Raw genomic sequence first — 54,062 nt, 5'->3', positions numbered from 1 at the left:
TTCGGCAACTGGTCGGCCGTCGCGACGACCGTGACCGACAGCAACGGCAATCCCACCTCGACCGGCCTCGGCTTTGGTGACAACGTGCTGGCGACCGGCTTCTTCTCCAGCGTCAATCCGGTTACGCTCGCGTCGCTGTTCACCGCACTGCAGGATGGCAGCCTCGCCTTTGCCGTCAATGACGTCGATCCGGGCGACAACTATTACGACTTCACGCAGGGCATCAACGGTGGCCTGATCAATGTCGGCACCGGCCCGGTCGTCACCCCGCCGTCGGTCGGCGCGGTGCCCGAGCCCGCCAGCTGGGCGCTGATGATCCTGGGCTTCGGCCTGGCGGGCTTCGCGCTGCGGCGTGTGGCGCGGCGGTCGGACGCGAAGTTCGACACCAAGATCCGCGAGATCACGGCCGGCGCGATCGCCTGATCCGTCGAACTGCCTAAGCAAAAGAGCCGCCGGTCTCACGACCGGCGGCTCTTTTGCTGTGTGCGGGTCGTCGACGGCTGTCAGTTCGCCGCCGAATAGGCATAGCCATGGACGGTCATGCGCAGCGAATCGCCCGCCGCGATCCCCGTCCACCTGCCCGCCCAGGAAACGAACCCGCCATTGTTCGGGTCGGCTGGCCACATCTCGATCATCGGCTTCAGCGGGTGCGAGACGAAGAAGCTCATGGCGCTGCGTGTCCAGCGCTGAACGAGCGCGCCATCCAGGAACATGTCGACGGTGCCGGCCCCATCGTCGATCTTGATCCCGAACCGATGTCGCTCCCCCGACATGTCCCGGCCCGCAAACAGCCGCACGGTGGACTGCTGCATCTGCCCGTTAAGTGCGGCGTGGAGCGTCACGTCGAGCCCGTTGCGCCCGGCGAACTCGAAGTCGACCTCGTCGCGGCTGGCATCGTCCCACAGCCACAACGGCGCGACGATCAGCCCGGGGCGCAGCTGCGGCAGCGTGACCTCCGTCTCCCACAGACCGCGGGTGTAGACGGGCGTACCGCCCATGGCCTGCAGCTGCGGCGCGCCGTTCGCGTCGAGCGTGAAGAAGGTGTCGCCGCCTGACGGCTGAGCGATGTGATTGTAGCGCCACGGGATCGGCCCCATGCCATTGTCCCATTCGGACGCGTGCCAGCGGCCGGCGTAGTTCCACAGCCGCATATCGGTCAGGTTCAGCGGCGGGAGCGGCGCGACCGCCCGGCGCAGCGCCGCGGCGTCCGCATCGCCGCTCGCCGCCGCTGCCGGTGTCGCCGGAGCGGCAGCAGCCGTCGCGGCGGCCGTGACGATGGCGGCGCCCGTCACCGTGGCCGTCGTGGTCGCCGCCACCGTTGCGGCCGCCGCCGCCGTCGTCGGCGCGACCGTCACGGCCGGTGCGGTAGCCGCCGCCGGCGCGGGCGACGTCGCCGGCAAGACCGTGACGGCGGCCGTGGCGGCGGCCATCCCGACAGGGTCGCTGGCGGTCGCGCCCGAAACGACGGTGACCGCCCCGGCCGAGGTGATGGCGCTCGCGCTTGCAGCGCCTCCCCCGGCGCCGCACCCCGTCAGCAACGCGCCCGAGCCGACCGTGAGAACCAGTGTCGCAATGGATGACCGGCGCATGATGACCTCGCTTCAAGGGGAGGCCGAACAATGCGCGGCAGAAACTAATGCCGGGTAAACGGCGCGGCCAAGTCTTTGTGACTAAGGTGAAAAGCGGCGCTGCTCCCTGAGCGGCGCAGAAGGGCGGGGATCTCCCGCCGGCCGCCCGTTGTGCGACGGGACCAAGCGCACTACCGCACGGTCGATGTCACCCGTCCAGCTCATCACCGCAAAGCGGCACGGCGACGCGCGCGGCTGGTTCACCGAAATATATAGCGAGGCGGCGTTCGCGGCTCGCGGCATCGACTGCCGCTTCGTCCAGGACAATCACTCGTTGTCGGTGCCCGCCTTTACCCTGCGCGGTCTGCATTTTCAGGCGCCGCCACACGGCCAGGCGAAGCTTGTCCGCTGCATCCGCGGCCGCATTTTCGACGTCGCCGTCGACGTTCGTAACGGGTCGCCGACCTTCGGACAGTGGGTCGGGGCGGAGCTGTCCGCGGAAAATGGCAGCCAGTTGTTCGTGCCGGTCGGGTTTGCCCATGGCTTCCTGACGCTGGAGCCAGACTGCGAGGTCTCGTACAAGGTATCCTCGCTGTACGCGCCGCAGAGCGACGGCGGGCTGCGCTGGGACGATCCGGCGATCGGCATCGACTGGCCGCTGCCGGCCGGAACAGCGCCGGCGCTGTCGCCCAAGGACGCGGCGCTGCCGCTGCTGGCCGGCTGGCGCTCCCCCTTCGCCTATGACGGCGCGCCCCTGACGCCGCTCGCCTGAGGACCTGTCGATGCGCATCTTCGTCACCGGCGGCGCCGGCTTCATCGGCTCGGCGCTGGTCCGTCATCTTATCGCGAACACCTCGCACGAGGTGCTCAATTTCGACAAGCTGACCTATGCCGGCACGCTGTCGACGGTCGAGAAGGTGGCCGGAAGCGACCGCTATCGCTTCGTGCAGGGCGACATCTGCGACCGCGACGCGGTGCGTGCCGCAATCGGATCGTTCCGGCCCGGCATCGTCACGCATCTGGCGGCGGAGAGCCATGTCGACCGCTCGATCGACGGCCCGGGCGCGTTCATCGAGACAAATCTGGTCGGCACGTTCGCGATGCTGAGCGAGGCGCGCTGCTATTGGCAGGCGCTGGACGGCGAGGCACAGCGCGCGTTCCGCTTCCACCATATCTCGACGGACGAGGTATATGGCTCGCTCGGCGAGACGGGGCTGTTCACCGAGGAGACGCCCTACGACCCGCGCTCGCCCTATTCGGCGTCGAAGGCGGGGTCCGACCATCTCGTCAGCGCCTGGGGCCACACCTATGGCCTGCCCGTTCTCATCACCAACTGCTCGAACAATTACGGGCCGTACCACTTCCCGGAGAAGCTGATCCCGCTGATGATCGTCCGCGCGCTCGCGGGCGAGAGCCTGCCGGTCTATGGCAAGGGCGATCAGGTCCGCGACTGGCTGTTCGTCGAGGACCATGTCCGCGCGCTGCAGGCGGTGTTCGAGCGCGGCGCGGTCGGACGAACCTACAATGTCGGCGGCAACAACGAGAAGCAGAACCTGGAGGTCGTGCACGCCGTCTGCGCGCATCTCGACCGGCTGCGCCCGCGTCATGACGGCGCAAGCTACGCCGCGCAGCTCGCCTATGTCGCCGACCGCCCGGGCCACGACAAGCGCTACGCCATCGACGCCAGCCGCATCCGCGACGAGCTCGGCTGGCAGCCGCGGGAAACGTTCGAAAGCGGCATCGCGAAGACCGTCGAATGGTATCTCGGGAATGAAGCCTGGTGGCGGCCACTGGTTGCAGCGAAGGCGGCCGAGCGGCGCGGCGTAGCGGCATGAGGCAGGTGCTCGTCACCGGCGGCGGCGGCCAGCTCGGCACCGAGTTGCAGCGCTGCGCGTGGCCGGCAGGGTGGGAGGTGGTGGCGATCGACGTCGCCGATCTCGACTTCACCGACATGGCCGCGATCGCGGCCAAGGTGGCGGAGCGCCCCTGGGCCGCGGTCATCAACGGCGCGGCCTACACCGCCGTCGACAAGGCGGAGAGCGACCAGCTGCTCGCCTGGCAGGTCAACGCGCTCGCCCCCGCGGCATTCGGAGCGGCGTGCGCCAAGGCGGGCATCCCGCTCGTCCAGGTCTCCACCGACTATGTTTTCGCCGGTGACAAACAGGGCGCGTGGGAGCCGGACGATGCGGTCGGCCCGCTCGGCGTCTATGGCGCGTCTAAGCTCGGCGGCGAGCTGGCGGTCCGCACTGCCGGCGCGCGTCACGCGATCGTCCGCACCGCCTGGGTTGTGAGCGCGCACGGCGCCAACTTCGTCAAGACCATGCTTCGCCTGGCAGCCGACCGCGACACGCTGCGGGTGGTCGACGACCAGCACGGCAGCCCGACCGCCGCCGCCGATCTGGCGCAGGTGCTGGCGACGATCGCGATGCGGCTGGCGGACGATCCGGCCGTGCCGTCCGGCGTCTATCACTTCAGCAATGCCGGTCCCGTGACCTGGGCCGGCTTTGCACGCGAGATCTTCGCGCAGAGTGTGGTGCGTGGCGGCCCCGGCGCAACGGTCGAGGGCATCGCGACCAGCGATTATCCCACGCCAGCGCGCCGCCCCTCCAATTCGATGCTCAGCCATGACGCCATCCGCGCCGCCTATGGCATCGAGCCCCGTCCTTGGCAGGCGGCGCTGGGCGACATCCTTGACGAGCTGATCGGCCCGGCGACCGCGGTCTCTCACGGCGGCGATTGAACCAGATGGTGGTCGCAGGCGTCCTACCCGTTCAGGAGATGATGATGGACGAAGCGACGCAGATGAACTGGAAGACGTTCACCATCAGGCTGATCGAGGCGCTGCGCTGGCCGGTCGCCTTTGTCGCGACCTGCTTCATCTTCCGCGAACCGGTGACGCGTTTCCTGCACGCGCTGATTCCTGGCGCGCACGGCTGATCTGACGCTGCCGGGTCAGCCGAGCTGCGGGAGCGGCCCGGCCGGGGCGAGGCACTGGGCCTGGTTGCTCCGCGGCGTCTGCTGACAATTCCACACCGCCCGAAACGCGCCGTCGCCATTCGCAACGAAGTAGAAGCTCAATCCAGCCCGCTGGGCGTCGGTGAGCGGCAGCGAGCCGCCCATCTGCGCCGGATCGCGCCACCCGAGCACGGTGCAGCTCGGCTTGCCCCGGCACAGCGCCACCGATGCGGTCGCGTAATTACCGGGAAAGACCGCCGGATCGAGCTGGAGGAAGAACTGGTTGTCGGCATGGCCGCGCACCAGCGCGCCACGCAGCGACTTCTCGCGGACACCTTCGACGGCGATCGGCGGCGGCGGGACGGCCGGCGTGCCCAGTTCGGCCGCCACCGTCGCCGGGTCGAGCACGGGTGGCGGGATGCCGTCTGGATTGGTCGAGGCGGAAGCGAAGCGCGCCATCGCCGCCAGCGCTGGCTCGTCGCCGGTCACCTGCTGCCGAAACGCGCCGCGCGTTCCCCAGAATCCCTTCCAACGGTAGAACAGGTGCAGGCCGACCTGGGCGTTCTTGTCGAACGACGCCGCCCAGTAGGGCACGACGTAATTGGCGTGGTAAAAGGTGGCGTAGCCGACCCGGGCGTCGACCGTCCCGGCCAGCGCCGCCGCCGCTGCGGCCCGCGCCCGCTGCCAGGCGGCGGCCGACGGCGTGCGGCCGACGATCGCGCCGTCGCAGGTGAAGGTGAACTGACACCCCGTCGCCCTCGATGATCCCTCGAACACGACGCCGCATACCGTCGATGGGAAGGAGGGGTGCCGCGCACGATTGAGGATGACCTGCATCACCGCGCGCTGGCCGCTGGCGTCGTCGCCCGCCTCATACCATCCTGCGGCGGCAAGGCAGTCCGTCGCGCGCTCCAGCATCGCGGGCGTGCCGGCGAAGCGGAACGGCTGCGCCGGGACGACCGCGCCGGCGACGATCGGCCGGGCGGCGTTGACCTCGGCTGCGGTCTCGGCCGAGATCGGCAGCACCCGCTGGTCGAGCAGGCGCGGCGATGGCGGCTGCTGCGCCGCGCCCGTGGCGGGATGAAGCGTCTGCGTCCGCCACGGGCCGATCTGGCCGGTGATGACCGCGGCGACGAAGGCGAGCGTCAGGACCGTCACGATCCAGAGCGCAATGTCGCCCTCGCGCCAGAGAACGAGGCGGCGTCCGGGGGCCGCATGAAGAGCGATGGTCGACATGACGCGGCGCCGATACCCTGATTCAGCCGCAAACGCACGTGCGCTTTGCCGCATCGCGTCCCCGTCCGGGGCAATCGGTGCTGCCGGGCGGGAACGCCGTCCCACACCGGTACAGCGGATCGAGCGCCTAAAAGGCGGCGCGGAAGCTGAGCGTCAGGTAGTTGGCCTGATAGCGCAGCGCCTGTGCGTCGGAGCTCCGGCCCGAATGGCGGACGCCGCCGCTCACAGAATAGCGGCGGTCGATGAGATAACGCGCGCTCGCCCCGACCGAATATTCATCGCCGCCGATACCGGGCCCGTTGGGGCTGAAATGGCCGTAAAAGGCATCGCCCGACAGGATGATGTAGCGGTAGAGCTCGTGGTCGACAGAGACACGAAAATCGCTGCGCGTGTTGCCGGCGATGAAGGTCGATGACGTATCCTGCACCGAACGGCTGGCCCGAAAGCGCAGCGAGGTCAGCGGCGTGACGTTCCACAGCACGTCGCCGCTGAACGACAGGCCGCTGAAGTCGTTCAGCCGCGGATCGGTGTAGTTTCGCGACAGATAGCCAACCTGGATCGTCCCGAAGACCAGGTGGGTAAGCTCGAGGCTGACGCCCCCCGTGATGTTGTAGCCCGACGAATCGCGATCGATGTTGGTGAGGGGCGAGAAGCCGTTCTTGCCGGGACGAAGGTCATATCGTTCGTCGACATAGCTGCCCGAGAGCACCAGCCCGATACCGTTGCGCAGCGCGTAATTCGCGGTGGCGCCGACGGTGGCGGTGCGGACGTCGCGGTAATCCTGGTCGATCGGCGTGCCGTTGGCGAGATGGGTGTCGTGGAACTGATCGCGGTCGAGCGCCGCGTTGAGACCGAGGCTGAGGTCGACGAAGCTGTGGGTGACGCCCAGCCCCGCGTGATAGGCTTCGAACTTCACCGGATCGGCTGCGGCCTGGAACGCGCCGAGGCTGGACCGGCTCTCCACATAATGCGCGGCCGAAATGTCGGCGCGCAGCTGCGTGTCGCGTGCGGGTTCATAGGCGGAGCTGATCGAGACGCCGCCGGAAGCCGCATTCTCGTTGGGCAGATTGGCGTGTACGCTCTGGCTGAAGAAGGCGTGCGCCTCCAGCCGGTTGGGGCCGCCATTGTCCTTGAAATAGACCTCGGGCACGACCGAGAGATAGGCGTCGCTGCGCCGGTTGGTGTCGGTCGCGAGGTAATTGTCGGTCGCCTCGCCGATCAGCCAGATCGAGGGATAAGCCCGCCATGAGCCCAGAAACGGCGAACCGACGGCGTCGTAATCCGGGCGCGGCCGATCGGCGACGCCCTGTCCTTCGATCACGACCTGGGCCGCGGCGGGCGTCGCCGCCAGCCCCACCAAACACGCGGCTCCCGTCCGGATCAGCACCTTACGCATCAGCAATCCCCTTTGATGAACAGTGTCATAGGGAGTTTGCGCGCGTCTGACCACTGTCACCCGGCGCCCCGCCACCGGCGATCCAGGCCGCGCCCGAGCAACGGCGACCGGGCGCGGCGAGGCGTCCTGATCGGGCCGCCGGTCGACGGCTCGCCGGCCGGGACGATGGGGGTCAGCCCGTCCGCCGACGCGGGCGTCACCGCATAGACGAAGGTGGCGACCCAGATCACCGTCGCCAGGCTGAACGGCGCGACGATGCCGTCTTCGACATAGCTGTGGACATAGATGACCGCGACCAGCGCAATGAACCCTGCGAGCGACACGCTGGGCGCAACCGCCTGACGCACCAGCGCCGCCAGACCGATGATCGCGCAATAGGCGAGCAGCAGCCCCATGCCGATCAGGCCCATGTCGATGCGCATCTCCACAAACGCATTGTGGAAATTGAACCCGTTGCGGCTGGCGATCCCGCCCCACCGCCACAGCCCCTCGGCGTCGATGTTCCCCTGCCGCCAGAACGCGCCATAACCATAGCCGAGCCATGGCCGCGCGGTCGCCAGCCGGCTGGCGAAATCCCACAAATAGGTTCGTCCGGTCAGCGTCGCGTCCTTCTTCAGGACGTTGACGCGGAAATCTGCGACGGCCGCGTTGATGTCCGGGAGAAAAAAGCACGCGATCCCGAACAACAGCAGGACGAAGATGATCACCATCACCCGCAACGGCGGCTTCATCGCCGCCAGCAGCGCCAGCGGCGGAAAGATCAGCACCGTCAACGCGATGGTGGAGATCGATCCGCCGGACTGCGCGAGATAGGCGACCAGCAGACCCGGTGGAATCAGGATCAAACTCGCGATCCGCGCGACCCGCGGCTGGGCGCGGTCGAACATCACGCACAGCGACAGCGCGACGACCATATAGCCGGCGAACCCGACCGAGTTCTTGCTCCCCCACCATGCGACCAGCGGATAATGGCCGGCCAGACTGCCGGGCGCCAGGGGCAGCACGGTCATGATCGTCGCCGCGAACGCGATCAGCATCGCCAGCAGCAACCGGTCGGGCCGCAGATTTCGGCAGATCAGAATGGCGGCTGCGAAGGTGATCAGCAGTTCAAGCGCCGCCCGCATCGTCCGCTGCGGCGCGTCGGACCAGATGGTCGAGATCATCGCGACGATCGGGATCAGCAGCAGCGGCGAGAACTTGATCAGGTCGCGCGCGTTGGCGATCGGATTGAAGGCGACGACCGCGGCCGTGCCCGCAAAGAACAGCAGCACGCTGAGCTGCCCGAACAGATTGATCGATCCGAACGCGAGAACCGTCCCGGCCGCGATCAGCTGATGCGTCCGCGGACCAGGCCGCCATACCCGAGACTGGCCCGGCGCCCGCACCGAGCGCCCCGCGGCGGCGTCGCGCGTCAGGATCGCGCCGCGCATCTAGGCGGCGCCCTTGCGCAGGGCGGCTAGGCCGCGGCCGGCATTGCGCCCCTTGCGCGCGGCGTTCACGATCGTTTGCGCGACCGTAAAGCCCAGCGCGCGGTAAAGCCTGTGCACCCCGTGTCGCGGGACGACGAACGCCGGATCGAGCGAGCGCATCCATTGCAGCGTATCACGCGCTTCACGGCGGTTATAGGCGGCGATTCGCAACGCCAGCGGCCAGAGGTTTTTTGCCAGCGCCACGACGCGACGGCGCGTCGCCAGCCCGCGGTCGTTCAGCAGCCCATAAATCTTACGGTACATCTGCAGCTCCTGCCAATTCGTCACGACGGCGACGGACCCCGGCTGGAACTGGATACGCTCCCGCCCGTGATGGCGATGCAGCAGGGTCGGTTCGGGGTAAGCGGCGACCGTCGGCGCGCGCAGGGCGCATTCGATCACGAACATGCGATCGTCGCGGAAGGCGAAATCGGGCCGATGCGCCAGTCCCGCAAGGAAGTCGCGCCGGAACCAATAGGCCGCGTAATGCGAGCTGTCGCACTCGCCGAGTTGCTGGGCGAGGAAGTCGCCGCAGTCGACCCAGTCATGCAGGACACGCCCGCCCGTCGCCTCGTACACCGCCCAATAGCCCGCGACGCAGATGTCCGCGCGCCGATCCTGCGCCAAGCGAAGCTGATCGAGGACGGCGGCGTCGACCAGCAGGTCGTCGGAATCGAGAAAGCGGACATAGTCGCCGCGCGCCGCGGCCAGCCCCGCGTTCACCGCCGCCGGCTTGCCCCAATTGGGCTGGCGGATGGCGCGAACGCCTGGCTGCTCCTGCAACCAGTCCCAGCTGCCGTCGGTACTGCCGTCGTCGACGACGATGATCTCGATATCGTCGCGCCGCGGGCAGGAGGCGATCGCGTCCGGCAGGCTCCAGAGCCGGTTGAAGGTCGGGATGATGATCGACGCCTGCATGCCCGTCCGGCCTACCGCGTGGCGCCTTACTAATCCATCATCGGCCGCACCGATCGCCGGCCCGGCAGCCGCCGCCCGGCGGTCTCGCCTTGCATCGGCCCGGATGGCGCGTCAGAGGCGGGAGTAAGCCGCCTGTTTAGGTTTGCCGGATAGGAAGCGTCCGCCGCCACATGGCTGCGGGAGTGGTGCCGGATTGCGTGTGACGGAAGAATGCATGACCGCTGACTCCCCGGCGACCGGCGCTCCGGCGCAGGCGTCGCTTGTCATCCTGCTTACCTGGTTCGGTCCGTGGCCGGCGTGGATGCGCTTCTTCCTCGCCTCGTGCCGGTACAATCCCACCGTGCACTGGGCGATCATCGGGGACGCGGAGCCGCCGGCGGACGTGCCGCCGAACGTGTCGTTCGTCACCCACAGTTTCGCCGGATACCGCGCTCTGGTCGCCGCTCGCCTGGGGATCGAATGCGCCTGGCCCTCGGCGTATAAGCTCTGCGACCTCAAGCCCGTGCTCGGCTATCTGCATCCGGAGCTGATCGCCGGGTATGATTTCTGGGGTTTCGGCGACATCGACGTCATCTATGGCGACATCCGCGCGATCTACGATGCGACGGTGTTCGAGCACGACATCATCTCGTCGCATCCGCTGATCACCGCCGGCCATCTAACCCTGATCCGCAATAGCCCCCGGCTCAACGCCTCGTTTAAGCGCGTGCGTGGGTGGCGGGGCCTGCTCAGCCGGCCCGATCATCGCGGATTCGACGAGTTTCAATGGTCGCATCTGTTCAGCGAGCTGCGCGGCGATACTTGGTTCGCCCGTGTCAGGCAGCGCCTGCGCTCCCCGTCGCTGCCCGCCAAGGGCTATTTCGTTGAGCAGCATTCCTCCGCCCTGTGGCCGCTGCCGTGGATCGACGGCAGCACGAACTATCCCGAGTTCTGGTATTGGCGGAGGGGCCGGCTGACGGCCACAGGGGCCGGCGACCGCGAGTTCCTGTATCTTCACTTCACCAACTGGCAGTCGAGCCGCTGGGTCGATGGTGACGTGGCCGTCTGGAAGCGCCTCGATTCGATCGATCACCTGGCGGCCGGACGGCCGGACGCATTCCGGATCGGAGCCGACGGCTTCACCGCATTGGATTAGCGGGCGGCGGGATCTCCGGCGGCTCGCCACAGCGCCGCCTCCACACTGGTGCGATCGCCGACCGGCAGGGCAAGCGGCACCGGGCGCAGGCGCGGGCGCACGACCCGCGCCGGGTCCTGTCCCATCCATCGCACCGCGACCAGGCGGCCGCTTCGCGCCAGCAGCCGGTTCGCCGCGTCGGGGGAGATCATCCCCGGCACCGCGAATCCGGAGGCCCAGGCATCTGCCTGCGCGGATGGCAGCCCGACGATCGACAGCGAACAGCGTGGTGCCCGGCAGTAGCGCAGCAGGTCCAACGCCGGCTGCTTGCCGCTGACCAGCACCGCCGCGCCGGGCGCTTGCCGCTCGATGCTTGCCACGATTGCCCGCCACGGCTCGATTTCGCGGGTGGGATACCAGACCAGCCAGCCCGCCGCCGTCGCGAGCACGGCGGCCGCCACCCCGGCGATCATCAGCGGCCGGGGGCGCAGACCGGCCAGCCCGGCGGCGACCGTGACCAGAAAGGGAGCGCTGGACCAGTAGACGGTGCGGTCCAGGAACATCGGCACACGCTGGCTCAGCACGAACAGCAGCGCCGGGGTGGCGATCGCGAGGAAGGGCAGCAGCAGCAGCTCGGCCCGTCGCCGCCAGCGCCGCGCGGCCGTCCCCGCCGCTGCGACCATCACCAGCGCCACCGCGAACTGCACCGGGCCGAGCTGCCACGGCAGGTAGCTCTCCATCGTCATCCGCACCGCGTAGGGCAGCGACGGCGGACCGATCCAGCCGATCGTCCTGCGCGTCCCCGCCTGCACCAGCGTCAGGTGCGCCCACCACGCCCACAGCAGCAGCACCGCTGCGTTGGCGGCGATCCATGCGCCTGCCGCCCGCCACTGCCGCCGCATCGCCAGCAGGGGCAGGACATAGGCGTTGAGGACGGCGGGCAGCAGGAAGAAGGTCGTGTGCGCGTACAACGCCACCGTGCAGGCGGCGGCATAGCCGAGCAGCAGCCGCCCGCGCCGCTGCGGCGCGTCCGGTGCCAGGAACACCACCACCGCGAGGATCGCAGCCACCGCGGCGGCATGGCCGAGCACATAGCCGCGGACCTGCTGGCTATACATCACGTGCTGCGCCGACAGCGCCACGAGCAACGCCGACAACAGCCCCGCGCGCGCTCCGCCTGCGCGGCGGCCGAGGAGGTACACGGCCGCGACGCCGATGCAGCCGAACAGCACCGACATCAGCCGTAGCGTCGCGTCCGCGTCCCCAAACAGCGCGATCCAGCCGTGCAGCAGCGTGTAATAAAGCGGGGGGTTGGTCTCGCGCACCATCCAGTTCGACCAGAGAAGGTGGACGGGTGCGGCCGCAAACTGCGTGGAGGCGACCTCGTCGTTCCACAGCGAATAGTGCAGCCCCGCCAGACGCAGCGCCAGCGCCAGCGCGACCACCAGCACCAGCGTCGGGCCAATGCCGTGGACGGCCGTCCGCGGCGTCGCGCCCTCGCTCACCCCGCGGCCAGCGCCGGTGCGGGTCCGGCGACCCGCTTCGGCTTGCGCAGCCCCCAGACGATGCTGCTCGCCGCGCCGAAATTGAACACCGCGCCCATGAGCGCCCCTGCGACCCCCGCCAGCGACCAGCTGTGCGTCCGTTCGATCGCCAGCTCGGCGACACCGACATTGGCGAGCGCGCCGACGCTGCAGACGATGCAGAACAGGATCGCGCCGGTGATGAGCCGGCTCCCGCTCAACCGGCGGTCATGGTAGGTGAAGTTGTTGTTGACGGCGAAGTTGAACAGCATCGCGCCGCCGATCGCCGCCCCCTGCGCGGGAAGGAATGCCAGCCCGAACAGGTGCTTGCATGCCTCCAGGATGGCGAGATGGACGACCAGCCCCAGCCCGCCGACGATCGAGAACAGCACGAACCTGGGCGGGATGAGGCCGCGCGAGACCTTCTCGATCAGCAGAAAGGCGAATTCCGCCAGGACCATCACGCTGATCTTGCTCTCGCCCTCGCGCCGGTTGCGGAACTCATAGGGTATTTCGGCGATCTTGAGCGGCCTGGGCGCGGAGCTGATGATGTCGAGCAGGATCTTGTAGCCCTGCTGCGACAGGTCATAGACCGACGCGGCGAACACCGCGCGTCTGACCATGAAGAAGCCGCTCATCGGGTCGCTGGTCTGATCGCCGACCAGAAAGCGGCTCAGCGTCGTGGCGAGGCCGCTCATCCGCTGGCGCTTCTGATCCCAGCTGCCGACGCCCCCACCCAGCGCGTAGCGGGTGCCGACCACCAGGTCCGAATCGGTTGACATCAGCATGTCGTACATCGCGGGCAGCCTGGTCTCGTCGTGCTGGAAATCGGCGTCCATCACCGCGACCGCATCGCCATTGGCGACCAGCGCGCCCTCGATCACCGCCGATGCCAGCCCGCGGCGGCCGACGCGGCGCAGACAGCGGACCCGCGGCTCGTCGCGCGCCAGCCGCGCGACCTCGTCGAACGTCCCGTCCGGGCTGTCGTCGTCGACGATCAGCATCTCCCACGACAGATCGCCGAGCGCGTCGCGCACCGCCGCCACCAGCGCCGCCATGTTGGCGCGCTCGTTATAGGTCGGCACCACCACCGACAGCATCGGCGCCGCGAACCGCGCGGCGGCGGGCGGCAGGACGGTCATCGCGTCAGTCCTTTCCATGCCACCCCGCACCTCGCGCCCGGCCTGGAGCGTCGTTGCGGCTGGCCGACCGTGCCCGCTGCCCCGCACGCCTCGCAGCGGCGCCGATCGTCAACGCGGCGCGCATGTGATCGACTGCGGGAACAGGCAATGTTCGCCCGCCTTGGTGAACGCGACCCAGTCGACCTCGGCCAGCACCGGCGTGCGGCTCGCGTCGAGCGGGCCCAGCCAGGCGTCGCTCGACCCGCTGCCGCTCCACAGCGAGAGGAACAGGTTTGCGGGCGTAGTGGGAATGGCCGCGCCATGCTCCTCGCGCACCAGCCGGCCATTCACGTACCAGCGCGCACTCTCCGGTCCCCAGACAAAAGCATAATTGTTGAACGCCGCCGACGCATCGAAGCCCAACGCAGGCGTACTCTCATGCCCGCCATGCCCATGCTGCCAATAGTTGAGCTGCACGGTCTGCGGGTTGCGGCCCAGGAACTCGAAGTCGAGCTCGTCCGCCACGCCGTTGACATAGCTGAAGAACGCGGTGTTCAGCCCCGATCCCGCGGCGGTCCTCAACCGCGCCTCGAACGTCCCGTAGCCGAGCGTCGCATAGGTGCGGATTTCGGCGCAGCGATACGGGCGCAGACGGTCGACGGCGCGGCCCAGCGTCATCTGCAGCTTGCCGCCCTGCACATAGGCGTTGGCGCGCGACCAGGCGCAGCCCTGATGGTCGCCGTTGACCCAGCCGTCCGACACCATCCACCGGCTCGTGTCGAGCCGGTCGAACCCGTCAAAGAACGACCCGCCGGTCGGTGGCGGGGCCGGCTGGGCCGACGCGTTGCCCTGCCCCGCCCCGGCCGCCGCGTTGCAGGCGGTGGCGAGGGCCAGCAACGCCGCGGCCGCACCCGCACGCATCGCCCGCGCCCGGTCAGTTGACGTAATAGCCCTTGAACTGTTTGTGATAGCCATAAACGTCCTCCTGTCCGGTACTGCCGAACTTGCGGATATCGACCTGGGTCAGTGCGACGCCATAGACCTTGGCGCGCGCGCCGATCAGCAGGTCCAGCGCCGTATCCGCCGCGCGCAGCGACGTGTGCCGCCAGCGCGCGAGCAGCAGCACCGCGTCGGCTAGGCTGGCGACCAGCCGCGCGTCGGCGATGCCCAGCACCGGCGCGGTGTCGATCACCACGAAGTCGAACCGTGCCTTGAGGTCCGCCAGCAACGCGCTGACCAGCTCGGACGCGAGCAGATCGCGGCCGCCCTGCGGCGCACGATGCGTCCCCAGGATCTTGAGGCCGGTCGCCTCGTCGTCCAGCAACGCCCGGTCGACCGGCACATGGCCGGCGAGCACGTCGAGCAGCTGCCCCTCGCGCCCGTTCAGCAGCGCGTCGCTGGCCGAGTGGCGACGGATATCGCAGTCGACCAGCACCGTGGACGCGCCGGACAGTGCCAGCGTCCGCGCCAGGCACAGCGCGGTGGTGGTCTTGCCTTCGCGCGGCAGGGCGGAGGTGACCGCGATCACCTTGGGCCGGCGATTGCCGCGCAGCGTGACGGACGCGCGAAGGTTGCGCAGCGCCTCGGCGAAGGTCGAGAGCGGGTGCGAGACGATATAGTCCTGCGGCGGCTCGGTCGCGCGTAACCCGTCCAGCGTCGATTCGACGTCGGGGATCGAGCCGAGATAGCGCGCGCCCAGTCGCCGTTCGACGTCCGCCTTGGTCTTGATGCCGCTGTCGAGGAACTCCGCGACGACGACCGCCAGCGTCGAGGCGACCAGCGCACCCAACAGGCCGATCAGGTAGATCAGGCGGACGTTGGGCGATGACGGCCCGGTCGCCGGAATGGCGGTCGACGCTCGGCTGGCGAGCGGCTGCTCGATGCCGTCGCGCGCCGCCGTGCCGCGCGATTTGTTGAGGAACGCCTCATAGACGACGCGCGCGGCCTCCGCCTTGCGCTGCAGCTCCAGAAAGCCGACCTGCGCCTGTGCATTGGCGGCGAGCCGGGTCCGCGCCTGCCCTTCGCCCGACTGCAGCGCGCTCAGCTTGGAGGCGGCGACATTCACCTCGCCCTGCATGCTCGACAGGATGCGGTCGATCTCTTCCTGGATGCGCGCCTGGACGTCGGTCAGTCGCCGCTGTTCCTGATCCACCGCCGGATGCCGCGGGCCATAACGCGCCCGCAGCTGAGCCAGGTTGCGGCTGCTCTCGGCTTCGGCCGTCCGCAGCGCACCGACCGTGCCCGAGCCAAGCGACGCGCTGACGTCGCTGCCGCCGCCGCCGCTGCGCAGCTGCTGACGCGCGGTCGCGAGGCGGCTCTGCTTCTCGGCCAGGTCCGCGCGCTGCTGCTGGACCTGGGTGTTGAGCGACGACGATTCCTGTTCGGCGAGCGTCGCACCCTCGGCGCTCATCAGCCCATTGGCGATCTTGTACGCCTGCAGCGACGCATCGGCGTGCTCCGCTTCCAGCCGGAGCTGGTCGAGGCGGCTGTTGATCTGCTGGTTCATCTGCTGCGCGGAGCGGGTCTTCTCCTCGTCGATGGTGGCCAGATACTGGGTGATATACTCATTGGCGATGCGCGCCGACAGCGTCGGCGACACCGTCGTTGCCGCGACCTGGATGAGCGCGGTCTGGCCGGCGCGGCGGATGCTGACTGTCGACCGCAGCCGCTGTGCCGCGGTGGCGAGCCGGTTGCGCTCCTGCACCGGCGTCAGCGGCCCGGTCTGATCGGGCGCGGCGCCCGCGAACAGCGGATCGTCGAGCAGGCCGAGCGCGATCACCGTCCTTGCCGACAGCTGCGGCGCGTCGAACAGGAGGATCTGCGTGTCGATGACGTCCGATGACGGCGCCTGGTCCCCCGGCGCGCCCGCCGTCGCCTGCACCGGATCGCCGCCGCGCGGCTCGACCAGCGCGGTCGCCAGCGACGTGTATTTGCGCGGCGCCAGATTGGCGTAGGCGATCGCCGCGCCGAGGATCAAGGCGAAGACGACGAGAAAAATCCACAGGCGGCGAAAAAAGATGATCAGCAGCGTCTTCGGGTCGGGCAACAGCGAGCTGTTGCCGACGGCTGTCTCGTTCACATCTTGCGTTGCCTCGGCCTCCAGAGGCTCGGCCGGCTCGGCAGTCGCTACGGTCAAAGAAACAGTCCTTGTTCAATGGTCGGCAATCGGGTGATCCCGCCGCCCGACCGGCGACAGCCGAGGCCGTACACCGCGAAACAGCGGAACGGCGCCGGGCCGAATGCCGCAAAGCGCGACACATGGCTATGTCTGTTAGCGTAATTCGCTTACCCGAACGTGTAGCGGAGGTGAAGCGTTTGAGGTCGGTCGAAACGGCGCTGCGGCGCCGGGAAGAACTGTTGCTCGGACTATGGTCGGTCCGCGCGGCGCTGGTGCTGGCGCTGGTCACGGCCGGCAGCGTCGAGGTGAGCGGCGCGGCTCCGGGCGGCGTGCTCGCCACCCTGTCGTCGCTGGTGTTCCCGGCGCTGTTCGCCACCGCGGGCTTTTCCGCCGCACGGCCGAGCACGGGCGCGACCTGGCGCGAGGCGCTGGTCCGACGGTTGCGGCTGGGGCTGCCGCCCTATGTCTTCATCATCGTCGTCAGCGTCGCCATCCTCGGGCCGCTGGCGACCAACCTGGCGTTTGCGGATTATGCGACGACTCTCGACACATATGCCTACCTTCTGAACCTGGTCGGCGTCCCCCGCTATGAACTGCCCGGCGTGTTCGAGTTCAACAACGCCGCCAACGTCGTCAACGCGATCGTCTGGCTGGCACCCTGCTACCTGTTCGTGATCGCGATCGCCGCGCTGCGCTCGAACCGGCGGGACGTGCGCGCGGCGCCCGCCGCACTGGCGGCGGCACTGGCGCTCGCCAGCCTTCTGGTCGAGGCGCTGGACCTTCTCAATCAGGGCGACCGGTCGCTCGCGGTGCTGATCCTGCGCGGCGACGGGACGGCGGCGCTGCTGGGCGGGTTGCTGGGAGCGGCCGCCTATCAGCTGCGCAATTGGGTGCCGGCCGACCGGCGGCTGGCGATCGGCGCGGCCGTGCTGGTCGCGGCCGGCGCACGGCTGGGCGGCAATGTTGGGCAGTTCGCGCCGTTGCTGCGGGTCGGGGTGACGGTGCCGATCACCTATCTGGTCGTCTATTTGGTGCTGCGCCCTCTACCCTTCGCGGCGATCGGCCGCGCGCTGGCGCCGTTCCTGCCCGGGCTGCTGTTGTTCAGCTATCCGCTGCAACAGGTCGCGATCCAATACGGTCCGCGGCCGCAGGGCCCGCTGCTCAACCTGGCGCTCGCCGGCACCGCCACGTTGCTCATCGCGGGCGCCTTCTGGCGCGCCATCGGCAGCCGCATCGTCGCCCGCCCGCTCGCCCCCAAGACCATCCAGGCGTCCCCGGCCCGCAGCGTCCGCCGCCTGTGGCGCACTGTCCGGCGGCTCGCACCCCAGGCGGCGGTCGGCTATGTCGGCGCCGCCGCGGCGGTGGCGGCCGTGTTCTTGGCGCTGCTGTGGATGGTGTATGTCGCCTCCCAGCCAGATATTGGCGAGATGTAGGCCGTGGCCCTCCGCTTCTGGCAGCGCCGCGCCGTCCCCCCTCCGGCCCAGCGCCTTTACGCAATCGGCGACGTTCACGGGCGCCTCGACCTGCTGATCGCTATGGTCGAGGCGATCAAGGCGGACGTGCTCGCGCGATCGCCGGCCTCGACCAACGTCATCGTGCTCGGCGACTTTATCGACCGGGGACCCGATTCGGCCAGGGCGGTCGACCTGCTGATGCGGCTGCGCGTCGAGCCGCGCGTCGTCGTGCTAAAGGGTAATCACGAGGCGGCGATGGTCGACGCCCTGGCCGGAGACTTCCACGCGCTCGACCTGTGGCTCGCGCATGGCGGGCTGGCGACGCTTGCCAGCTATGGCGTGGACACGGCCGTGCTCGATCTGGACGACACCGCGCAGCTGCTCCGCGTCGCGCGGGAGGCGGTTCCGGCCGAGGTGCGGCGGTGGATGGAGCAGCTACCCTCCTATGCCGCGTTCGGCCGCTATTACTTCGTCCATGCGGGCATCAACCCGGGTGTGCCGCTGGACCAGCAGACCGACGCCAGCCGCCTGTGGATCACCGACGCGTTCACGGCCAGCGACGAGGATCACGGTGCGATCGTGGTTCACGGCCACAGCATCAACGAGGACGGCGTGGTCATCGCGGCCAATCGCATCGGCGTCGACACCGGCGCCTATCGGACCGGGCGGCTGTCGGCGGTAGGTCTGCAGGATGGTGAGGTCTGGATAATCACAGCGACCGCGCCGCCGCACCCGCTGGCCGCGGCGGCGGCCTAATAGGCGCCGTGACCCATGAACACCGCCGGCACCGTGCGCAGGATGATGCGCAGATCGCCCACCGCTGACTTCCCCCGGACATAGGCGACGTCGCAGGCGACGCGACGGCGATAGGTCGTCGTGTTGCGGCCGCTGATCTGCCAAAGCCCGGTGATGCCCGGCCGAACCTGGCAATATGTGTGGAAATAGCGGCGATACCGGCCCGCCTCCGCCTGGACGATGGGGCGGGGCCCGACGATGCTCATCGTCCCGGCAAGGACGTTGAACAGCTGCGGCAGCTCGTCGAGGCTGGTCTTGCGCAGAAACGCGCCAACGCGACTGACCCGCGGATCGCGCCGCAGCTTGTGATACAGCATCCACTCCGCCCGGGCGTCGGCGTCATGCTCCAGCAGATCGGCGAGCAGCGCGTCGCCGTTGACGTGCATGGTGCGGAATTTCAGGCAGGAAAAGCTCCGGCCGCCCTTGCCGATGCGCTGGTGCCGAAACAGTATGGGATCACCCGACGACCACACCGCGAGCGCGATGATCGTCATGAACGGCGCCAGGAAGACCAGCGCCGCCAGCGCGACGACGATGTCCAGCAGCCGCGCCAGGCGGTAGTCGTCGGACGTCGAGCCGGGTGGCGGCAGCTGAACGCACGCCCTCAGGTCGTACGCTCCGGCAGCAAGCGTCATTTCTGAGGCAGCGAATGCCTTGAACAAGACCATGCCCCTTTGGCGCTGCCCACGGCCATCCCGCAGTGCAGCATTGCCTATCTCATCTTCGTTCGAGTCGGACAACAGCCGATTGGGGTGGTTTTCAGAATCTAGCACGCGTTCTGTCCCATTTTGGGCGGCAGTGAGCGGGTCGCGTTCGCCGAGGCGCGCCTGACAGCACACGCACGGCCATGTCGCCACTCGAGGGCGGGCGGGTAGCACGGCAATAATGACAATCTTCCGAACGGCCCGTGCAAAAAGCGGCAGGACGTGCGCAGCTACGATTTACCGCAATAGGATTCTGCTGACGGCGCAGCGGCGCCGCAGCTCTTCAGACAGCGCACGAGCAGACGTTGACCGAATATGCTTGGCGAAGATGCCGACCCCCGGCGGACCGGATGCGACGTCTCCGTAAACCCCCGCTTCTAGAAGTGCCGTTCGCCGATCCGGATCGTATCGCCTGCATGCACCACGACCGGCACGCCTTCGCGCAGATCGATGAGCCGTTCCTGCGTCTCGTTGGCACGCTTGACGAACGCCCGGCGGTTGTTGGCGCGATAGGTATAGCCGCCCGCCGATGCGACCGCCTGTTGCAGCGTCAAGCCCGTGGATACCGGGTACTCGCCGGGCCGGTTTACCTCGCCAAGAATGTAGAAGGGCCGGAATGAGACGACCTGGATGCTGACCCGGGGATTGTTGATGTAACCATCGGCCAGCGCAGTGGTCAGCGCGGTCTGCAGCTGCTCGACGGTCTTGTCGGTGGCGCGCAACGTGCCGACCAGCGGAAAGGTCAGGTTGCCGCCGCTGGTGATTACATAGTCGCCGGTCAGCGTTTCCTCGCCGAACACGATCACATGGATCTTGTCGCCCGACGCCAGCGTGTATTCGTCTTCGCTACCGGCGGCCGGCGTTGGTGCGGCGGTCGTGGTCACAGCCGGCGTCACCGCAGCTGCAGATGGCGCCGGCGCGGCTGTGACGGGCGCGTTCGCCGTCACCGGCATAGCCTGTGTCTGCGCCGACGCGCAGGCCGTGCCGGTCAGCACGAGCATCAATGCCGCGGGCAGCGCCATCAATCGGCGGCATTCGTTGAACAGACCCAAGACGCATACTCCGTGCGGACAGGCGGCAAATATTGGACGTCGATCGACTCGGCAAGCCTCTAGGCCGTTTGGTCCGACAGCTTGGGCGGCACCTGTGACTGGCGTTGCCAGCCATCATCACGTCACCTGCCCGATCGGCCTTGCGACCGTGCCACCGCCAGGGGCTAGGGACTAGGCGAAATGCGCCGCGGCGAGGCATATCCACGGGATACCGCCGCCGATCAGCCAGGCGAGCCCACGCGCCGGACGCGACCATTTTTCGACAACAGGCTGCGGCACGACGCGCGCATTGTCCGTGCCAAACACGCCATAGACGACAGTTTCGTTCTGGAACGCCGCCGCGAGCCTTGATGGCGACAGCGGCTGCACGAACGCGCAGCCATGCTCGACACCCTCGACGCGGACGACGGTAGCCGGCGCGGCGCCCGATCCGGCCAGCCCGACCTGCACCGCGGCTCCGACCGGCAGCCTATCAGCCGAGCGGAACGAAAATCCACCTGCCGACAGATCCTGAACAACCACTTCGATCGGCGTCATTCCATCGGCGCGCACCGTGCTGGGGCAGCCGATCGTCTCGCGCGGCTCCCACCGGCGATCATCCGATTCGAAAACTGGCTTCAACGCGGTCAGCATGGCAGTCGCCCCTCGAGGCGGACGGCTAATCCCGACACGTTAACAGCCCGTTGAAGCGGTCGCGGAACTTGTCGATGCCTTGCGCTTTCGTATAGCAAGGACAAAGGAACAAAGGAGAGGCGCGGTGCGTGCTTGGATCGCCGGCGGTGCGCTGGTCGAACGATCGTGGAGAGCGTCGCCCGCTTGGTCCCCGCGTGTGCGAACGTCGCGTCGTTCCGCCCCGGCCATGCGTAAGTCTCGCCTGCGTTGGCTCGCCATGGCGGGTGCGGTATCGCTGCTGATCTGGGCGGCCCTGGCCTTTCTCCTCACCTCCTGAGATCACCGGCGCGCATGGATCGCCAGCGGTGATCGGCCGCTGCGATCCGGGCAGGGTGTCTCGTGATGCGGACGATGGTCGGCGCCTGCACCCGGCAAGACTGCGCTATACTGGTCCTCACCTGACGTCGGCACCCCGAGAACAGGGCGCGGTCGCGGGTCGTTAATCGGATGGACGGTCCGGGCACGCTAAAGGATCGTGCGAATCACCATTCTGACGAGCCACCCATCATGTCGACTACGCATGCCGAGCTGACGCCGCCCAGGCTGCGCCGCCCGCTTCCCGCCTTGCGAATCGACTGGCGGCTGCTGCCGTTGCTGATCGGCGCTGCGTTGCTGGTCGTGCCGACGATGCAGGGGATCGCGGCGGTATCCTGGTCGACCGAGCAGGGCGCACACGGCCCGATCGTGCTCGCGATCGCGTTATGGCTGTTCTTCAGACGCTGGTCCGCCATCCGCGCCCTGGCGGCGCCCGGCTCGGCGCTGCGCGGCGGCGCGGCGCTAGCGATCTGTCTGCTCAGCTACATGGTCGCGCGCGTCGCCGGCAGCATCGTGCTGGAAAGCGCGGCGATGTACGGCGCCCTTGTCGCGACGCTTTATCTGTTGGTCGGATGGCGCGCGATGAAGGCGGCGTGGTTTCCGATCGCCTATTTCCTGTTCGTGCTGCCCCCGCCGGGTAGCTGGGTGGCGACCGCTACCCAGCCGCTGCGCCTCGGCATTTCCGGCATTGCCGTCTCGCTGCTGGCGCAGTTGGGGCTGCCCGTCGCGCAGTCGGGGCTGACCATCTATATCGGTCAATATGCGCTTGAGGTGAAGGCCGCGTGCAGCGGCCTCAACTCGATCATCAGCCTCAGCGCGATCGGGCTGTTCTACGTCTACATCCGTCACAGCGCGCGGCCGGCCTATGTCCTGATGATGGCCGCGGTGATCGTGGCGATGGCGGTCCTCGCCAATTTCGTCCGTGTCATCCTGCTGATCCTCATCACCTATTACATGGGAAACGAGGCGGCGCAGGGCTTCCTGCACCAGTTTGCGGGAATGACGATGTTTGCGGTGGCGCTGGCCGGGACGATCGCGATCGATTCGGTGCTGAGCCGGTGGGCCGGCCGGCGGGGAGAACCGGCATGACTGAGTCCTTGCTTCCGCGGCCGGGAATCTCCCGGCGCGGCCTGGTGATCGGCGGCGCGATGGCGCTGACGTCGGCAGCAGCCTGGGGGGTGCAGCCGCGCCATACCGAGCACCGGCTCGCGCATCGCAAGCTGGGCGACCTGATCGCACGCCGGGTCGGGCAGTGGAGCGTCACGGCGCCTGCGGGGGTGATCGTGCCGACCGAGGAGGTGGCGAATACCGACGGCTATGATCAACTGCTGACGCGGGTCTATGTCGCGCCGGGCCTGCCGACGATCATGCTGCTGATCGCCTATGGCAGCACGCAGGGGGGCAGCCTCCAACTCCATCGGCCCGAGACCTGCTATCCCGGCCAAGGCTTCCGGCTCAGCGCGTTCGCCGATTCGGACCTCCCGCTGGCGCCCGGGCTACCCGTGCAGGCGCGCGGCTTTACCGCGCGGCGCGACGAGCGCACCGAGCGCGTGCTCTACTGGACGCGGATCGCCGACCGCTTCCCGCGCAACACGGCGCAGGAATATGCGACGATCATCCGGAGCGTGCTGCGCGGGACGGTGCCCGACGGCATCCTGGTGCGGGTGTCGTCGATCGGCCCGGACGACCGGGGGGCGGAAAGCGAACTGGCCCGATTCGCCCAGGAGATGGTTGCGACCGCAACCCCGGCCGGCCGGCAGGTGTTGATCGGGGTGGGGTGACGGTCGAGGTTGCGTCGACTGACTGCCGAAGCGCCCGGTGTCTCGGCCAGGCTGATCCCCCGAACCATTTTACCGGCAGCCCCGTGCGTGCATGCCGGTCACCGCCGTGGCCCGGTTGACGAGCACGAACCGCTCTGCGTGAGGCGGGGCAATCGACGATCTCGGCGCACCCGCTCCTTTGTCGCGGCAGCGATCAGTGCTGCGACAGGCGATCGAATGGCCGCAGAACGTAGACGATATAGGCCAGTGTCGCGACCAGCATGACGACGGCGATCATCGAATAGCCCTGATTGCCGACATAATTGGTCGCAGCACAGCCGCTGGCTGCAACCAGATAGCGCCAGAGCGGATCATGCGCCGGCGCATTTCCGATAGACCTCTCCAGAAACAACACGATCAGCCCGCCAAACAGGGCCAGCGTCAAGATATCGAAGACCGTCATCGTCGCCCTTCCCGGACCTCACCTGCACCATAGCACAAACGCAAAGAAGCGCCACCTCCGCAGAGGTGACGCTTCTTTGACGAAATGCTGTAGATCAGGCGGCGGCGAACGCCACCTTGCGACGACGGACCCGCAGCGCGGCGCCGGCGAGGCCGAAGCCTAGGATCATCAGACCCCAGGTAGCGGGCTCCGGAACGGCAGCGGCGAGCGCGTCGATCTCGAAGGCAGCCTGCGTGGAGCTGAACGCGACATTGGTGATGCGCGACAGGCCCAGCGTGTCATAGGTGATCCGCCCGGTGTTGTTCGGCCCGGCGAACGGTGCAGGCGTCGCGCCCGGCGCCGTGTTGTTGGCGGTCAGGCCAGTCGTGATGCCGAGTCCCGAATAGGTCGTCACGGTCGAGCCCGACCCATCGGTCGTGGTAATCGCAACCGTATTGTAGTTGTCGAGCGAGCCGAACGAGAACGAGAACAGCGTCACACCGGCGCCGAAGGCGACGTTGAAGGTGCCGTTCACGATCGCCAGATACGCATCGGGCGAACCGTCGGGCTGAAGCGCGACGCCAGGCTGGTTCTGCGTGCCCGGATAGACCCGGACGTCACCAGTCTTCGTCTCGGTGTACGGGCTGACCGCCGGCGTCGTGAACTGACCGCCATTGGCGACGCCGCCGTTATTGAAATCCTCGAACACCGCAGCAGTGGTGTACGCCGGAACGGTGTACACGCCAGGGGTGAAGAGAACCGTGGGAGGAGGAGCAGCCATCGCGGCCCCCGATGTCATCAGCGCGGCGGTAGCGCCGGCCAGCATATACTTACGCATTGTCATGCCCCCTTGCGATGCCAAACCGGCAACCAAGCCATCATAGGAACGCGGAAGCGCTCCCTTCTCGATTTCGTTTAATCATTCTTTAGCGATCGAGTCCAGTCCGGAGTCGGTCCAAAAATCGCCGAATCCCGATTCGAGACATCGCACTGCAGCATGGATCAGTACGATTGTCGCTCGGCGGTGCAGCAAACCGCAAAGCCCCGCTCCAACCCGGCGATTTCCGCCGCGCTACGCTCTGGAGGAAGCCGGTAATGCGGCGCGCTTGTCACCGTGCGCGACCGGTAGCCTGGCCGCTGGGCCGGGCAGCGGGTTGGAAGGCGGGGTCATAGGTGATCCGCGTAGCGGCTCGCAGCTTCGCCATTTCAGCGACCAGCGCCTTCTGCACCCGTTCGCGCTGCAGCATGGCGGTTGCCGATTCGTTCCACGTGCCCGGGGCGGTCGCCGCAGGCTGCCGATCCACCACCGCGCTGATGAAGGTGATGCCGTTCACCGTCAGGTCGAACAGCTGACCGTTGGGAAGCGAGGCGATCTGGCGCGCGACCATCGATTCGACGGTGCCGGTGTCGAGCACGGCGCGTCCGCGCCCGGCCGGGACATGCTCCGCCTGCAGCCGGGCGACGATCGCGTCGAGCGATGGCATCGCCGCCAGCTCCTTGATCCTGTTGACGTTGGTCGGCGCGGGGAAGCGCACCTGATCCAGCGTCAGTCTTGCCCGCCCGCTGAACGTGGCCGGGTTCTGCTGGATAAAGGCCTGCACCTCGCCCGGGGTCGGCGCCGGCTGCGCGGAGGCGATCCGCTTCAATGCCAAGTTGGCGAGCAGCGACTGTTCGAGCTGGCGGCGACGCGCGACATATTCAGGGCCGCGGTCGAGCTTCTGATCGCGGGCATATTGCGCCAGCAGGTTGCGCTGCACCACGCGATCCAGGATCGCAGGCGCATAGGTCTGGATGTCGGTGCCGGCCGGCACGCCGGCAACATCGGCCTCCGCGCGCAGCTCGGGCTGGGTGATCTCTTCCGACCCGACCACCGCGACGACCTGGCCGCCCGGCTTCTTCTGGCAGCCCATGATCAGCAGCGGCGCGATCGCGACGGCAAGCAGCGGCAGCCGGCGCCGCGTGCGACGCGATGCGGTGACGGGCATTGTGGTCATTCGGTCCTCCAGCCGTTTGTTGGCGGGCTGCTTAGCAGCGTTTGCCCCGCGCGCCACGCGCTTTCCCCGCGGGCATGCGGCCCCGATTGCAACCCACCGCCGTCGTCTTTGTTTGAGACATTCCAAGGCTTATGCAGTAGGCCATGCCGCCAACGAAGAGAGGAAGTGCATGACCAGTCGGCGGACTCAACAACGCCTGTCGGTCACCAGGATCGCCGGCTTTGCCGCCTGGGTCGTGATCGTCGGCCTGTTCCTGTTCTGGCAGGCTGCGAAATATGAAGGGATCATGTCGCTGATCGGCGAGTGGCAGTTCAACGCCTTCGGCCGGCACTATGCGACGCTGAACTACGTCCTGCTGGTCCTGCTGCTGTGCCTGCCCGGCTATCTCATCTTCCTGCGGCCGCGCGCGCTGGCGGAGGACGACCGGCCCGACGCGCTGCTGTTCCGGTCCGCGCGCACCTTCCTGCGCGCCGTGATCGGCGCCGTGATCGGGATGGGGGCGATCGCGCTGCTCATCTTGGTGATGATGCTGCTGCTGCCGAGCGAGCGGGGGCCGGTGCAGCATATCGACCTGACCCGGCCCGCACTGACCGAGCCGCACGAGGGGCCGACCGAATTGTCGGGCACCGTGCTGTACGAGCGCACCGCGGGGTTTGACGAAGACATGCTGGTGGCGCGGCGCACCTTCCGCTTTGCGCCGGTCGTCGGCGCGCGTCAGGGCGGCAACGAGCTGCGTTATTTCGTTCAGTTCGCTCCCGCCGACGCGCGCACCAATGCGGGCGCCATGACCATGACGGGGGTGCTGAAGCGCAACGGCCTGCCGGGCGAGATCGTGCGGCTGTTCCGCTACGCCGGCTATCAGGTCGATCAGCCGCATTACGTCCTGTTCGCCGAACCGGCCGCGATGCGCTGGCCGTACATCACGACGGCGGTGCAGCTGGTGATCGGCGCCTTGCTGGCGCTGGCGCTCGGCCTGTTCCAGCGGCGCCGCGTGCGCCGCATCGACCGGCAGGTGCATGGCGAACCCGTAAGTACTTGACCGCGCGTTAACAACAAGGACGCGGCAATTCCTTAAGGTGCGGCCGGTAGGGTGCGGCCATGCTCAGGCTGATGCCCGTCGCACTCGCGCTGGTTCTGGCTCCCGCGGCCGGGGGCCCGAAAGCCTTCATGGCGCAGGCGCCCGAGGTCGTATCGCCGCAGCCTCCGCTTGCGCCCCCGCCCTCGGCTGGCGAGCCGCTGGTGATCGACCAGGCACGCGACGGACTGTTCTATCTTGAGGCGAAGGTGAACGGCGCCCCCGTCCGCTTCGTCGTCGATTCGGGCGCCAGCGTCGTGATCCTCAACGCCGCCGACGCCGCGCGTGCGGGCGTCGTCTCTCATGGCGGGGTCAGCGTCGACACGGCAGGCGGGTCCGCGCCGATGCATCGAGCACGGCTGCAGCGGCTGGCGCTCGCCGGTCAGGATCTGGCGGATGTCGACGCCGTCATTGTCCAGCGCGATCTGGACGTCTCGCTGCTCGGTCAGAGCGCCCTGTCGCAAATGCGCTCGATCACGTTCCGCGGCAGCCAGCTGGAGCTGCGCTAACCGGCGTCGGGCCCGAGCGCAGACCGGGCGTCAGACCCGGCGAAGCCGATCGGCCGTGCCGCGGTCGCGCCGCAGCAACCCGCCGACACCGCCGAACCCCAGGATCATCAGCGCCCAGGTCGCGGGCTCCGGCACGGCCGGCACGACCGGCGTCGCCGTGGCGGCCGGGGTCGGTGTCGGCGATGCGCTCGGGGTCGGGGTCGGGGTGGCGGTCGCCGTCGGCGTCGGGGTCGCTGTCGCGATCGGGGTGGTCGGCGTCACCGCCTGCGCCACCGGGCTCGCGCCGGGCTGGTTCAGCCCCGCCGGCAGGAACGGAAACGCATCGCCGGGCGACGAAGGAAAGGCCGGTACCGCGGCATTCTGGATGGTCGGCCCCTGACCTTCTCCGGCGACAGGCTGATCGTCGGGGACGAAGGGGGCGGTGGGCGTCGTGAAATCCTCGGCGACCGGCGCCGCGCTGCGCCGGTTAGACCCCACCGGCCGTCCGGGCGTGCGCGCATAGAAGCCGCGCGGGCCGACCGAGTCGACGAGGTTGGGCAGTCTCGCCAGGCTGGCGAAATCGATCGGCGGCGGTACGGCGGCGGCGAACGCGCGCAGCCCGACGGCCTCCGTGATGAACAGCGCGCGTTCCTGACGCGGGACAAGCGCCAGCGCGAGCGCAATGGTAGACAGTCCGGCCAACAACAGGCGCTGGCGACGGTGGTTGCTGACCGGCTGCTCGACGGGCGTTGTCATGGCTTCCCCTACTAAGTCCAATCAGATACGCAACTTGCCTTAAGAAGGCAAACGGTCCAGCCCCGAATTGGGACAGGAGCGAGAGGATTGATTCTGCTTCACTTTAGCAAACCGAGGGCCAGGGTACGCGCCCGGCTGCTGCCGCTATCGTTGCTGGCGGTGCTGGGCGGATGTTCGGGTTGGCACGGCACCGCCGACGAGCGGCAGATCAACACGCTGCTGCTCAAGGTGTTGACCGCCGACGGCCGCAACATCTGCGTCGACAGCGGCGCGCGGGGTGAACCCCTGGCGATCTACCGTGACATGCTCCCCGCGCCTGAGCCAGCGCGGCGGCCGCTGGGCTGGACCGCGCCCCGGCCGCTCGACCCCGGCCGCAACCTGTCGGGCCGCGATCTGATCGGCAGCGAGCTGCAGGGCGAGCATGTCGTGCTGCCTGAGCGGCCGTCATTGCAAGGCCAGCTGTCGGTGGTCGATCAGGGGCAGCTGAACGGCTATGCCAACCGCGCGTCGCTGCTGGAGACGAGCCGGCCCGTGCGCCTCGCCGAAACGGCGGATGCGCCCCATGCGCGGGTGCGCTGGTGGGGGTGGAACCGCCTGACCTCGTCCTGCCACCCGGTCTACACCGTCTCGCGGACGATCATCGTCGACAATGTCGCCTTTGTCTCGGTCACGGCGGCGCATCAGGGCAGCACCTATGCCTTTCGCAGGACGGGCACGGCCTGGGCGCCCTATGCCAAATGGAGCACTTGGCTGTATTAGACGCCGGCCAGCACAGGATCGCCGTCACGGCGCGGCCATGACGGCGATGCACTGGCGATAGACCTCGCCGACCTCGGCGTAGAAGGCGGCGTCGCCGTGGACCAGCCCGTCCGCCATTCGCGCCTGCAGCGCCGGGGTGAACGCCCCGCCGAAATAGTCGAACAGGCTGAGAAAGGCGACGCCGCTCGCCGCCGCCTGCGCCGCGGCGGCATCGCGATAAGCGGCCGGATTGATCGCGAACTGGCTGCCCGCCGGATGGGGGAAGACGAGCAGGACGTCGCCGGACAGCCGCGCCGTATCGACGATCGTCTGCAGGCTGGTGCGGTAGGCGGCGATCGCCACCTGACCGCCGATGTCGTTCAACCCCAGGTTGATGATGGTCAGGTCCGGGGCGTCGAACGCCAGCGAGTCGTTGTTCGACCAGTTGCTGCCGGCCGTCGCCTGATCGGCCGAGGTCGCACCGTTGCTCGCGTGATTGAGGATGTCGATCGCGTACGTTCCGTTCGCCCAGGCCATCACCGATCGCATCGCCGCCGCCGTGCTGGTCGTCACGCGCAGGCTGTGGATGCCGGCTGCAGCCGCCGTGACGGTGATCCGGGTGAAGCCGGCGTTGCCGCCCGGCACCGACACCCCGCCGCCGGCGATCGTCGCGCCCGGCGCAGCCACCGTGCCCGGCGCCGCGCCGTCGACGAGAAAGCTATAGCTGCCGCCGACATTGAACGCGACGACCTCGAAACGGTCGACCGCAACGGCCGGCGTGAAGTCAAAGGTGCCGCCACCGGGGCTGAAGAGGAAATTGCCGCCGGCAAAACCCTGGCCGCCGTCCGCGATCCACGGCGACGACGCACCGAGCGTCACGCGCGGATCATAGACCGGCAGCGGCACGAAGGCCTTGTTGCCGTTGTCGCCGACCACCCCATTGTCGAGCGCCGGATAGCCGGCCGCCGACAACCGCGCCGCCAGCACCGCCGCAGTGCGGTTGGCCCTGGCGCCGCCGAGCTGCTGGGTGCTGGTCGGGTCGCCGCCGCCCGCCCCCGCGGTGGTGCTATCACCCTTGAAGACGATGCGCCCCCGCCCCGTTCCCGCCGCAACGCGCGTGAGCATCGCCTTCAGCGCCGCATTGGCGGCGCCGTTCGCGGTAAAGCCCGTCGGCGCGGCCGGCGGCGGGGGTGGAGGAGGCGGGGCAGTGACCGGCACGCCGATCGGCCCCCTGCGGTGACGGCTGAGCCCCAGACCGATGCGGGCCATCAGGCGAGCGCCACCAGGTCGGCGGCGGTCGTGCCCGTTGCGCGAACGAAGCGGGCGCGGACGTCGATCACCTGCCCGCTCGCCACGTTCTTGAACACGACATCCGCGCTGCCTGCGACCCCCCGGAGGGTGACGGAACCGCCGGTGCCGACGTAGATCGCCTTGGGGATGATGGTCAGCTCGTTGCTGTCGTGCGGTGCGATCGCAAAGGGTGCGCGCGCCGAGTCGCAGGCGCCGTCGGCGGCGTCGCGATAGGGGTCGATACTCATGAAATTGTCCTTGTGCCGATGGTTCACGCAGGCGCCGCCGACAGCGGCGACTCATGCAATGTTCGGCTTATGTTCCGGGACTGCTTGTAGGACAGCGAAAACTTACAACATCCGGCGCCGCGCGATACGGGCCAGGAATCCAAGTCCCCAGGCCAGGTGCATGATCATCGCCGGCACGCCGCTCAACATCGCACACCCCCCGCCCGCACGCGCGCCGATCGCAATGCCGCCCGCCAGGCACAGCAGCGCCCAGCCGAGCAGCGGCGCGGCGAACAGCCAGTGCACCGGCGTCAGCAGCGCGACCAGCGCCGCGGCCGGGACCGCGAGCGGCAGCGTCTGGCGCAGCTTGGGCCGCCGCCGATGGAGCAGCAGCGTCTGCGCCCTCCCCCGGCCATAGCCGAGATACTGTCGCCACAACTGCGCAGCGGACCGGCGGGGCAGGTATCCAAGCGCGAGTCGCGGCTCCAGCCACAGCCGCCCCCCGGCCGCGGCCAACCGAAGGTCGAGCTCGGCATCCTCGTTGTGCGACATCGTCTCGCGATAGCCGCCGACCTGCCGGAACAGCGTCATGTCCATCAGCGCGTGATGGCCGTGATCGACCCAGGCGCCCGTCCCGACATGGCGATGCGGCGAGCCGCCGGTGCCGAGCCGCGAATTCTGCGCGGTGGCGGCGGCGCGCTGGAAGCAGGTTTCGCCGCGGCTGACCATCGGCACCACCACCGAGGTCGCGTGCTGCCGCTCGGCGGTGTCGATCAGCTTGCGCACATAGCCCTCGGGATAGTCGCAATGGGCATCGATCCGGACCAGCCAGCGCGCGTCGCCGCCCAGCTCGGCCACCGCCCGGTTGACGCCGGCCGCCTGCAACCGCGCCGGGTTGTCGATCAGCGTCAGCCGCGGATGGTCGCGCGCCACCGCCGCCACGATCGCCCGGCTCGAATCGGTGCTGCCGCCATCGGCGACGACGATCGAATGGTCCCCCGGCTCGGCGAGCTGCTGGCGCAGCAGCCCGGGCAGCGCCGCTTCCTCGTTGAGGCAGGGAATGACGACGAGAATCCCGGTCATCCGTCGACGATCGCATGCAGCAGGGTGTCGCAATCACCCTGACCGGCGATCAGGTCGCCGCGCGGGATCGCGTCGACCGCGGCACGCAACTGCCGGTAGGCCGCATCGTCCACATCGGAGAACTGCGGCTCGAGCTGCGCAACCGGATCGCCGTCATTGAGCAAGAGCCCCGCCCCGTGCCCCTCCAGCCACCTGCCGGTCTCGACGGATCGCAGCGCGATCGGCACCGTCCCAAAGGCCGCCGCCTCGTACAGCTTGTTGGGCAGCAGCCATTGCGAGTTCAGCCCTTCCTCGAAATAGTCGATGCCCCAGGCGAAGTGGCATTGTCCGTACAACTCGCGGAGTTGCCCGGGCGTGTACGGACCGACGTACGTACAATGCGGTGCGGCGGCGACACTTGCGGCGAAGTCGTCGAACACCGCCGGGCTCGCGCGACCCGCGATCAGGATGCGCACGCGTCCCTCTGCCCGCCGCGCAAGCTCGCTCAGCAAGGCAAAGCTGCGGCGGCAGCGCAGATTGCCGAACCAGCCGATCGTCCAGGGCGGTCCGGCGGCCGGCGCGTCGGCGGCGACGGGCATGCCGTCCAGCGCCAGCAGCTTGTTCTCGACCAGCAGCGCCGGCGCCGCCAGCGTTGGGCGCTTCACAAAATACTCGCGATGGAACGCCGGTGAGGACACCAGCAGCAGGTCCACCGTTCGCAGCAGCGCCGCCTCGACGCGCTGGATAGCGCGGGCGGGCAGCGATCCGCCGAGCAGCGTGCGGTGGATATCCAGGCATTCATAGACCAGGCGCACCTCCGGCAGCGCACGCCGCACGCGCCTGGCCAGCGCCAGACACTCCAGATTGCGCCCGATCACCACGTCGGCGCCTGCCGCCGCCGCCAGCAGCGCGCCGGGCCGCAGCAGCGTCGCCACCACCTTGATCGCGCGTCCGATCAGCGCGCCGTCATCGGTGCGGCCGAGATCGATCACCTGCGCTCCCGCGACCGCGGCCGGCGAGCGCTCATCGCGCCGAAATCCGGCGACGACCAGCTCCGCTCCGCCCGCGCGCAGCATCGACACGCGCCGCGCCACCGCCGGATCGTTGATGTCGTGGACCAGATAGGCGATTTTCGGGTGGCGCTCGCCGGTCGCCGCGCGTTGCGTCACTGCCCTTTTGCCTCCAGCCGCCGGCCCGCCCGCGCCTACCCGCTCCCTCTCTGGATGCAAACCGCTGAACGGACCGTTGCCGCCGCGCATCGTCTCCGCCTACGACGCTCGACAATGCCCGAGCCGCCCGTTCCCGCCGACCCGCGCGTCTGCGTCATCATCGCCGCGTTCAACGGCGCGGCGACAATCGGCCGTGCGGTGGTCTCTGCGCTCGACCAGCCGGAGACCGCGGAGGTGGTCGTCGTCGACGATGCCTCAACCGATGATACCGCGGCAGCGGCACGCGCGGTGGACGACGGCAGCGGCCGCCTCAGCGTGGTATGTCTGGCCGCCAACGTCGGGCCGTCCGCCGCCCGCAATCGCGCCATCGAGGCGAGCAGATCGCCCTTCATCGCGATCCTCGACGCCGATGATTTCTTTCTGCCCGGCCGGCTTGCCGCGCTGTTCGACGTCCCGGATTGGGACATGATCGCCGACAGCATCGCCTTTGTCGACGAGAGCCGGGTAGCGGACATCGACGCCGCGGCGATCGCCGCTCACCCGGTCGCGGCGCGCGCGCTGCCGGCGGCTGCGTTCGTCCGCGGCTGCCTCACCCGGCGTGGCCGCTACAAGGGCGAACTCGGCTTCCTCAAGCCGCTGCTGTCGCGCGCCTTTCTCGACGCGCACGGCCTGCGCTACGCCCGGGAACTCCGGCTGTCGGAGGATTTCGACCTCTACACCCGCGCCTTGCTCGCAGGCGCGCGGTTCAAGATCGCGGCCGCATGCCGCTACGTCGCCGTCGAACGCCGTGGCTCGTTGAGCACCAGCCACGGCGTCGCCGAGCTCACCGCGGTCGAAGGGGCGATGCTCGCCCTTGTCGCCGCCGCGCCGCCGGGATCGGAAGTTCGCACGGAGCTTCAGCGCCTCCACGCCCAGACCGCGCGCAAGCGCCGGCTGCGCGCGGTGCTCGCCCGAAAGCGGTTGGTCGGCGCGCTCGCGGCCTTGCGCGAAGAGGCATCGACCCCTGCCGCGCTGTCGGGCGTCCTCATCGACATCGCACGCGACAAGCTGGCGACGCTGCACGAGAGGCTGCTTCCTGCGCCGCCCGCGCCGGATACGACGCCACGCTTCCTGCTCTGAGCAGGTCAGCCCATCAGCCGCCGCAACCGCCCGGCCGCCCAGTCGATCACCTTGGGGCGGCTCGACCGCTCCAGCTTCCACGCCAGCGCGCGCCGCGCGACGAACAGCGGAGTGAACCCCGCGACCAGGAACATCCCCGCCTGCGTCGCCCGCCGCTTCCACGACATGCCGCCCGCCATCGACGCCCGCGCCCCCGCCAGCCCCAGCCGGCTGCGGCGATCGCCGGCATAGCCGTGCGCCGCGCGGTCGAAGCACAGCGACGCGAGCCGCTGCTCCAGATGCGTCGCATCACCCATGCCGGGTGAGGGATCGACGGCTAGCCCCTGTCGCCCGGCATGGTCGCGCAACGCCGTGTAGCGATGCTCGTCATGCTCGACCCGCCAGCGCGCGCGCTTCGCCATGTCGGCGGCGAAGCCGCTATGGTTTGCGCCGTGCCGCCGATAGCCGCCGATCGGCGTGTCGATGGCGGCGACCGCGCCATACAGCGGCACCACCGTCGCCAGATAGCCGTCGGCCGAACGGTCGAACGCCTGTTCGGGGATCGGCATGACCTGATCCAGGGCCGATCGCGCGAACGCCAGGCCCGTCGTCACCGTCGTTGCATACCGCCCCCGGCTGCGCAGCCCCCCGGTCACGTCGCCCGACGCAAGCGGCATCTCATAGGGCGGAAACACATCCTCGACACGGCCGTCGGCATCGACAAGATGAAGGCGCGCCTGCACCTGCGCCACGCCGTCGTGCCAGGCATCCAGCACGCGCCGGGCGGCATCGGGATACAGGAAGTCGTCGGCGTCGAGGAACAGGACGATCGCGCCGGTCGACTGCGCAAACCCTGTGTTGACCGCCGCCGACATGCCGCCATTGGCGGCGCGGAATACCGCCGTCACTTGCCCGCCATAGGCTTCGATCACCGCGCGCGAGCCGTCGGTCGAGCAGTCGTCGACGACGATTACCTCGCACGCGACCGTCTGCGCCAACACCGAATCGATCGCCTGCGGCAGGAAGGCCGCATAGTTGAAGTTGACGATGACGATGGAGAGAAGCGGGTCGGTCATCGCGTCTCAATAGCCGATCGGCGGCGGCGGACTAGTAAAGCTGCAGGTCGCGCCGCCCGCAATAGCGCGCGCACGCCCCCAGATGCAGCGCCCCGCGCACCGCCAGCCGCCGCCACCGCGCCGGCGATGCCAGCGTCAGCGCCGCCCCAGCCAGGCACAGCGACGCCTTTCCCGCCGCGACCGGCAGCAGCAGCGCCCGCCATCCGCCCGCCGCCAGGCGCGTGCGCGCATAGGTCTGGCCGTTGCGGAACGATCGCCGCCACAGCCAGCCGAGCGTCAGCCGCGCCGCCGGCACCGGATCGTCGACGATCGCGTCGGGCGCGTAGGCGATCCGCGCGCCTCGCTGCACCGCCGTTGCGAAGAACAAGTCGTCTTCGCCCCCCGACCGCCCCAGCGCCGGATCGAAGCGCAGGCCGGCAAAAGCGGGCAGCCGCAGCAGCACGTTGCAGCTATATCCCGTCCGGATCGCCGCAGTCTCGGTCAGCGGCGGCCGCGTCGAATGCAGGTCCGCGCGCGCCGCCCAGCCGGGCGCGCCGGCTGGATAGCGGGCCCGCGCCGGCCCCAGCACCGCGTCCGCGCCGCTTTCGTCCAGCCGGGCTAGCAGCGCGGCGATCCATCCCGGCGTCGCCACCTCGTCGTCGTCGATGAACGCCAGCAGCTCGGCCTCGGCGGCATCGAGACAGGCGTTGCGCGCGATCGAGATGTTGCGCGCGGGTGCATGGACATAATGACAGTCCAGCGTCAGCTGCGCCGCGGCCGCCGCCGTGCGCGCCTGTGCGCTCGGTTCCTCGTCATTGTCGGCAACGATCACCCGCAGCCGAATGCCGTCGGGCAACACCTGACCCGCGATCGACCGCAGCGCATGCGCGAGCGTGTCACGCCGGTAGGTGCAGACCGCGACATCGACGCTGGGCCCAGCCACCTCAACTCCCCCATTGCGTAAATCCGCCGGCAAGGTTGTTTGCTGCATTGCACCAGCCGGGTAAGAGCGCCCGATACGGGCGAGGTTCGAGCATGCGCAAGGGCATTATTCTGGCGGGCGGGACGGGGTCGCGGCTGCACCCGCTGACCCGCGGCGTCTCGAAGCAGCTGATGCCGGTCTATGACAAGCCGATGATCTATTATCCGCTGTCGACGCTGATGCTGGCGGGCATCCGCGAGATCCTGCTGATCACCACACCGGAGGACCGCGCCGCGTTTGAAACCGTGCTGGGCAACGGATCGCAATGGGGCATTGCGCTCACCTACGCGATCCAGCCCTCCCCCGATGGGCTGGCGCAGGCGTTCCACATCGGCAAGGATTTCGTCGGCACGGATCCGTCGGCGCTGATCCTGGGCGACAACATCTTCTACGGTCACGGGCTGACCGATCTGCTGCTCGCCGCCAATGCCCGCGACGGCGGCGCGACCGTGTTCGGCTATTATGTCGCCGATCCGACCTCCTACGGCGTCGTCTCGTTCGACGGCCGCGGCCGCGCCGAGACGATTGAAGAGAAGCCCGCCGCGCCCAGATCGAACTATGCGGTGACCGGCCTTTATTTCTACGACGGCAACGCGGTCGACTACGCGCACCGGATCAAGCCGTCGGCGCGCGGCGAGCTGGAGATCACCGACCTCAACCGGCTGTACCTGGAGGCGGGGACGCTGTCGGTCGAACTGATGGGACGCGGCTATGCGTGGCTCGACACCGGCACCCACGCCTCGCTGCTCGACGCAGCACTGTACGTGAAGGTGACGGAGGACCGCCAGGGTTTGAAGATCTGCTGTCCGGAAGAGATCGCCTGGCGGCTCGGCCATATCGACGACGCCCAATTGGAGCGACTTGCCGCGCCGCAGCGCAAGAGCGGCTATGGCGACTATCTGCTCGGCATGCTCGACAGCGAGCGGCGGGCGCGCTGAGGGGTGAGCGCTGCCGCGCCCGACGCCATCGCGGTCGTTACCGTCAACTGGAACGGCTGGCGGATGAGCCTCGCCTGCCTCGGGTCGCTGCGCCGGAGCCGCGGCGCAACGTGGCGGCTGTATCTGGTCGACAATGCCTCGACCGACGATTCGCTGGAACAGCTGGCCGATCTCGGCGCCGACGTCGTCCTGCTGCGCTCGTCGGTCAACGGCGGCTGGACCGGCGGCAACAATCTGGGTGTCCGCCGCGCGCTGGATGATGGGTTCGAGCACATCTTCATCCTCAACAACGACGCTTTGGTCGAGCCGGACACGCTCGCCACCCTGCTCGACCTGTTCCGGACGCGCGGGACGCGGCCGGTGCTCGGGCCGGTGCAGCTCGACCATGACGGCCGCACGCCCGAGTTCGTCGGCGCCGAAATCGAGGCGGCGACCGGCCTGCCCCGCATCACCCGTGTCCAGGAGGTTGTGCTCGACGACCTGCCCGCCATCTATCCGACCGCGTTCGTCAAGGGCGCGGCCTTGTTCGCACACCGCGACCATTTCGAACGGGCCGGTCTGTTCGATGCCGATTTCTACCTCAATTACGATGACACCGACTGGTGCTTTCGCGTCCGCGCGGCCGGGTTCGAGATGCTGATGACCACCACCGCGCGTGTCGTTCACGCCGGTTCCGGTTCGATCGGCGGCGCGTTGTCGCCGCTCAACATCTACTTCCTCGCGCGTAACGAGCTGCTGTTCGCGGAACGCCATTGCGGCTTGCGACAACGCCCGGCGCAGCTCGTGTCGTACCAGAAACTGAGCAGCCGGATTCCGCAATATCCGACCCGGACGCGGCGCGCCGTGGCGTTGTTGTTCGGCCGCCACGCCACCGCCCGGGCGTGGCGCGCGGGGGTGCGCGACTATCTGCTGCGCCGGTTCGGCGATTGCCCGCGCGCGATCCGGCAGATGAGCGGCTCGCGATGACCTCCCCTCCCGCCGGGCCGGTGCTGGCCTATTTCTGCTACGGATCGAAGGGGGTGTGCGATCAGGCGATCTATTCGATCCTGTCGCTGCTCCACGTCAGCGGCGGGGTGCCGAGCGGGTGCCGGATCGTCGTCTACAGCGATCGGCCGGCGGACTTCGCGAGGCTGCCGGTCGAGATGGTGCCGCTCGATCAGGCCACGCTGGACACCTGGCTTGGCGACAGCGATTACGTCCACCGTCGCAAGAGCTGCATGCTGATCGACGCGCTGGAGCGGTTCGGCGAGCGCGTGTTCCTGATCGATTCGGACACCTGGTTCCGTCGCGCGCCCGACGCCATGTTCCGGCGCGCCGGACCGGGCCGCGCCTGCTTTCACCTCTGCGAGGGTTATCTCACGCAGACCGGCACGCCCCCGGACGATGCGCTCGCGCGTCAGCTCCGGGCCGGCGACTACCGGCTGCCGTCGCGCGAGCGCATCGTCGTCGACCGGCGTACCCCGATGTGGAACACCGGCGTGATCGGCGTTCATGCCGACGACCTGCCGCGCGTGCGTGCGGCGCTGGCGCTCAGCGATGCGATCTGGGCCGGTGCCGATCCCGTGGGGGCATATGGCCGCAAGGTCCACCATGCCGAGCAGTTCGCGATGGGCGTCGCGTTTGCCGATTGCCGCCTGACCGAGGCCGCCGACACGGTCTACCATTACTGGCCGCAGGCGGCGAAGCAGCGCTTCGACCCGCGGCTGCCCGCGCTGGTCAAGGCAGGCATGGCCGACCGCTCGCCCGCATCGCTGGCGGCGATCTATGCCGCGCGCGAACGCGAGACGGGACTGCCCGCGCTCAGGGACGGGCTGAAGATGGCGCTCCGCCGCCTGGCGCTCGCGACCGGGGCGCCGGTGCGGGGCTATCGGCGCAGCGTCGGCGGATGAGCGCCAACACGCGCCGCAAGACACGATGCTTTCTTATGGTTTTTGGGCGATAGCGCGGCGCGATGACCGCGTTTCATGATCATTACCGCTTTTATCGCCAGCGCGGCCCGCTGTTCGAAGCCGAGTCCGCTTTGCCCGCTGCGGCGCCGGTCGCGCCGGCCGCGCGTTACATCGCCTATTACCTGCCGCAATTCCACCCAATCGCAGAAAACGACCGCTGGTGGGGGGCGGGTTTCACCGAATGGACCAACGTGACCGGCGGCTTGCCGCGCTATGTCGGTCATTACCAGCCCCGCTGCCCGGCCGATCTGGGCTTTTACGACCTGCGCGATGCCGGGGTGCTGCGCCGCCAGGCCGAATTGGCAAAGCGCGCCGGCGTCCACGGCTTCTGCATCCACCATTACTGGTTCAGCGGCGTGCGGCTGCTGGAAAAGCCGCTCGACCTGCTGCTCGCCAACCCCGACATCGACCTGCCCTTCTGCCTCAACTGGGCGAACGAGAGCTGGTCGCGACGCTGGGATGGCAGCGAGAGCGATATCCTGATGGAACAGCGCTACGCGCCGGGCGACGACATCGCCTTTGCCGAATCGATCCTGCCCGCGCTGGCGGACCCGCGCTACATCACCGTCGGCGGGCGCCCGCTGCTGCTGATCTACCGGCCCGGCGACATGCCCGAGCCGCGGCGCACGATGGACGCGATCCGCGACCGGATCGTGCGTGCCGGCCTGCCCGATCCGCTGATCGTCATGCCGCAGGTGTTCGAGGCCTACGACCCGCGCCCGTTTGGGATGGACGCCGCCGCCGGCTTCCCGCCGCACGGCGGCCCGTGGAGCCTGCCCAATGATCGTGCGTCGTTGCAGCTGCTCGATCCGGCTTTCGCGGGCACGGCGATCGACTATGCGGCGATGGCGCAACGGCTGCTGGAGAACCGCGGCGGCGACTACCAGCTGTTTCCGTGCGTCGCGCCCTGCTGGGACAATGAAGCGCGGAAGGGCCGCGCCAGCCTGGGCTTCTACGGGTCGACCCCCGCGCGATACGGTGCCTGGCTTCGCGCCGCGAGCCGTCGCACCTGCGAGGATAACAGCGGCGACGCCCGCCTCGTCTTCATCAACGCCTGGAACGAGTGGGCGGAGGGCGCCTATCTGGAGCCCGACCGCCATTTCGGTCATGCCTATCTGGCCGAGACCCGCCGCGCGCTCGACGGCTTCGAACACGCCGATGCGGCACCCGAAGACGCACCGGCCTATCCGCCGCCGGCGTTCAGAGCGTCGCCCTCACCCCGCCACCGGATCGTCGACTTCGCGCGCCGCGCGCGTCGTAAGGCTGCCCGCCTGTTGTGAACCGAGCCGGGCGTTGCGTACCGCCGTCCGCGCTGCTACCGCGCCGCTCCTGCCACCTGCTCTCCTGGAGTGGGGCTCACGTGCGGTCGTGGCGGAATTGGTAGACGCGCAGCCTTGAGGTGGCTGTGCCCGAAAGGGCGTGGAAGTTCGAGTCTTCTCGACCGCACCATTTTGACGCAGAGGCGACGGCGGGCGCGCTGGACTCGCGGTTAATTTTCTCCCTATCAGCGTGACAAGGGAGAAAACTGATGCGTAGCCTGATCGTCGCGACCGTCATTGCCGCCGCCGCGCTGGCCGCAGCACCCGCCGCCGCGCAGAATTACGCCTTCAGCTACAGCTTCAACGGCACCCAGATCGCCAACGGCACGATCTTCACCAATGGTCCGGGCTTTGCCGCGGGGTCGCTCAACGTCGTCAACGTCACCGGATTTCGCAACGGCATGGCGATCACGGGATTCCAAGACTTTTTCGATGTCGACGAGGGCGACCAGCTGCTGTTCCCCAATCGCAGCGCCGCCTATGTCAGCAGCGCCGGTCTGACCTACCAGATCGGCGCGTTCAGCTACAACATCACCTCGCCGACCGCCGAAAGCGGGGGCGGGCCGTCGGGCCTGTATACCGAATACCGCTATCTGACGTCCGACCCGTTCGGTCTGCAGAGCAGCCAGACGGTCAGCAGGTTCACGCTGACGCCGCTGACGGTGGGCGCGGTGCCGGAGCCCGGCGCCTGGGCTATGATGATCGTCGGGTTCGGCGTGATCGGCGCCGGGCTGCGGCGCCGCGCGAAGGTCCGGACGGCCGTCGCCTGGGCGTAGCGCACTGGCGTTATCCGCTTGGCGGGACTGACTGCGCGGGGATAAGCGCCCGATAGGCGTCGAGATAGACGCGCGCGGCGTCGGCCGGGCGCAGCGTCCGTTCGATATAGGCGCGCGGCCGGTAGCCGTCGAGCGCACCCCAGAACGTCTCCCAGCGCTCCTCCATGTCGGCGAGCGAGAAGGTCAGGCCACAATTCTCGTCGAAATAGGGCACGCTGCTGACCTTCAGGTCGGGCGCCGCAAAGGGCAGCTGGCGCGGGTCGACCAGCGCTCCTTCCTCCCAGGCGAAGACGGGAACGTTCATCGCCAGCGCCTCCTCGCAGGCGAGCCCCTGCGTCTCATGCTCGCACAGGAACGCCATCGCACGCGACCGGCGCAGGGCGGCGAAATAGGCCGGCTGGGTGTGGCCGCCATAATGGAGGATCGCGTAGCTGCGGCCATCAGCCTCCAGCTTGCGGACCAGCCGGTCGCGCACCGCCGGGACGCGCTCCGCCTGATGCCACCTGATCTTGTCGTAGATCAGCACGTCGACCTGCTTGGCCGCGTCGCGGACATCGGGCAGCGCCGCGACGTCGATGCCGACCGGACAGCGCAGCATCTTGTCGCCGCAATAAGGCCGGTAATAGTCGACGAACCAGTCCGACGGCTGGATGATGCGCATGACGTTGGGACGCCTGGCCCAGGCACCGGCGGTATCGGGATAGCCGGGATCGCCGGGACCGAAGATCACCGGGTTGGGCAGATCGACTTCCTGGAGGACGCTGGGATAGCCGGCGATGCCGATCGGGTAATCGGGGCGTGCGCGCGCCGTCGCGAAATCATTGATCCGGACGACGCAGCCGAGCTGACGCAGGCCATCGGCCAGCGCCACAAAGGCGGCATGGAATCCCGTCGCCACCTGCTTTCCCCGCGCGCGCCGCCAGATCGCGCGGGCGAGACTGCGGCCGCGGTGATAGAGGCGCGCCCCCCACGCCTCCCGCGCCTTTAACTCATAGCCGTCGTAGAAGAGGAGGATGGTTGCGGCCGCGCCGGCCGGCTGGCGATCAGGAGGCATGACGGGCGTCCGCGGCCGGGTGTCGGAACCGGGCCTCGCCGTCAAGCCGCTTGCGCGTGATCCGCTTGGCCAGCAGCTGCATCGGCCGCTCGACCCCGAACCAGCTCAGCGTCCCCGCGATCCACGCCAGCGGGACGCCGGCAACGCGCAGGATGAAGGGCGTCGCATGCGGCAGCAGCAGGATCAGCGCGATCGCGAACGGAAAGCCGTACAGATAGGTCCCGTAGCTGATGTCGAACCGCTCGTTGATCCGTCGCAAAGGCCCCAGCCGTACCTTGAACGCCAGCCAGAACACCGGCAGCGCCAGCAATGCTGCACCCGCTACGGGCGCGCTATGCTGAAACTGGAAGGCGATGATCGCCAGACACAATGAGGCGAGCGCCAGCCGGCCGGTCAGCCACCTGTCAACCTCGTCACGCCAGAGATAGCAGCATGCGCCGACCATGAATGTCGCCATGAACCTGATGTCCATCGTTATCCGGCCGACCAGGAGATCGACAACCCGGTTCCGCCCCGGATATTCCAGCGCGTGCGCCGTCGTCCAGGAGCCCGTCAGCGTGGTGGACAGCACGAGCACAGCCGCGATGATCAACATCGCTCGCCGCTGGCCGAGCACGCCGGCCATCCACAGGACAGCGACCAACAGGTAGCAACGGAACTCATAGGAGATCGTCCACAGCGCACCGTTCAACGTCGGATAGGGAATGGCAAGCTTGGCCGGCATCAGCGGCATCAACGGGGTCTCCCGCAGCGCCGCCATGTTGACGAGCGCGTCGGTCTGATACGGCCAGATGTTCACCCCGAGACCCAGACCGAACAGGTAAAAGCTGACCAGGTAGGCGACGGCAAAGCCGGGCACGATCCGCAGGAGGCGATGCACCAAGTAGATTGCGACATCGCCCTGACGAAGCATGCTCTTCGTGATCAGGTAACCGCTCAGCAGGAAAAATCCGCTGACCGCCGTTTCGCCGAGTGAGGTGAAGGGCAAGACTTGGGTCAGCGGCTCGCGACTGCGATCACCGTCGGTCAGCTCGGAAGCGTGGCCGACGATCACCATCGTCGCCAACGACAGCCGCATCAACCCGATATTGTTTCGATCCACGGGCTTCCCTCTGCCGACCGGTCCGCTCAAACGGGGCAGCACCCTGCGTTTCGATGATGTGTAACGACCTGATAGAAAAACAAAAGGCCGCGGTTTCTGGCATGCGGGACACCGGCAGCGGCGGCGCGCCAATTCGCTTCCAGCCCCACGCTTTTGCCGCTACCCGAGCGCGAACGGCCGACTTGGACAGACCGTGGCCTGTCCGTTCAACGGTTTTCGCCCGTCAAGAGTAGCGTCGGCATGTCGATCCGCAAATCGCTGGCCTGGTCTTATGGCAGCCAGGCGTTCACCCTCGTCCTGAACTTCATCAGCTCGGTCGTTCTCGCGCGGCTGCTGAGCCCGCGAGAGATGGGCACCTTCGCCTTTGCGGTGGCGGTGACGGGCGTGCTCGCGGTGTTCACGCAGTTGAACCTCGTCAGCTACATCGTGCGCGAGGGCGAGCTCGACAAAAATGATGTTCGATCCGTGTTCACGCTCAATGCGGCGATGAACGTGTTGCTGACGGTGCTGGTGATCGCGATCGCCGCCGTTGAGCGGTTCGTGCTGGACGAGCCGCAGATCGCGCTGATCCTGCTGGTCGGCAGCGTGCTGCCGCTGCTGCAGATCTTCGAATTCATCCCGGTCGCCTTGTATGCGCGCGAGCTAAACTATGCGGCGATGTCGCAGGTCGGCATCTATCGCACGGTGATCAATGTCGCCGTTATCCTGGCCTGCGCCTATGGCGGCCTGGGCGCGCTCAGTCCGACGCTGGGTCCGGTCGTGGCGACGGTGTTCACGGCAACCTATTATACGGCGGCGCGCTGGCAGGACGTGATTTTCCGGCCGACCCGGCGCGGGTTCCGGCCGGTGCTCGTCTTCGGATTACAGATGCTGTCGATCGGCGGCGTCGCCCAGATCGCGCAACGCGCATCGGACATCGTGCTGGGGCGGCTGCTGGGGCTCGCGGCGCTGGGACTGTATTCGCGCGCCTCGAACCTCGCCAATCTCATGTGGACCAGCGTCTATGGTCAGGCGACCGGCGCCGTGTTCTCCCGAATGGCGGAAGACCTGCGGCGCAAGGACACGCTGCACGAAACCTATCTGCTCAGCATGAAGATGATCACCGCTATCATGTGGCCGGTCATGCTCGGGGTCGCGGTGCTGGCCAGGCCGCTGGTGTTCCGCCTGTACGGCGAGCGATGGCTGCCCGCCGCCGTCCCGCTGGCGCTGCTGATGATCGGCCAGTTCGTCGCGCTGGGCTATGGCATGGCCTGGGAGCTGTTCGTGCTGCGCCGGGAAACGGGGCGACAGGCCCGGTTCGAGCTGTTCCGCGCCGTGGTCGGCCTCGCCATGTTCAGCGTCGGCTGCCTGTACAGCATCACGGCGGCTGCAATCGGCCGGGTGGGCGAGGCGATCGTCGGCTATCTGCTGTATCGGCCGCAGGTCGACCGGCTGGCGGGTGTGGAGCAGGGCGAACTGGAGCGGGTGTTCGCCGAAAGCCTGTTGCTCGCCGCGGCCGCGATCACGCCGGCGTTCGTCATCATGGCGTGGAGCGGCTGGGCCGCCGACGCGCCGCTGCCGCGGGTGATCGCCGGCATCGTGCTGGGCGTGGGCGGCTGGCTGGGGGTGCTGGCGGCACGCGACCATCCATTGCTGGCCGAGATGCGGCTGGTCTGGTCAAAGGCGCGCGTGCTGATGGGGTCGCGATGAAGCTGTCGGTCGTCCTCCCGACCTGGAATGGCGCACGGTTTCTGCGGCCGCAGCTCGACTCGATCCTGGCGCAGAGCGACCCCGATTTCGAGCTGCTGGCGATCGACGACGGCTCGACCGACGAGACCGTCGCGATCCTCGATGCCTACGCCCAGGCGGACCGGCGCATCCGGCGGCTGCCCGCCCAGGGCAATCGCGGCCAGAATCGCAGGCTGATCGAGCTGATCGATGCGGCGCGGGGCGAGTTCGTGGCGATCGCCGATCAGGACGATGTCTGGGGGCCGGACCGCAACGCGCGGCTGCTCGCCGCGATCGGCGACCGGGCGTTGGCGCTCGGGCGATCGCAACTCATTGACGGCGACGGCGCCGACCTGGGCCGGTCGGTCCTGGAGGCGAAGGGGGTGGATGCCGCCCGGGTCGGCCCTCTGACCGCGCTGTTCGTGCCGCTGGTTTCGGCCCACGCCGCGGTGATCCGGCGGTCGTGGCTGGATAGCGGAAGTTTCTACGGCGCGCTTCCCTTCGATCAGGCGCTGGGTCTGGAGGCGCTGTTCTCGACCGGTCTGATCTATGTCGGCGATGCGCTCGTGCAGCATCGCATTCACGGCGGCAATCAGATGAACGGCGACGTCGGCGCGGCCGGCGGCCGAACGCGCGCGCTGTCGCTGTTTCGCGCGCGCGGAAGCCTCGGCATCGTTCCCGCCGGGCGCGTGCAGCTGTACCAGACCTTCGCCCAACTCGGCCGATCCGGCGCCTTGACGACCGACCGGCGCAAGCTGTTTCGGGAGCTGGCCGACCTTTGTTGGGGCGGATGGTTCGCGTTGGGCGCCAGTCCCGGCGCGATGCGACGGGCGTTGCACGACCGGCTTTCAGGCGATGCGGCGACCCCGGCGGACCTGGTGTTTTTCTCGCACCGGATCGGTTCGCTCAGCCGGTCGCGGTGGACGCCCGGCAATCTCGCGCTGGCGTGGCGCGCCTATCGCACGTCGGTGGGCTGACCGGCTTCCGCTCGCGCTTAGCCTTCGCCGGCGAAGCTCAGCTCCAGCCGCTTCGAATTGGCGGGCACGTCGAGCTTGGCGGAGTTGAAGTCGACCGACGCGCCCGGCGCCAGCGTCCGCTGTTGCGGCGTGATCGTCCAGCTGAACACCAGCCGCCCCTGCGCATCGCGCAGCTCGGCGCGGATATCGGGCACGCGCTGACGTTGCGCGGACGAATTGGTCACCTGCCCGGAGACGGCGAACAGCTCCGAGCCGTTGTCCAGGTCGCGGCGCTGGATCGGATTGTCCCTGATCAGCAGCGGGCTCGTCTCCGGCCCGATCGCGACGCCGAACTGGCTGAGGAAGTCGGGCGTGCCGAGCCAGGTGATCGCCGCCACCGCCGCCAGCATCAGGCCGCCCGCCGCAAGCGCCGCGATCGTCCAGCGCCGGATCGGATTGCGCCGCGCCCGGAACGGCGGCCGATGCGCGAAGGCGTCATAGTCGTCGGCTGGCGTGGCCACCGCCGCGGGGCCAGGCGCGTCCTGCTCGACGTCGGGCGGAGGCGCAGCCGGCGGGGGAACAGCCTGCACGGGCGTCGGCGCGGGGCGGGGCACGGGTGCGGGCGGCGGCGCGGTGACGTCGACCGGTGCGCCGTCCTGGAACCAGCAATGCCTGCAATTGGCGCAGCGCACCGTGCGCCCGTCCCGGCCGATCGCGCTGTCGGGCACTAGGTAGCGGGTCTGGCATTCGGGGCATGCAAGGATCATGGATGAAGCGTTACCGGCGGCCGGACGGGCCCGCCCGGCATTTGGCACGGCGTCTGCGCGGCTGGCAAGCTTGATAGCGGGGCATCGCCCATGCCAAGGCTAGGGCGTTATGGCCGCTGTCGTGCAGTTCGAGAATGTGGGACTGCGCTACGGCAGCCAGCCGGAGACGCTGACCGACGTTTCCTTCCAGCTGAAGGCGGGTGCGTTTTATTTCCTCACCGGCGCCAGCGGCGCGGGCAAGACCTCGCTCCTCAAGCTCCTCTATCTGGCGCAGCGGCCCAGCCGGGGGGTGATCCGGCTGTTTGAGGAGGATGCGGTGATGCTGCCGCGCCACCGGCTGCCGGGCTTTCGCCGCCGCATCGGCGTCGTCTTTCAGGATTTCCGCCTCGTCCCGCATCTGTCGGCGGCAGACAATGTGGCGCTGCCGCTGCGCGTCGCGGGCATGCCCGAGGACGAAATTGCGCAGCCGGTGCGCGAGATGCTCGCCTGGGTCGACCTGACCGCCCGCGCCGGCGCCAAGCCCGCGACGCTGTCGGGCGGGGAGCAGCAGCGGGTCGCGATCGCGCGCGCCGTCATCAACCGGCCGCCGCTGCTGATCGCCGACGAGCCGACCGGCAACGTCGATCCCGACATGGCCGAGCGACTGCTGGGGCTGTTCGATTCACTGCACAAGCTCGGCACCACCGTCGTCGTCGCTACCCACGACTTCCACCTGTTGAGCCGCATCCCGCATGCCGTGACGATGAGCCTCAAGGAGGGGCGGCTGCTCGATCCGACAGGGGCGCTGCGTCATCCGCCCGGCGGCGGCGTGGTCGCGGGCGGATGAGGCGGCGGTCGTCGGAGCGCCGCGTCCTCGACGAGGCGGGCGGCATGCGCGCGATGACCGGGGTCATGGCGGTGATGCTGTTCCTGACCGTGCTCGCCGCCGCCGCCGGGCTGGCGACGCGCAACGCAACCGCGCAGCTCGACCGGCAGCTGGCGGGGCGGCTGACTGTCCAGCTGGTCGACGGCGAGCCCGCGCGGCGCGATGCCGGGGCGGCGCGGGTGCTGAGCGCGCTGCAGCGGCTGCCCGAGGTTCGGCGCGCAGTCTTGGTCGACCGGGCGGAACTGGCGCGGCTGCTGCGGCCGTGGCTGGGCGGCGACGCCGCCGACGCCGAGCTGCCCGTGCCGGCGCTGATCGACGTCGACCTCACCGATCCCTCCGACGCCGTCACCGCCCGCGTCACCGCCGTTGCTAGGGCGGCGAGCCCGGCGGCGCAGGTCGACCGGCGCGCGCGCTGGATGTCGCCGGTCGGCAGCTTCATGCGCTCGCTGACGCTGATCGCGGGTACGCTGGTGCTGTTGATGGCGGGCGCTGCGACGCTGGTCGCCGTGCTGGCGGCGCGCGCGGGGCTGGAGACGCACCGCGCGACGATCGAGGTGATGCACATGCTCGGCTCGACCGATATCCAGGTCGCCCGCCTGTTCCAGCGGCGCGTGGCGATCGACGCGACGCTGGGCGGCGGTGCCGGGGCGGTGCTGGCGCTGGGGGTCGCGTGGCTGATCGGCGGACAGGTCCAGGCGCTCGGCTCCGAGCTGCTCGGCGGCGCGTCGCTGGGCGGCGGCGATTGGCTGCTGCTCGGGGTGCTGCCGGTCGCCTTTGTCGTGCTGGCGACGCTGGCGGCACGGTGGAGCGTCGTGCGGGTAGTGAGGCGGACGCTGTGATCCGGCGGCTGCTGGCGGCGGCGCTGATCGCCTGGGTGTTCGGCTTCGTCTTGTTCGCGGTGCTGCTGCCCGACCCGCTGGAAGGGTCGACCACCGACGCCATCGTCGTGCCGACCGGCGGGCCGGGGCGGATCGACCGTGGGCTGGACCTGCTGCGGCGGCATCAGGCGAAGCGGATGCTGGTGACCGGCGTCGGCGCCGGGGTGCGTGAGACCGACCTGCAGCGGGAATATCGTGCGGAGCCGGCGCTGTTCGCCTGTTGCGTCGACCTTGGCCGCGATGCGGTCGACACCCGCTCCAACGCGGGCGAGACCGCGGCATGGCTGAGACAGCACGGCTTTCACACCGTCCGCCTCGTCACCTCCGACTGGCACCTGGCGCGCGCCAGGATGGAGCTGCGGGCCGCGGTCGGGGCGCAGGTGGTGGTGCTGGGCGATGGGGTGCCGAGCGAGCCGCGGCTGATGACGCTGGTCGCCGAATACAACAAGCTGCTGCTGCGCCGCGTGCTGCTGTGGGTCGGGCTGTGAGCGGCGCGGCAAGCTGGCTGCGCACCCAGCTGTTCCGCATCGCCTTTTATGGCGGGTCGCTGCCGATCGTCGCGACGGTGCCGGTGAGCGGACTGTTCGGGCGCAGCGCGATGATCCGCCACGCGCGCTTCTGGTCGCGGTATCAGCGTGGGTGCGCACGGGCGTTCCTCGGCATCACCGTGCGCGTCGAGGGCACGCTGCCCCCCTATCCCGTGCTCTACGCCGTCAAGCATCAGTCCTTCTTCGAGGCGATCGACATGGCCGACGCGCTCGGCGGACCCGCGGTGATCCTCAAGCGCGAGCTGACGCGCATCCCGCTCTGGGGCTGGGCGACAAAGGTGTACGGCGCGATCGCGGTCGACCGCGAGGCGTCGGCGGCGATGCTCCGGCGGATGATGACACAGGGCCGCGCGCTGACCGCCGCGGGCCGCTCGATCCTGCTGTTTCCCGAAGGCACGCGCGTGCCCCCCGGCGAGCAGCCGCCCCTCAAGGCAGGATTTGCGGGCCTTTACAAGACGCTCAGGCTCCCGGTCGTGCCGGTGGCGGTCGACAGCGGGCGGCTCTGGCCCAAGCGCGGCGCCAAGCGGGCGGGCGTGATCACCTATTGCTTCGGCGAGGAGGTGCCGCCCGGGCTGCCGCGTGAGGAGGCGGAAGCGCGCGTGCACGCCGCGATCAACGCGCTGGAGGCTCGGCCAGCATCGCCCTGCGACGACTGACCACGCCGCTTAGCCGCGGCGGGGCCGTGCACCCCTATTCGTGCACGCGCCCGAAGTCAGGCGCGGCGTCGTCCTGGCCCTGGTCGACAATCGACCGCCGGATCGCGCGCGTCCGCGTGAACTGGTCGAACAGCTGCGCGCCGTCCCCCACCCGGATTGCGCGCTGCAGCGCGGTCAGGTCCTCGCTGAACCGCTGCAGCATCTCCAGCACCGCCTCACGGTTGGTCAGGAACACGTCGCGCCACATCGTCGGGTCGCTGGCGGCGATGCGGGTGAAGTCACGGAAGCCGCCCGCGGAATATTTGATGACCTCGCTCTGCGTCACCGTCTCCAGATCGCTCGCGGTGCCCACGATCGTGTAGGCGATCAGGTGCGGCAGGTGGCTGGTGACCGCAAGCACGCGGTCGTGATGCTCGGGCGTCATCAGCTCGACGTCCGCGCCCAGCCGCCGCCAGAAGCTCGCGACCCGCTCGACCGCCGCCTCGCTCGCGCCCTCAGGCGGCGTCAGGATGCACCAGCGGTGGTGGAACAGCGTCGCGAAGCCCGCCCGCGGCCCGCTCTGCTCGGTGCCCGCGACCGGATGCGCGGGGACGATCGCAACGCCGGGCAGCGCATCCGCCAGCGCCCGCGCCACCTCCGCCTTGCAGCTGCCGACATCGCTGACGATCGCGTCGGCGGGCAGGTCGGCGGCAATGTCGCGCGCCGCCGCGCCGATCGCGCCGACGGGCACGCACAGGATCACCAGGTCGGCGTCGATCACCGCCGCGCCCGCGGTATCGGTGACATCGTCGGCCAGGTCGAGCGCCCGCGCAGTCTCGCGCACGCCGGCGTCGGCGTCATGCCCGGTCAGCCGCACCGTCGGCATCGCCTGGCGCACCGCACGCGCGATCGACGAGCCGATCAGCCCGAGGCCGATGATCGTGACACGCGCGAAGGGGAGCATCAGCCGGCGTCGATGCCGCCGACGGCGGGCGCGGCGTGCCGCGCCACCAGCGCCCGCAGCGCCCCGATCACGCCGCGGCACTCGTCCGCCGTACCGACCGTGATCCGCAAGCCATGCGCCAGCCCCTGCCCGGGCAGCCAGCGGACGATATACCCCGCGTCCATCAGCCCCTTGTACGCCGCCTCCGCGGTCAGCCGGCCCTCGAACAGCACCAGCACGAAGTTCGCCTGGCTGGGCACCGCGCGCAGCCCGGCGTTGCCGAGGGCAGCGATCTGGTCGATGAACCAGCGCCGCCACTCGGCATTGTGCGCACGCGCATGCGCGACGAAATCGGTATCGCCCAGCGCCGCCACCGCCGCATGCTGGCCGGCGATGGTCATGCTGAAGGGCAGACGGATGCGGTGCATCGCCTCGATGATCGGCGCCGCGGCATAGCCCCAGCCGATCCGCTCGGCGGCAAGCCCGTACATTTTGGAGAAGGTGCGCGTCACCAGCACGTTGGGCGCGGTCCGGGCCAGGTCCATGCCGCCATCGTCCGCGTCGCCCTCGATATATTCGGCATAGGCGTGGTCGAGGACGAGCAGGATGTCGGATCGCAGTCCCGCGTGCAGCCGGGCGACCTCCTCGCGGGTCGCGTAGGTGCCGGTCGGGTTGTTGGGATTGGCAATGAAGACGACCCGCGTCCGTTCGGTGACGCAGGCCAGCACCGCGTCGACGTCGGTCGCATAGTCCTTGTCGGGCGCGATCACCGGCACAGCACCCGTCCGCCGCGCCGCGATCTCGTACACCGCGAAGCCGTAATGGACGAAGATCACCTCGTCGCCCGGCCCGCTGAACGCGCCCGCGGCAAGGTGCAGCACTTCGTCCGAACCGTTGCCATAGATGATCCGGGCCGGGTCGAGCCCGTGGCTGGCGGCGAGCGCCTCGCGGACGATCGCGCCGCTCGCGTCGGGATACCGTTCCAGCGTCGCCGCCGCCTTCAGGAACGCTTCGCGCGCCGCGGCGGGGGTGCCGAGCGGGTTCTCGTTCGACGACAGCTTGACGACACGCCGGCCGTCGTCCGTGGTCGCGCGGCCGGGCACATAGGGCGCGATGCCCATGATCCAGGGCTTGGGTTGCGGAGCGGCGGCAGCGGCGGTCATGGCGCAAAGGCGCTTAGCAGGTTTGCGCCGGGCGAAAAGGCGGGCCGCCCGTGACCCGCAGCCGCCGCCGCGCACGCGAGCCCGACGCTGCATCCAATGCCGCTCCATCACGTCCGCGATTTTTGTGTCCTACACGCCCGCGATGTGATTGACGGCGCACCATGACCGCGATCCTGCTCTTCGCATCAATGCTCGTCCCGGCGAATGGCCGCAGGCGCGTGCGCGCAGCAAGCGCTTGTGCCGCAATTGCGACGGTCCTCGGGACAATCAAGGATGATTTGGCGGACAACATGGACAACATCGGACGCGGCGGGGCGGCCGATGGCTGATCCCCGCTTCGGCCTGCAACGCCGCGTCGTCCTGCCCGGCCCGCTGGCGCTCGACGGCGGCGGCAGCCTGGCGCCGATCGAGATCGCCTATGAAACCTATGGCGCGCTTGCGCCCGACGGCCGCAACGCGGTGCTGATCTGCCACGCGTTGACGATGGATCAGCACGTCGCCTCGCCGAGCCCGCGCACCGGCAAGCCGGGCTGGTGGGCAAGGGTCGTGGGGCCGGGCAAGCCGATCGACACCGATCGCTTCTGCGTGATCTGCGCCAATGTGCTCGGCTCGTGCATGGGATCGAGCGGCCCCGCCTCCATCGACCCGGCGACCGGCAAGCCCTATGCGATGAGCTTCCCGGTCATCACGGTCCGCGACATGGTGCGCGCGCAGGCGATGCTGATCGACCATCTCGGCGTCGCCAGCCTCGCGGCAGTGGTCGGCGGGTCGATGGGCGGAATGCAGGCGCTGAGCTGGGCGGCGACCTTTCCCGACCGCGTCCGCGCCGCGCTGGTGATCGCGTCGACCGCGCGCCACACCGCACAGAACATCGCGTTCCACGAGGTCGGGCGCCAGGCGGTGATGGCCGACCCGCGCTGGTGCGGCGGCACCTATCCGCCCGAGGCGCCCCCCTCTTCGGGACTTGCCGTCGCGCGGATGGCGGCGCACATCACCTATCTGTCCGAAGCGGGGCTGACCGAGAAGTTCGGACGGCGGCTTCAGGCGCGGGACGCCAAAAGTTTCGGCTTCGACGCCGACTTCCAGGTTGAGAGCTATCTTCGCCATCAGGGGCTGAGCTTCGTCGACCGCTTCGATGCGAACAGCTACCTCTACATCACCCGCGCGATGGACTATTTCGACCTGGCGGAGGAGCATGGCGGCCGCCTCGCCGACGCCTTCCGCGACAGCGCCGCCCGCTTCTGCATCGTCAGCTTCGATACCGACTGGCTCTACCCGACGGCCGAGTCGCGCAGCATCGTCCACGCGCTCAACGCGGCGGGTGCGCCGGCCAGCTTCGTCGAGCTGTCGAGCCCCTATGGGCACGACGCCTTTCTGCTCGACTCGCCCGATCTCGACCGGGTGATCGCCGGTTTCCTGGGGAGCGAGCGGTGATCAACCTCAGCGACGATGCGGCGCGGCTCCAGTTCGACCGCGTCCATGCCTGGCTGACCGGCAGCTATTGGTCGCCCGGCATCGCCCGCGACACGGTGGAGCGGGCGGCGCACGGGTCGCACTGCCTCGGCGCCTATGACGAAAACGGCGCACAGGTCGGCTATGCCCGCGCGATCACCGACCACGCGACCTTCGCCTGGATCGCGGATGTCTGGATCGAGGAGAGCGTCCGCGGACAGGGGCTCGGCCGCCGCATGGTCGGCTGGTTCCTCGACCATCCCGGCTTCGCGGGCATCCGCCGGTTCGCGCTCGTGACCGGCGACGCGCACGGCGTTTATCGGGCGCTCGGCTTCCATCCGCCGCTGCGGCCCGAGCGCTACATGGAGCGGCTTGATCCGGACGCGGCGGCGCGGCTGCGGGCGGCGCCATGAATCCCTTCACGACGCTGCGCCCCGACCTTGCGGTCATCGCCGGCCAGATCGAGCCCGGGGCGCGCATCCTCGATGTCGGCTGCGGCGACGGCGCGCTGATGGCGGCGCTGCGCGACGGCAAGGGGGTCGATGCGCGCGGGCTTGAGATCGACGCCGCAAATGTCGCCGCCGCCGTCGGTCGCGGGCTGTCGGTGGTGCAGGGCGACGCCGACATCGACCTCGCCGACTATCCCAATGCCAGCTTCGATTACGCTGTGCTCAGCCAAACGCTGCAGACCGCGCGCGCGCCCGACCGGGTGCTGGCCGAGCTGCTCCGCATCGGCCGCCGCGCCTTTGTCTCCTTTCCCAACTTTGCGCATTGGCGGGTGCGGCTCAGCCTGTTGTGGGGCGGCCGCATGCCGGTGACGCGGCTGCTGCCGGAGCGGTGGTATGACACCCCCAACATCCATCACCTCACCGTTGACGACTTCCGCGCCTTCCTGCGCGAACAGGGGGTGACGGTGGAGCGGGCCTGGTTCCTCGCAGGGGATCGGCGGCGGACGCGGGCGGCGGCCAACCTCCTCGCCGAACATGCGGTTTTCTTGTTACGGCGGTGATATGGACGGAACGGCACGGTTATCGCTGCGTTGATTTGATATGATGCAGGTTACTTTATGAGCCGGACCGCGCTGATCGTGGAGGACGAGATCTTCGTCGCGCTCGACCTCGAGCGCATTCTCACGGATGCTGGCTACCAGGTCGTGGCGATCGCGGCCGATCAGGCGGAGGCGGAACAGGTGGCCTGCCAGGCGTCGTTCGCCTTTGTCGACGTCAATCTGCGCGACGGCTGTACCGGCCCCGCCATCGCGCGGTCGTTCGCAGCGCATGGTGTGAAGGTCGTCTTCGTCACCGCCAATCCGGCGCAGATCGATCTGCCGTCGGCGGCGCTCGGTTTCGTGCGCAAACCTTTCAACGAGGCGCAGATCTTGGCGGCCGCGGCAATCGCGTCCAACGACGACGCGATAGTCCCGCGCGGTGAACTGGCCGCGATCTAATGCCGGGCAAAGGCGGC

General features: G+C 68.9%; 59 protein-coding genes and 1 tRNA gene (2 of these 60 running past the window's edge). 32 read left to right on the top strand and 28 right to left on the bottom strand.

Going from position 1 to position 54,062, the window contains the following annotated elements; genetic code table 11:
* A protein-coding gene (locus ACP2AD_RS03330) for a PEPxxWA-CTERM sorting domain-containing protein (RefSeq protein ID WP_425228663.1) crosses the window boundary here: on the top strand, positions 1 to 423 show its 3' portion. It extends 411 nt beyond the left edge of the window; the window shows 423 of its 834 coding nt (coding positions 412-834); the start codon falls outside the window, past its left edge; its stop codon occupies positions 421 to 423.
* Between the two features lie 80 nt (positions 424 to 503).
* Here ACP2AD_RS03330 and ACP2AD_RS03325 read toward each other — a convergent pair whose 3' ends face one another.
* Positions 504 to 1,292, bottom strand: coding sequence for a family 16 glycosylhydrolase (locus ACP2AD_RS03325; RefSeq protein WP_425228662.1), 789 nt, complete (start codon positions 1,290 to 1,292; stop codon positions 504 to 506).
* Here ACP2AD_RS03325 and ACP2AD_RS03320 point away from each other — a divergent pair.
* From ACP2AD_RS03320 to ACP2AD_RS03300, 5 genes are all read left to right on the top strand, one after another.
* Positions 1,276 to 1,647 carry a hypothetical protein gene (locus tag ACP2AD_RS03320; protein WP_425228661.1) on the top strand — a complete coding sequence of 124 codons (372 nt, stop codon included), beginning with the start codon at positions 1,276 to 1,278 and terminating at the stop codon, positions 1,645 to 1,647. The two genes, ACP2AD_RS03325 and ACP2AD_RS03320, sit on opposite strands and share 17 nt — an antisense overlap.
* 126 nt (positions 1,648 to 1,773) lie before the next feature.
* Entirely contained in the window at positions 1,774 to 2,340 is a 567-nt protein-coding gene (gene rfbC, locus ACP2AD_RS03315) for a dTDP-4-dehydrorhamnose 3,5-epimerase (RefSeq protein WP_425228660.1), read from the top strand.
* A 10-nt stretch (positions 2,341 to 2,350) separates the two neighbouring features.
* A complete protein-coding gene (gene rfbB / locus ACP2AD_RS03310; protein ID WP_425228659.1) occupies positions 2,351 to 3,403 on the top strand; it encodes a dTDP-glucose 4,6-dehydratase in 1,053 nt (350 codons plus the stop codon).
* On the top strand, positions 3,400 to 4,308 hold the full coding sequence (gene rfbD / locus ACP2AD_RS03305) for a dTDP-4-dehydrorhamnose reductase (protein ID WP_425228658.1): 909 nt from the start codon (positions 3,400 to 3,402) through the stop codon (positions 4,306 to 4,308). Before rfbB ends, rfbD begins: the two co-directional genes overlap by 4 nt.
* 44 nt (positions 4,309 to 4,352) lie before the next feature.
* A complete protein-coding gene (locus ACP2AD_RS03300) occupies positions 4,353 to 4,505 on the top strand; it encodes a hypothetical protein (RefSeq protein WP_425228657.1) in 153 nt (50 codons plus the stop codon).
* A gap of 15 nt (positions 4,506 to 4,520) precedes the next feature.
* Here the strand turns inward: ACP2AD_RS03300 and ACP2AD_RS03295 are convergent, their stop codons facing one another.
* From ACP2AD_RS03295 to ACP2AD_RS03280, 4 genes are all read right to left on the bottom strand, one after another.
* Positions 4,521 to 5,759: a cell wall hydrolase gene (locus tag ACP2AD_RS03295; protein WP_425228656.1), complete on the bottom strand. Its 1,239-nt coding sequence runs from the start codon at positions 5,757 to 5,759 to the stop codon at positions 4,521 to 4,523.
* Between the two features lie 127 nt (positions 5,760 to 5,886).
* Positions 5,887 to 7,155: an outer membrane beta-barrel protein gene (locus ACP2AD_RS03290; RefSeq protein WP_425228655.1), complete on the bottom strand. Its 1,269-nt coding sequence runs from the start codon at positions 7,153 to 7,155 to the stop codon at positions 5,887 to 5,889.
* 56 nt (positions 7,156 to 7,211) lie between these two features.
* Complete coding sequence (locus ACP2AD_RS03285; RefSeq protein WP_425228654.1) at positions 7,212 to 8,585, bottom strand: O-antigen ligase family protein; 1,374 nt, start codon at positions 8,583 to 8,585, stop codon at positions 7,212 to 7,214.
* Positions 8,586 to 9,542: a glycosyltransferase family 2 protein gene (locus ACP2AD_RS03280; RefSeq protein ID WP_425228653.1), complete on the bottom strand. Its 957-nt coding sequence runs from the start codon at positions 9,540 to 9,542 to the stop codon at positions 8,586 to 8,588.
* A 214-nt stretch (positions 9,543 to 9,756) separates the two neighbouring features.
* Here ACP2AD_RS03280 and ACP2AD_RS03275 point away from each other — a divergent pair, with 214 nt between their 5' ends.
* Entirely contained in the window at positions 9,757 to 10,677 is a 921-nt protein-coding gene (locus ACP2AD_RS03275; RefSeq protein WP_425228652.1) for a DUF6625 family protein, read from the top strand.
* Here the strand turns inward: ACP2AD_RS03275 and ACP2AD_RS03270 are convergent.
* The 4 genes from ACP2AD_RS03270 to ACP2AD_RS03255 all read right to left on the bottom strand — a co-directional run bounded on the left by ACP2AD_RS03270 (position 10,674) and on the right by ACP2AD_RS03255 (position 16,379).
* Positions 10,674 to 12,161, bottom strand: a complete 1,488-nt coding sequence (locus ACP2AD_RS03270) for a glycosyltransferase family 39 protein (protein WP_425228651.1) — start codon at positions 12,159 to 12,161, stop codon at positions 10,674 to 10,676. The two genes, ACP2AD_RS03275 and ACP2AD_RS03270, sit on opposite strands and share 4 nt — an antisense overlap.
* Positions 12,158 to 13,321 (bottom strand): glycosyltransferase, encoded by a 1,164-nt coding sequence (locus ACP2AD_RS03265; RefSeq protein ID WP_425228650.1) that lies wholly within the window; start codon positions 13,319 to 13,321, stop codon positions 12,158 to 12,160. The genes ACP2AD_RS03270 and ACP2AD_RS03265 overlap by 4 nt, the downstream gene beginning before the upstream one ends.
* Before the next feature lie 108 nt (positions 13,322 to 13,429).
* On the bottom strand, positions 13,430 to 14,221 hold the full coding sequence (locus ACP2AD_RS03260; RefSeq protein ID WP_425228649.1) for a family 16 glycosylhydrolase: 792 nt from the start codon (positions 14,219 to 14,221) through the stop codon (positions 13,430 to 13,432).
* A gap of 13 nt (positions 14,222 to 14,234) precedes the next feature.
* On the bottom strand, positions 14,235 to 16,379 hold the full coding sequence (locus ACP2AD_RS03255) for a GumC family protein (RefSeq protein WP_425228648.1): 2,145 nt from the start codon (positions 16,377 to 16,379) through the stop codon (positions 14,235 to 14,237).
* 278 nt (positions 16,380 to 16,657) lie between these two features.
* Between ACP2AD_RS03255 and ACP2AD_RS03250 the strand changes: the two genes are divergently transcribed.
* Positions 16,658 to 17,851 carry a hypothetical protein gene (locus ACP2AD_RS03250; RefSeq protein ID WP_425228647.1) on the top strand — a complete coding sequence of 398 codons (1,194 nt, stop codon included), beginning with the start codon at positions 16,658 to 16,660 and terminating at the stop codon, positions 17,849 to 17,851.
* Between the two features lie 3 nt (positions 17,852 to 17,854).
* Positions 17,855 to 18,628: a metallophosphoesterase family protein gene (locus ACP2AD_RS03245; RefSeq protein ID WP_425228646.1), complete on the top strand. Its 774-nt coding sequence runs from the start codon at positions 17,855 to 17,857 to the stop codon at positions 18,626 to 18,628.
* Here the strand turns inward: ACP2AD_RS03245 and ACP2AD_RS03240 are convergent.
* The 3 genes from ACP2AD_RS03240 to ACP2AD_RS03230 form a co-directional block, all read right to left on the bottom strand.
* Positions 18,625 to 19,329: a sugar transferase gene (locus ACP2AD_RS03240; RefSeq protein WP_425228645.1), complete on the bottom strand. Its 705-nt coding sequence runs from the start codon at positions 19,327 to 19,329 to the stop codon at positions 18,625 to 18,627. The genes ACP2AD_RS03245 and ACP2AD_RS03240 overlap by 4 nt on opposite strands.
* A 419-nt stretch (positions 19,330 to 19,748) precedes the next feature.
* The gene (locus ACP2AD_RS03235; RefSeq protein ID WP_425228644.1) at positions 19,749 to 20,393 is read right to left on the bottom strand and encodes a polysaccharide biosynthesis/export family protein; all 645 of its coding nucleotides are present in this window, start codon (positions 20,391 to 20,393) and stop codon (positions 19,749 to 19,751) included.
* 201 nt (positions 20,394 to 20,594) lie between these two features.
* Positions 20,595 to 21,056, bottom strand: coding sequence for a PilZ domain-containing protein (locus tag ACP2AD_RS03230; protein WP_425228643.1), 462 nt, complete (start codon positions 21,054 to 21,056; stop codon positions 20,595 to 20,597).
* Between the two features lie 546 nt (positions 21,057 to 21,602).
* Here ACP2AD_RS03230 and xrtV point away from each other — a divergent pair.
* Positions 21,603 to 22,499, top strand: coding sequence for an exosortase V (gene xrtV, locus ACP2AD_RS03225; protein ID WP_425228642.1), 897 nt, complete (start codon positions 21,603 to 21,605; stop codon positions 22,497 to 22,499).
* Entirely contained in the window at positions 22,496 to 23,191 is a 696-nt protein-coding gene (gene epsI, locus ACP2AD_RS03220; protein ID WP_425228641.1) for an exosortase-associated protein EpsI, V-type, read from the top strand. The genes xrtV and epsI overlap by 4 nt, the downstream gene beginning before the upstream one ends.
* Positions 23,192 to 23,384: 193 nt before the next feature.
* Here the strand turns inward: epsI and ACP2AD_RS03215 are convergent, their stop codons facing one another.
* The 3 genes from ACP2AD_RS03215 to ACP2AD_RS03205 all read right to left on the bottom strand — a co-directional run bounded on the left by ACP2AD_RS03215 (position 23,385) and on the right by ACP2AD_RS03205 (position 25,606).
* A complete protein-coding gene (locus ACP2AD_RS03215; protein ID WP_425228640.1) occupies positions 23,385 to 23,633 on the bottom strand; it encodes an XrtV sorting system accessory protein in 249 nt (82 codons plus the stop codon).
* Between the two features lie 94 nt (positions 23,634 to 23,727).
* The gene (locus tag ACP2AD_RS03210) at positions 23,728 to 24,450 is read right to left on the bottom strand and encodes a PEPxxWA-CTERM sorting domain-containing protein (protein ID WP_425228639.1); all 723 of its coding nucleotides are present in this window, start codon (positions 24,448 to 24,450) and stop codon (positions 23,728 to 23,730) included.
* A 271-nt stretch (positions 24,451 to 24,721) separates the two neighbouring features.
* The gene (locus tag ACP2AD_RS03205) at positions 24,722 to 25,606 is read right to left on the bottom strand and encodes a hypothetical protein (RefSeq protein WP_425228638.1); all 885 of its coding nucleotides are present in this window, start codon (positions 25,604 to 25,606) and stop codon (positions 24,722 to 24,724) included.
* Positions 25,607 to 25,775: 169 nt separating this feature from the next.
* Here ACP2AD_RS03205 and ACP2AD_RS03200 point away from each other — a divergent pair, with 169 nt between their 5' ends.
* Both ACP2AD_RS03200 and ACP2AD_RS03195 read left to right on the top strand, forming a co-directional pair.
* Positions 25,776 to 26,645 (top strand): hypothetical protein, encoded by an 870-nt coding sequence (locus tag ACP2AD_RS03200; RefSeq protein ID WP_425228637.1) that lies wholly within the window; start codon positions 25,776 to 25,778, stop codon positions 26,643 to 26,645.
* Positions 26,646 to 26,704: 59 nt separating this feature from the next.
* Positions 26,705 to 27,190, top strand: a complete 486-nt coding sequence (locus tag ACP2AD_RS03195) for a retropepsin-like aspartic protease family protein (protein ID WP_425228636.1) — start codon at positions 26,705 to 26,707, stop codon at positions 27,188 to 27,190.
* 30 nt (positions 27,191 to 27,220) lie between these two features.
* On the opposite strand, the gene ACP2AD_RS03190 is transcribed toward ACP2AD_RS03195, so the two are convergent.
* Positions 27,221 to 27,925: a PEPxxWA-CTERM sorting domain-containing protein gene (locus ACP2AD_RS03190; RefSeq protein WP_425228635.1), complete on the bottom strand. Its 705-nt coding sequence runs from the start codon at positions 27,923 to 27,925 to the stop codon at positions 27,221 to 27,223.
* 87 nt (positions 27,926 to 28,012) lie between these two features.
* On the opposite strand from ACP2AD_RS03190, the gene ACP2AD_RS03185 reads away from it, so the two are divergent.
* On the top strand, positions 28,013 to 28,684 hold the full coding sequence (locus ACP2AD_RS03185) for a hypothetical protein (RefSeq protein ID WP_425228634.1): 672 nt from the start codon (positions 28,013 to 28,015) through the stop codon (positions 28,682 to 28,684).
* A 24-nt stretch (positions 28,685 to 28,708) separates the two neighbouring features.
* Here the strand turns inward: ACP2AD_RS03185 and ACP2AD_RS03180 are convergent, their stop codons facing one another.
* The 4 genes from ACP2AD_RS03180 to ACP2AD_RS03165 all read right to left on the bottom strand — a co-directional run bounded on the left by ACP2AD_RS03180 (position 28,709) and on the right by ACP2AD_RS03165 (position 32,411).
* A complete protein-coding gene (locus tag ACP2AD_RS03180) occupies positions 28,709 to 29,932 on the bottom strand; it encodes an SGNH/GDSL hydrolase family protein (RefSeq protein ID WP_425228633.1) in 1,224 nt (407 codons plus the stop codon).
* Entirely contained in the window at positions 29,932 to 30,201 is a 270-nt protein-coding gene (locus ACP2AD_RS03175; RefSeq protein WP_425228632.1) for a spike base protein, RCAP_Rcc01079 family, read from the bottom strand. Before ACP2AD_RS03175 ends, ACP2AD_RS03180 begins: the two co-directional genes overlap by 1 nt.
* Positions 30,202 to 30,303: 102 nt before the next feature.
* Entirely contained in the window at positions 30,304 to 31,263 is a 960-nt protein-coding gene (locus ACP2AD_RS03170; RefSeq protein WP_425228631.1) for a glycosyltransferase family 2 protein, read from the bottom strand.
* Complete coding sequence (locus ACP2AD_RS03165) at positions 31,260 to 32,411, bottom strand: hypothetical protein (RefSeq protein WP_425228630.1); 1,152 nt, start codon at positions 32,409 to 32,411, stop codon at positions 31,260 to 31,262. Before ACP2AD_RS03165 ends, ACP2AD_RS03170 begins: the two co-directional genes overlap by 4 nt.
* A gap of 114 nt (positions 32,412 to 32,525) precedes the next feature.
* Between ACP2AD_RS03165 and ACP2AD_RS03160 the strand changes: the two genes are divergently transcribed.
* A complete protein-coding gene (locus ACP2AD_RS03160; protein WP_425228629.1) occupies positions 32,526 to 33,530 on the top strand; it encodes a glycosyltransferase family 2 protein in 1,005 nt (334 codons plus the stop codon).
* Between the two features lie 5 nt (positions 33,531 to 33,535).
* On the opposite strand, the gene ACP2AD_RS03155 is transcribed toward ACP2AD_RS03160, so the two are convergent.
* Together ACP2AD_RS03155 and ACP2AD_RS03150 are read right to left on the bottom strand one after the other, a co-directional pair.
* Positions 33,536 to 34,585, bottom strand: coding sequence for a glycosyltransferase family 2 protein (locus ACP2AD_RS03155; RefSeq protein ID WP_425228628.1), 1,050 nt, complete (start codon positions 34,583 to 34,585; stop codon positions 33,536 to 33,538).
* Positions 34,586 to 34,616: 31 nt separating this feature from the next.
* On the bottom strand, positions 34,617 to 35,507 hold the full coding sequence (locus ACP2AD_RS03150; RefSeq protein ID WP_425228627.1) for a glycosyltransferase: 891 nt from the start codon (positions 35,505 to 35,507) through the stop codon (positions 34,617 to 34,619).
* 92 nt (positions 35,508 to 35,599) lie between these two features.
* On the opposite strand from ACP2AD_RS03150, the gene rfbA reads away from it, so the two are divergent.
* The 6 genes from rfbA to ACP2AD_RS03120 all read left to right on the top strand — a co-directional run bounded on the left by rfbA (position 35,600) and on the right by ACP2AD_RS03120 (position 40,528).
* The gene (gene rfbA / locus ACP2AD_RS03145) at positions 35,600 to 36,484 is read left to right on the top strand and encodes a glucose-1-phosphate thymidylyltransferase RfbA (RefSeq protein ID WP_425228626.1); all 885 of its coding nucleotides are present in this window, start codon (positions 35,600 to 35,602) and stop codon (positions 36,482 to 36,484) included.
* A gap of 3 nt (positions 36,485 to 36,487) precedes the next feature.
* Positions 36,488 to 37,450 (top strand): glycosyltransferase family 2 protein, encoded by a 963-nt coding sequence (locus ACP2AD_RS03140; protein ID WP_425228625.1) that lies wholly within the window; start codon positions 36,488 to 36,490, stop codon positions 37,448 to 37,450.
* Positions 37,447 to 38,373 (top strand): hypothetical protein, encoded by a 927-nt coding sequence (locus ACP2AD_RS03135; protein WP_425228624.1) that lies wholly within the window; start codon positions 37,447 to 37,449, stop codon positions 38,371 to 38,373. Before ACP2AD_RS03140 ends, ACP2AD_RS03135 begins: the two co-directional genes overlap by 4 nt.
* A gap of 62 nt (positions 38,374 to 38,435) precedes the next feature.
* Positions 38,436 to 39,713 carry a glycoside hydrolase family 99-like domain-containing protein gene (locus tag ACP2AD_RS03130; RefSeq protein WP_425228623.1) on the top strand — a complete coding sequence of 426 codons (1,278 nt, stop codon included), beginning with the start codon at positions 38,436 to 38,438 and terminating at the stop codon, positions 39,711 to 39,713.
* Between the two features lie 82 nt (positions 39,714 to 39,795).
* Positions 39,796 to 39,882: transfer RNA gene (locus tag ACP2AD_RS03125), tRNA-Leu, on the top strand.
* A 79-nt stretch (positions 39,883 to 39,961) separates the two neighbouring features.
* Positions 39,962 to 40,528: a PEPxxWA-CTERM sorting domain-containing protein gene (locus tag ACP2AD_RS03120; protein WP_425228622.1), complete on the top strand. Its 567-nt coding sequence runs from the start codon at positions 39,962 to 39,964 to the stop codon at positions 40,526 to 40,528.
* Between the two features lie 10 nt (positions 40,529 to 40,538).
* Here ACP2AD_RS03120 and ACP2AD_RS03115 read toward each other — a convergent pair whose 3' ends face one another.
* Both ACP2AD_RS03115 and ACP2AD_RS03110 read right to left on the bottom strand, forming a co-directional pair.
* Positions 40,539 to 41,582 (bottom strand): hypothetical protein, encoded by a 1,044-nt coding sequence (locus ACP2AD_RS03115; protein ID WP_425228621.1) that lies wholly within the window; start codon positions 41,580 to 41,582, stop codon positions 40,539 to 40,541.
* Positions 41,572 to 42,684: an acyltransferase family protein gene (locus ACP2AD_RS03110; RefSeq protein WP_425228620.1), complete on the bottom strand. Its 1,113-nt coding sequence runs from the start codon at positions 42,682 to 42,684 to the stop codon at positions 41,572 to 41,574. Before ACP2AD_RS03110 ends, ACP2AD_RS03115 begins: the two co-directional genes overlap by 11 nt.
* A gap of 240 nt (positions 42,685 to 42,924) precedes the next feature.
* On the opposite strand from ACP2AD_RS03110, the gene ACP2AD_RS03105 reads away from it, so the two are divergent.
* Both ACP2AD_RS03105 and ACP2AD_RS03100 read left to right on the top strand, forming a co-directional pair.
* Positions 42,925 to 44,373 carry an oligosaccharide flippase family protein gene (locus ACP2AD_RS03105; protein ID WP_425228619.1) on the top strand — a complete coding sequence of 483 codons (1,449 nt, stop codon included), beginning with the start codon at positions 42,925 to 42,927 and terminating at the stop codon, positions 44,371 to 44,373.
* Positions 44,370 to 45,368 (top strand): glycosyltransferase, encoded by a 999-nt coding sequence (locus tag ACP2AD_RS03100; protein WP_425228618.1) that lies wholly within the window; start codon positions 44,370 to 44,372, stop codon positions 45,366 to 45,368. Before ACP2AD_RS03105 ends, ACP2AD_RS03100 begins: the two co-directional genes overlap by 4 nt.
* A gap of 17 nt (positions 45,369 to 45,385) precedes the next feature.
* Here ACP2AD_RS03100 and ACP2AD_RS03095 read toward each other — a convergent pair whose 3' ends face one another.
* The gene (locus ACP2AD_RS03095) at positions 45,386 to 46,114 is read right to left on the bottom strand and encodes an MJ0042-type zinc finger domain-containing protein (RefSeq protein WP_425228617.1); all 729 of its coding nucleotides are present in this window, start codon (positions 46,112 to 46,114) and stop codon (positions 45,386 to 45,388) included.
* Positions 46,115 to 46,223: 109 nt separating this feature from the next.
* Between ACP2AD_RS03095 and ftsE the strand changes: the two genes are divergently transcribed.
* From ftsE to ACP2AD_RS03075, 4 genes are read left to right on the top strand one after another with little or no spacing between them, the layout of a single operon-like run.
* Positions 46,224 to 46,940: a cell division ATP-binding protein FtsE gene (ftsE, locus tag ACP2AD_RS03090; protein ID WP_425228616.1), complete on the top strand. Its 717-nt coding sequence runs from the start codon at positions 46,224 to 46,226 to the stop codon at positions 46,938 to 46,940.
* Positions 46,937 to 47,818 carry a cell division protein FtsX gene (locus ACP2AD_RS03085; protein WP_425228615.1) on the top strand — a complete coding sequence of 294 codons (882 nt, stop codon included), beginning with the start codon at positions 46,937 to 46,939 and terminating at the stop codon, positions 47,816 to 47,818. Before ftsE ends, ACP2AD_RS03085 begins: the two co-directional genes overlap by 4 nt.
* Positions 47,815 to 48,345 carry a YdcF family protein gene (locus ACP2AD_RS03080; protein ID WP_425228614.1) on the top strand — a complete coding sequence of 177 codons (531 nt, stop codon included), beginning with the start codon at positions 47,815 to 47,817 and terminating at the stop codon, positions 48,343 to 48,345. The genes ACP2AD_RS03085 and ACP2AD_RS03080 overlap by 4 nt, the downstream gene beginning before the upstream one ends.
* Positions 48,342 to 49,061 (top strand): lysophospholipid acyltransferase family protein, encoded by a 720-nt coding sequence (locus ACP2AD_RS03075; protein ID WP_425228613.1) that lies wholly within the window; start codon positions 48,342 to 48,344, stop codon positions 49,059 to 49,061. The genes ACP2AD_RS03080 and ACP2AD_RS03075 overlap by 4 nt, the downstream gene beginning before the upstream one ends.
* 34 nt (positions 49,062 to 49,095) lie before the next feature.
* Here the strand turns inward: ACP2AD_RS03075 and ACP2AD_RS03070 are convergent, their stop codons facing one another.
* Positions 49,096 to 50,004: a prephenate/arogenate dehydrogenase family protein gene (locus ACP2AD_RS03070; RefSeq protein ID WP_425228612.1), complete on the bottom strand. Its 909-nt coding sequence runs from the start codon at positions 50,002 to 50,004 to the stop codon at positions 49,096 to 49,098.
* Entirely contained in the window at positions 50,004 to 51,146 is a 1,143-nt protein-coding gene (hisC, locus tag ACP2AD_RS03065; protein WP_425228611.1) for a histidinol-phosphate transaminase, read from the bottom strand. The genes ACP2AD_RS03070 and hisC overlap by 1 nt, the downstream gene beginning before the upstream one ends.
* A 161-nt stretch (positions 51,147 to 51,307) precedes the next feature.
* On the opposite strand from hisC, the gene ACP2AD_RS03060 reads away from it, so the two are divergent.
* From ACP2AD_RS03060 to ACP2AD_RS03040, 5 genes are read left to right on the top strand one after another with little or no spacing between them, the layout of a single operon-like run.
* Entirely contained in the window at positions 51,308 to 51,475 is a 168-nt protein-coding gene (locus ACP2AD_RS03060; RefSeq protein ID WP_425228610.1) for a hypothetical protein, read from the top strand.
* Positions 51,468 to 52,580 (top strand): homoserine O-acetyltransferase MetX, encoded by a 1,113-nt coding sequence (gene metX, locus ACP2AD_RS03055; protein ID WP_425228609.1) that lies wholly within the window; start codon positions 51,468 to 51,470, stop codon positions 52,578 to 52,580. The genes ACP2AD_RS03060 and metX overlap by 8 nt, the downstream gene beginning before the upstream one ends.
* Positions 52,577 to 53,011 carry a GNAT family N-acetyltransferase gene (locus tag ACP2AD_RS03050; RefSeq protein WP_425228608.1) on the top strand — a complete coding sequence of 145 codons (435 nt, stop codon included), beginning with the start codon at positions 52,577 to 52,579 and terminating at the stop codon, positions 53,009 to 53,011. The genes metX and ACP2AD_RS03050 overlap by 4 nt, the downstream gene beginning before the upstream one ends.
* Positions 53,008 to 53,607 carry a methionine biosynthesis protein MetW gene (gene metW, locus ACP2AD_RS03045; protein WP_425228607.1) on the top strand — a complete coding sequence of 200 codons (600 nt, stop codon included), beginning with the start codon at positions 53,008 to 53,010 and terminating at the stop codon, positions 53,605 to 53,607. Before ACP2AD_RS03050 ends, metW begins: the two co-directional genes overlap by 4 nt.
* Positions 53,608 to 53,664: 57 nt before the next feature.
* Positions 53,665 to 54,045: a response regulator gene (locus ACP2AD_RS03040; RefSeq protein ID WP_425228606.1), complete on the top strand. Its 381-nt coding sequence runs from the start codon at positions 53,665 to 53,667 to the stop codon at positions 54,043 to 54,045.
* Here ACP2AD_RS03040 and ACP2AD_RS03035 read toward each other — a convergent pair.
* Positions 54,042 to 54,062 carry the 3' end of a sensor histidine kinase gene (locus ACP2AD_RS03035; protein ID WP_425228744.1) on the bottom strand. 1,449 nt of this gene lie beyond the right edge of the window, so only the last 21 of its 1,470 coding nucleotides appear in the window; its start codon lies off the right edge, out of view; its stop codon occupies positions 54,042 to 54,044. The two genes, ACP2AD_RS03040 and ACP2AD_RS03035, sit on opposite strands and share 4 nt — an antisense overlap.

Origin of the sequence: Sphingomonas sp. (genome assembly GCF_965248875.1) — a bacterium.
GTDB lineage: Bacteria > Pseudomonadota > Alphaproteobacteria > Sphingomonadales > Sphingomonadaceae > Sphingomonas.
Note: the sequence above shows the minus strand (reverse complement) of the source record. Positions and strands in the feature narration are given on the sequence as shown.

Coding starts and splice junctions, on each gene's coding strand:
- ACP2AD_RS03180 (WP_425228633.1), bottom strand. CDS start 29,932: ATGGCCCGCATCGGTCTGGGGCTCAGCCGTCACCGCAGGGGGCCGATC.
- ACP2AD_RS03210 (WP_425228639.1), bottom strand. CDS start 24,450: ATGCGTAAGTATATGCTGGCCGGCGCTACCGCCGCGCTGATGACATCG.
- ACP2AD_RS03295 (WP_425228656.1), bottom strand. CDS start 5,759: ATGTCGACCATCGCTCTTCATGCGGCCCCCGGACGCCGCCTCGTTCTC.
- ACP2AD_RS03130 (WP_425228623.1), top strand. CDS start 38,436: ATGACCGCGTTTCATGATCATTACCGCTTTTATCGCCAGCGCGGCCCG.
- ACP2AD_RS03275 (WP_425228652.1), top strand. CDS start 9,757: ATGACCGCTGACTCCCCGGCGACCGGCGCTCCGGCGCAGGCGTCGCTT.
- xrtV (WP_425228642.1), top strand. CDS start 21,603: ATGTCGACTACGCATGCCGAGCTGACGCCGCCCAGGCTGCGCCGCCCG.
- rfbC (WP_425228660.1), top strand. CDS start 1,774: ATGTCACCCGTCCAGCTCATCACCGCAAAGCGGCACGGCGACGCGCGC.
- ACP2AD_RS03175 (WP_425228632.1), bottom strand. CDS start 30,201: ATGAGTATCGACCCCTATCGCGACGCCGCCGACGGCGCCTGCGACTCG.
- rfbA (WP_425228626.1), top strand. CDS start 35,600: ATGCGCAAGGGCATTATTCTGGCGGGCGGGACGGGGTCGCGGCTGCAC.
- ACP2AD_RS03265 (WP_425228650.1), bottom strand. CDS start 13,321: ATGACCGTCCTGCCGCCCGCCGCCGCGCGGTTCGCGGCGCCGATGCTG.
- ACP2AD_RS03190 (WP_425228635.1), bottom strand. CDS start 27,925: ATGACAACGCCCGTCGAGCAGCCGGTCAGCAACCACCGTCGCCAGCGC.
- ACP2AD_RS03060 (WP_425228610.1), top strand. CDS start 51,308: ATGACCGCGATCCTGCTCTTCGCATCAATGCTCGTCCCGGCGAATGGC.
- ACP2AD_RS03200 (WP_425228637.1), top strand. CDS start 25,776: ATGACCAGTCGGCGGACTCAACAACGCCTGTCGGTCACCAGGATCGCC.
- ACP2AD_RS03320 (WP_425228661.1), top strand. CDS start 1,276: ATGGCGGCGCCCGTCACCGTGGCCGTCGTGGTCGCCGCCACCGTTGCG.
- ACP2AD_RS03160 (WP_425228629.1), top strand. CDS start 32,526: ATGCCCGAGCCGCCCGTTCCCGCCGACCCGCGCGTCTGCGTCATCATC.
- ACP2AD_RS03085 (WP_425228615.1), top strand. CDS start 46,937: ATGAGGCGGCGGTCGTCGGAGCGCCGCGTCCTCGACGAGGCGGGCGGC.
- ACP2AD_RS03235 (WP_425228644.1), bottom strand. CDS start 20,393: ATGGCGCTGCCCGCGGCATTGATGCTCGTGCTGACCGGCACGGCCTGC.
- ACP2AD_RS03135 (WP_425228624.1), top strand. CDS start 37,447: ATGACCTCCCCTCCCGCCGGGCCGGTGCTGGCCTATTTCTGCTACGGA.
- rfbB (WP_425228659.1), top strand. CDS start 2,351: ATGCGCATCTTCGTCACCGGCGGCGCCGGCTTCATCGGCTCGGCGCTG.
- ACP2AD_RS03285 (WP_425228654.1), bottom strand. CDS start 8,585: ATGCGCGGCGCGATCCTGACGCGCGACGCCGCCGCGGGGCGCTCGGTG.
- ACP2AD_RS03115 (WP_425228621.1), bottom strand. CDS start 41,582: ATGCCTCCTGATCGCCAGCCGGCCGGCGCGGCCGCAACCATCCTCCTC.
- ACP2AD_RS03070 (WP_425228612.1), bottom strand. CDS start 50,004: ATGCTCCCCTTCGCGCGTGTCACGATCATCGGCCTCGGGCTGATCGGC.
- ACP2AD_RS03290 (WP_425228655.1), bottom strand. CDS start 7,155: ATGCGTAAGGTGCTGATCCGGACGGGAGCCGCGTGTTTGGTGGGGCTG.
- ACP2AD_RS03170 (WP_425228631.1), bottom strand. CDS start 31,263: ATGACCGGGATTCTCGTCGTCATTCCCTGCCTCAACGAGGAAGCGGCG.
- ACP2AD_RS03040 (WP_425228606.1), top strand. CDS start 53,665: ATGAGCCGGACCGCGCTGATCGTGGAGGACGAGATCTTCGTCGCGCTC.
- ACP2AD_RS03195 (WP_425228636.1), top strand. CDS start 26,705: ATGCTCAGGCTGATGCCCGTCGCACTCGCGCTGGTTCTGGCTCCCGCG.
- metW (WP_425228607.1), top strand. CDS start 53,008: ATGAATCCCTTCACGACGCTGCGCCCCGACCTTGCGGTCATCGCCGGC.
- ACP2AD_RS03280 (WP_425228653.1), bottom strand. CDS start 9,542: ATGCAGGCGTCGATCATCATCCCGACCTTCAACCGGCTCTGGAGCCTG.
- ACP2AD_RS03215 (WP_425228640.1), bottom strand. CDS start 23,633: ATGACGGTCTTCGATATCTTGACGCTGGCCCTGTTTGGCGGGCTGATC.
- ACP2AD_RS03095 (WP_425228617.1), bottom strand. CDS start 46,114: ATGATCCTTGCATGCCCCGAATGCCAGACCCGCTACCTAGTGCCCGAC.
- rfbD (WP_425228658.1), top strand. CDS start 3,400: ATGAGGCAGGTGCTCGTCACCGGCGGCGGCGGCCAGCTCGGCACCGAG.
- hisC (WP_425228611.1), bottom strand. CDS start 51,146: ATGACCGCCGCTGCCGCCGCTCCGCAACCCAAGCCCTGGATCATGGGC.
- ACP2AD_RS03230 (WP_425228643.1), bottom strand. CDS start 21,056: ATGCTGACCGCGTTGAAGCCAGTTTTCGAATCGGATGATCGCCGGTGG.
- ACP2AD_RS03120 (WP_425228622.1), top strand. CDS start 39,962: ATGCGTAGCCTGATCGTCGCGACCGTCATTGCCGCCGCCGCGCTGGCC.
- ACP2AD_RS03105 (WP_425228619.1), top strand. CDS start 42,925: ATGTCGATCCGCAAATCGCTGGCCTGGTCTTATGGCAGCCAGGCGTTC.
- epsI (WP_425228641.1), top strand. CDS start 22,496: ATGACTGAGTCCTTGCTTCCGCGGCCGGGAATCTCCCGGCGCGGCCTG.
- ACP2AD_RS03300 (WP_425228657.1), top strand. CDS start 4,353: ATGGACGAAGCGACGCAGATGAACTGGAAGACGTTCACCATCAGGCTG.
- metX (WP_425228609.1), top strand. CDS start 51,468: ATGGCTGATCCCCGCTTCGGCCTGCAACGCCGCGTCGTCCTGCCCGGC.
- ACP2AD_RS03260 (WP_425228649.1), bottom strand. CDS start 14,221: ATGCGTGCGGGTGCGGCCGCGGCGTTGCTGGCCCTCGCCACCGCCTGC.
- ACP2AD_RS03100 (WP_425228618.1), top strand. CDS start 44,370: ATGAAGCTGTCGGTCGTCCTCCCGACCTGGAATGGCGCACGGTTTCTG.
- ACP2AD_RS03205 (WP_425228638.1), bottom strand. CDS start 25,606: ATGACCACAATGCCCGTCACCGCATCGCGTCGCACGCGGCGCCGGCTG.
- ftsE (WP_425228616.1), top strand. CDS start 46,224: ATGGCCGCTGTCGTGCAGTTCGAGAATGTGGGACTGCGCTACGGCAGC.
- ACP2AD_RS03155 (WP_425228628.1), bottom strand. CDS start 34,585: ATGACCGACCCGCTTCTCTCCATCGTCATCGTCAACTTCAACTATGCG.